The following is a 56,597-nucleotide window of genomic DNA, read 5'->3' as shown; positions in this document are numbered from 1 at the left end:
GCTCCATCCTCACGGTTTCGCTTAACCAGGGCTCGAGCGAGCTTAAATAATTACACCAGCGCAGCCGCACTGCATCTAAAGCAGATAAGGTGGAATCATCTTGCGGTGCACGCAATAAATCATAGACTTCCAGTGCTAAATCAATAGCTGGGCCAGAGGGTCTGGGCTGCTCGTCGGAAAAATGATTCAGCTCTGTGGTTAAAAACGCATCAATGGTTGCCGAGCGCACAGAGTCGCTCTGCCATGAGGAGAGAACGTCAGCGGTTAACTTCGAACCAATTTGCTCGACGACTTTTCTCCAGTCGTGCAGCAAAGCATCGTATTCAACAAATGCGCGTGGTTGGTTTCGCGTATTCAATTCTGCCTCCAACATGTGTGCTACATACAAAAGAGCAGCACGTTGCGGCAAAATAGAATCGCGGCGAGCGAGTGATTGAATGACTGCCAATGGGGAGCGCAAGCTCAGTACATACTTGGGAGTTAGCCCCGTCCCTAGCCAGATTGGTTGTAACAACGGGAGTAGACGAGAAAACCTAGGGTTTTTTAAAACAGTGCGTTGGCTAAAATCGAAATCGTCTCGGAACAGAGCTTCCAGTTTTTTCGCCGTAGCTAAAGCCGCATCACTAGATAACCAGTCGTTTGGGTAGGGGCGTTCATCGTTCCATGAACGATTTATTGCTGACAAGAAATGATCTAGTTCTCTATTAAGAGGAATATCTTCAAAATAGCCGCGCGCATTGAATGTATCTGGCGGCGTTAATTGGCTTCCTGCGGAAAATCCCAGCAGATTTAAGGTGCCTGTTAATGCAGACGTACCGCATCGGTGCATGCCTAAAACGACGAGAAAGCTCATTTCAAATTTTAAGTTTCCAGACTGTGACGAATAATGCACTTTTCTGGGCAAAGTAACAAGATGGGGTAGGGCGGTATGATTCTAATTACCTTCTGGGACGATATTTAAAAAAATATGAACTTTGACCTCTCGCGTCTGATTCTTACGCTGCGTCCAGACTTGCAAAAGCGATTTTCCTTGTTGGGTAACGAGGCGTATGACGCGTATTGTGCATGGCTAATCACGACTGGAAAAAAAGAATACCAAGCAATTAGCGGGGATATACGTTTTATACAAAGCCTTCTAACATCCTACGGTCGCGGCACACCGGGGCTGACCCGTGTTCAGCAGCTTACCTTGATAGCTCGGCCGGATGTCCAAGAAGCATTTCAGATGCCCGAGGGAACCCTGGCATTTAAAGATTGGTTCTACACCTATGGCCTAGAGGAGCATGACTACTGGGATTTCTTGAGTTTAGAAGAAAAGGCGTACGTACTCGGTCTGCCAGAGCCTTGGGCAACGCGACTGAAGACTGTTACTCACAGAGCGCAGCCGCCTGCATTCTCAAGAGCTCCGTTTAAAAAGCGGGGTTACGGCGTCAATTTAATAGGTTATGCGTTCGGTCGCTTGGGAATCGGTGAAGATTTGCGCATGGCGGGCAAGGCTTTATTACAAGCCCAAGTTCCTATGACGATGCTCGATTTTCCGCCAGGAGATAACGTTGATACGAATGAGCGAAGCATGGCGCGTCATGTATCGGACACAGGTGAGTTTGCCTTCAATATTTTCTGTTTAACGGCCGAAGAGACAGGGCGGTTCTATGCCGAACGTGGCCAGAGCCAGTTTCTAGGTCGTTACAACATTGGTTACTGGCCTTGGGAGCTTGGCGCGTGGCCTAAAGAATGGGAAATGATGCTTGAGCTCGTGGATGAGGTTTGGGTCTCTACGCAGCATACGTATGATGCGCTTAAGCCAGTATGTACAAAGCCTCTGCAGTTAATGCCTATGGCGGTAGAGCTCGGTGTAGTCAAAAAATTTAGATCACGTAACAAAGCGAGAGAAAGTTTTAAGCTCAATACGTCAGCAAAGCTCTTTTGCTTCGCGTTTGATTTGAATTCCTATATTGAACGTAAAAATCCCATGGCTTGTGTGGAAGCGTTTTTGAAGGCGTTTCCAAAGGCCGATTACAAAGCTGCGCAAGTTGGCCTGGTGGTAAAGGTGCAAAAGCCCCGTGCTTACAACGAAGCTTGGTCAGAGCTTAAGAAGATCGCTAGAAGCGATCGACGTATTCGTATCATTGAGCAGACGTTAGATCGCCCCGCCTTGCTTGCTTTGTATGGTGCCTGCGACTGCTATGTGTCGTTGCATCGGGCCGAGGGATTTGGGCGTGGGATGGCTGAAGCGCTGCAGCTTGGATTGCATGTCATTTGTACCGGTTACTCTGGTAACGTGGATTTCTGCCAACCACCGTATGCAGATTTAGTGAAATATCGGCTAGTACGCGTCAAGAAAAGCCAGTATCCGCGCGCGAGTGGTCAGGTCTGGGCAGAACCGAATGTCCGTCATGCGGCACAATTAATGCGCGAGTTTTATGAGAATGCTTGCACGCAAACTAACCTTTCCTTGGGTGGTGCGTTAGCGCCGATGGATTGCAGTATTTTTGCGCCGGAGGTCGTGGGTGACCGTTATAAAAAGCGGTTGAAGGAGATTTGGTCTAAAAGAAGCGTCACGCGTTGCATCTTTTAAATGGTTTGAGCGCTGTTTTACTGCCTGTAAAGGCGCTATGTAGGCCGCTAGAGACGAAATACTTGTTGAATTTATAAGTATTGCTGTTACCATCTGAAGTACAAGTGCAGAAAATCTCTATTCAAGACAGGGTGCAGTCGCCCGCTCTCGTTAGTCAACTAGGTAATAAAGGAACGAAAATGAAAAAATTAGCGGCTGTGGGTGGTTTGTTAATTGCTTTGACTGGATGTTCATCGGCAGTTAAATTCGAATCAAATCCTCAAGGTGCGACCGTTACGTGTAATGGTTGTAGAGGTTGGGGCGATACGGACAATGTCACACCTATGGGAGTCACCCCATTTGAATTTGTGGTTAAAGATCGGGCTGGCTGGTTTAGCGAGTACGTTTTTACCGCAAACAAAGAGGGGTTTAAGCCCGCCACGGTCAAGGTCACCGAAAAGACGATTCCTGATGGCACATCGTTTGAATTCTTTCCTAAAACGATTAATTTTGAGCTGCAGAAATAGGCAGCATCAATTTACGGAACCGTCCGATAGAGCAGCATCTGGTTATGGGTCGGTTCAGTCGTAGAGGATGTCAAAATTAATGTCGGTGCTGATCTCAGTAGTCTAGTTGCTATCGGGCTACTGATTTTTTATAGCACCGCTTCGTTTGCAAGTGCGGTCTACTACAGACTGTGCTTAAAAAAACATACTGGTCATGTCGACGCCTCTGTGGCGTTGATTTTGCCGCTCACAGGGCGGCACGATAGTTTTCAAAATCTCTTGGGTTTGCTCGAGCAGCAAACACTGAGGCCTAAACGTCTAATCATCGCAATAGAGTCTGACACAGACCCTGCCTATCCCTTTGCTTTGAGCTTGGCATCAAGCGTGAGCTTTCCCGTGTCGGTTGTAATCGCTGGGCTTGCTGAGTCGTCTTCTCAAAAATGCCACAACCTCGTGGCTGCCGCTAGGCAACTCCATGCGGGCGAGGACTACGTGGTGATGCTTGATGCCGACATTGCTCCTCCGCAGTGGTGGTTAGCTGCGGTGATTAAGCCTTTGGCGAGGAAGCAATACGATATCGTCAGCGGTTATCGCTGGCAAGTTCCGGCGGCCAATAGTTTTGCTGAGAATCTAATTTCCTTTATCGACCGCGCAATTGCGCTGTCTGTCAGACCCCCTGGCTTAACGCTCTTGTGGGGCGGAACGCTCGCGATGCCTGTGCAACTGCTAAGAAAAATTCTTGCAGATCACGTTCTAGAAAATACGGTGTCAGACGATCTGATGCTCGCCGACTACGCCACGAAAAACAACTACCGTGTGTTGAATCGGCGAGTGCTGTTGGTGCCGTCTCGTCCACCCACGGGCTTACTTCGGGTCTGGAACTTTGCGGTCCGGCAATTGCAAATTATTAAAATCTATCGACCAGGCTTGTGGCTGATTGAGTTTGTAAGAATTACGCTCCTGATAGCTTGCTGGCTCGTGATGTTCACTTGCAGTGACAATAGAATTATTTTGTATAGTTCTATAGCGATTATTTTTTCTCTTTTGTGTATGAAACATCTTGTTTCATTGAGCATCGCTTCATGTTTGGGCTATCGCGATCGTCCGGACGTGAGACTCTCTCAGTTCGGTTTGGTTTTTTGTAGACCCTTGATCGACCTCTTTATGTTGATGGTGTTGTGCCGTTCTCTTTGCAAGAGAGAAGTGCAGTGGTCGCACGTGACCTATTTAGTAGCAGCACCAAACGTAGTGACGATTAAGGCGCGTAAAGATTGTTAGCGAAGTATTTGTGAGGATGAAGTCAAATGAAAGAGCGTAAAGGTATTATCCTAGCAGGTGGTTCAGGCTCACGGCTGTTCCCTGCAACGATTGCTGTGTCAAAGCAACTCTTGCCAGTATTCGATAAGCCGATGATTTATTACCCGCTTAGCACGTTGATGCTGGCGGGCATTAACGAAATACTAATTATCTCGACACCGCAAGATACACAACGCTTCGAGCAGTTGCTGGGCGACGGATCGCGCTGGGGACTCAAACTAAGCTATGTTGTTCAGCCGAGCCCTGACGGGTTAGCGCAGGCTTTCATTCTTGGTGATAAGTTTTTAGCGGGATCTCCAAGTGCCTTAGTCCTTGGGGACAACATTTTCTATGGGCATGATTTTCAGAAACTGCTGTCTAGCGCAAACGCCAATCAGACGGGCGCCACGGTCTTTGCTTACCATGTCCACGATCCGGAGAGGTATGGGGTCGCAGAGTTTGACGGTGCGGGTAAGGTCTTGTCACTAGAAGAAAAGCCAGTTAATCCAAAGTCGAACTATGCGGTCACTGGACTCTATTTCTATGACGAGAGAGTGGTAGAGCTTGCAAAAGGCCTGACACCTTCGCCGAGAGGTGAGCTAGAAATTACTGACTTGAATCGTAAGTACCTTGAACTCGATGCGTTAAGTGTTGAGATCATGGGGCGTGGTTATGCCTGGCTAGATACGGGTACCCATGAATCCTTGCTTGAGGCAGGTCAATACATCGCGACGATCGAGAAGCGTCAGGGCTTAAAGATTTCCTGTCCTGAAGAAATCGCGTATCGAAGTGGGTGGATTGATGCCCACCAGCTCAAGGCCCTAGCAACGCCACTAGCCAAGACTGGCTATGGCGAGTATTTGTTGAATCTTCTAAAGCATGAGGGGCGTTAATGAACGTTCAGCGACTATCTATTCCAGATGTCATGCTTATCACCCCTAAAGTGTTTGGTGATGAACGCGGATATTTTTACGAGAGCTTTAATGCAAAGTTGTTCGGTGAGCGAACGGGTAGCCCTATGACCTTTGTGCAAGATAACCACTCAAGTTCGGTGATGGGTACGCTGCGAGGCTTGCATTATCAACTGGCACCCCATGCGCAAGGGAAGCTGGTGCGAGTAGTCGAGGGTACCGTGTTTGACGTCGTGGTAGATCTTCGCCGATCTTCTCCCAACTTTGGTCAGTGGACCTCTGCGATCTTGTCTGCAGAGAATCAACAGCAGTTGTGGATCCCTCAGGGCTTTGCACACGGGTTTTTAACGCTCACGGATCGTGCCCAGTTTTTATACAAGACGACTGATTATTACGCCCCCCAGGCCGAGCGATGCATCGCATGGAACGATCCGCAGATCGCTATTGATTGGCCTAAGTTAACGGTCGCGCCGGTGTTGTCTGCAAAAGATCAAGCGGGTGTAAAACTGACGGAGGCGGAGTGTTTTGATTAGGGGTTGTATAAATGCAAGTCAGAGTGATGTCGATAGCATCGGTATGAGTTGTTTTTTTCTGCGTCCCCAGCCGTTAGTGAAAAGCTTCTGCAATATACGCATTCATAACACTGAATTCTGCTCGTCTATAAAGTAGAGAAAAATACCCTTCTCAGGACATTATGAAAAACATCAAAAATGAAAGAAAAGATGTCAAACAAATTGCTAAAGAAATTAAAAATAAAAAAAACAGCCTAAGTAAAAACTTAACTACGGAACGTAGTTTAGAAAATAGAGCACAAAAAAAACGTAGCGATAATGTAGCTGTGACAATTGTTTCGAAAAACTACATCAGCTATGCAAAGGTTCTATCGGATTCATATCTTAAACAGCATCCAAATCATGATTTCATAGTTGTGCTCGTAGATAGAGCAGAAGGAATTGTGGGTGGCCTGCTTGAAAATGGTAGTGAAGTAATTGAGTTCGAAAATTTCAACATACCTACCATTGAAATTTTCATTTATAGACATTCAATAATGGAGCTTAATACCGCGATTAAGCCATACGTTATTCATAGTTTATTTACACAATTTAATTACGAATCAGTCGTATATTTAGATCCAGATATATATGTTTTTAAGCCTTTAACACGAATATATGATCAATTAGAAAATAACTCTATAGTTCTGACACCGCATTTGCGAAAGCCCTACTACGATGATAAGTTTCCAGCGGAAATCAATATCTTACAAAGTGGAACGTTCAATTTAGGATTTATTGGCTTAAAGCGTTCAGCCGTTACCACTGATTTTTTAAACTGGTGGAAGGAAAGGTTATACAAACACTGTTTTGTAGATATATCAAACGGCCTTTTTGTCGATCAAAAGTGGATCGATTTGGTCCCTTCATATTTTGCAGACCACTTCATCTTACGAGACCCTGGCTACAACGCGGCATACTGGAATTTACACGAGCGCCCGATCACGCAGGAAGGAGGAGCTTGGCGCTGTGATCAACAAGAATTATATTTCTTCCATTTCTCTGGCTTTAATCCCTTAGTTCCGCACAGACTTTCGAAACATCAAAATAGATTTATTAGTTCACACAGCAAAGCACTGAGTGAGCTCACAAATTTTTACGCAACTCAGTTGTTAGAAAAAGGTTATCTAGAGTCTTCAAGTTACAGTTATGCGTTTGAAACTCTGCCAAATGGCGTGTCAATGCCCTTGACAGTCGTAAACCGCGCAGTGAGATGGGCAGATAACAATAATGTAGATATTCCCTTGCCTCTGAGTGCGCCAGATAGGTTCTGTGCCTTTCTGTTTTCTTATGATCCAAGCTTAACTTTTCCTAACTTACCCATTTTTTATAACGCGGTGTTAGAGCTGAGGCCAGATGTAGCCGCTGAGCTCAAGGAGCTTGCTGGGCCCAATGGGTTGACTGTTTTTGAAGCATGGCTGAACGAGTCCGGTAAAAAGGAGTTAAAAATAAGTGAAGAGCTATTGAATTTGGCTCGAGATAATAAGCCGCTGAACTATGTCGAAGACGTATTCGTCAAATTACAGTCGTCAAATCGGAACGACATTTTTACTACATTCAATTTAATGTGGAGATCTCGCAAAGTCTTCGACGAATTTTGTATTTGGATCTTGGCGCATGGAACGAATGAGCTTGATTTGTCCGTTGAACATGTTTTGGCCTTGCAAGACTCTTACCCTAAAATCGGATCGATATTAAACGTTTACTTTTTAAGTGGCGAGCTTCAGTTGAAGTTTCCAGTATTAACGCTCGATTCTGACTTGGTGCCATTTACAAATTGGTGTAAAACCAACTGTCACGATTTTAATTTGCGAGAAACAGATATATCGTTGTTTTATGAGTTTGCAACAACTGAAGCTCAGTTTATTGAGCGAATGCAATTTTTATATCAACATAATCACCAAGATAAAAATAAACCTGTCGTTTCTATCTATGATATCGATGCGCGAAGAAGATTTTGCGGAACAAAGGAATCTGCGAATGATTTAACCAAATGGTTGCTCAACCTAGATCATCAGCAGACATTCTCTTTTGACTTTTTAGGTGAGTATATTCAGAGGTTTGGCAGTGTTGAAGACCCGTTGAAAAACATTTCAAAGTGTGCAGTGTCAGATTTGGAAATCGAAGATAGCTACAAAGTCTTGCTGCAAGTAAAAAATCATTTGGCATCAAAAAAGCAAGATCTACGCTTAAATATCGCAGGATATTTAGGTGCCTCTAGCGGTGTAGGTGAGGCCGCTAGGAGTATTTGCACAACGTTGGAGGCCAGTCATGCTCCGTATCGTGCCCTGGCGATTCCAAATAGTAATTCATCTTCCTACCTTGGTGAATATAGAGAGGACTACTTTGGCGATTGCTACTATCAATCTGACGTAAGTATATTGATTGCTAATGCCGACATGGTCAGTCAATCGAAAACTTTCTTGCCAAGTAATTTCTTCGGTAATAGGAGTGTGGGCTACTGGGTATGGGAAACTGAAAACTTCCCAGAACAATGGTTAGGCGCGGTTGAGTCCTTTGATCAGATTTGGACGCCCTCGCAGTACTCTGCGGACTCTATCGGTTCGACTATCGGGAAGGTCGTGAAGGTTCTACCTTACACACTCAATTGGGAGTTGATGCTTGCGGCAAAAGGAGATCGTCAGTATTTTAAGCTTCCAGAAGATGCGCTGTTATTCGGGTTTTTGTGTGACCCTCGGAGTGGTTTTGAGAGAAAAAATATAGCAGGCCTGATCTCGGCCTTTAACAAGTCATTCAAGCATGATGACAATGCCTATTTAGTAATAAAAATTCATGGTCGTTACGGATCCGGTTCGTATGACTTTGAGCGGCTTAAGGTAGAAAATAAGAATGAGCGCGTAATATTTGTATATGGAGATTTTGATAGAGCCGAGACATTCAATTTTATTAAGTCACTGGATGTTTACGTCTCTCTGCACCGGTCCGAGGGGTTTGGCTTAACCTTGGCTGAGGCAATGGCGTTGGGCGTTTCTGTCATTGCAAGTAACTATTCTGGCAATCTTGATTTTATGAGTAGTCAGAACAGTTTCTTAATTGAAACCCCAATCGTTCAGACTGATAGAGCGTTCGGACCTTACCCTCCAGGCACTATATGGGGAGATCCGAATATCGAGGCGGCGTCTGACATGATGCGGCAAATGTTAAATAGTGACTTTCGTCGACAGTATGTTGCAGTGGCGAAGAAGTCTATCAGACAGCAATTAAGTCCGAAGAAACTAGGCAAAGTGTGCGAAGAGTATTTGTTTGAATTAGTGTCAAAGCTTAATTAATAAAAAATATATAGTCTAAGTAGATATGAACTCAAATCATATTATTAACCTATTATCATTGCTTACACCGAGAGATATACTAGATTTTAAAAAGATAAGAATCGGTGCGCCTAACGATGGCGGATATGTAGTTTTGGACAAGCTAAATCCGACTCAGAAAATTTTCAGTTATGGGTTGTCGTGGAATCTTGCTTTCGATTATGACCTCGCGCAACGCGGCCATAATGTCTACATGTTTGACCACACTATCGAAAGTCTGACTGTGCAGCATCCTTATTTTCACTGGGCGAAGGAAGGGATTTCAACTGAAACTGACGTCTTGGGTCCAATGTCCACGTTAGAAGATCATTTAAGTAAATTCGCTGCACAAGAAAAAAACATAATTTTAAAAATGGATATAGAAGGTGTGGAGTGGAAGGTATTAGAGAAGGCTCCGCTGGAAACACTTTTATGCGCTGAGCAAATTATTTTAGAACTACATGACTTTAGAAAAATTAAAGAAGAAGCTTGGTACGCAAGTGCATATACTGCTTTGAAGAAGCTGACGGACAATTTCTTGTTATTTCATGTTCATGCTAATAACTGCGCCCCAATTGTATTGGTTGATAACATTGCAGTTGCCGATGTGCTTGAGGTGTCTTTCGTTAGAAAAGACCTGGTAACTAGCACCCAGTCGCAGACATTTTATCCGACACATCTAGATGCGCCCAATAATGTGGATGCGCCTGATTTAGCATTATTGTTTTACCCGTTTTTGCCAACAAGCAGTGATAGTGCGTCATTTTTGATTAAAAATATTTTTTATCGATTGAACATGCAGTTAGAATATAGAAGGTTAATCAACGAGAAATAACCGCAGTAAGTCCGTTGTCATTAATTTTGGAATTTTTTTGAATAAAAAAATCAATAATATTTTAATAATCTCGGTTCATCCCGTTCTCGAATTCGATGAAATAAAAATATTTGAATCCCTAGGCTATAACGTTTTTAGTTGCGGATTTTATCTAGATCGCAATTCGGATAATGAACTTCGACCTAGACTGCAGGGGAGCGCTTGGCATGCAAAGTGCTTGCAGGACTTTGGTCATTTTGGATGCAGCAGGGACTCAGAGAAAGGTTGGCTAATCACTGAGGAATTTATAGCGCATTTTGATTTGATTGTCGTGCATCATGATTACCAGTTCTTACAGAATAACTGGAGTCAAATCCAAGACAAGAGGGTGATTTGGCGATCGATTGGCCAAGGTATTCATTGGACAGAAAACGCCATGAAGGATTTTCGAGATCAAGGTGTGAGTATTGTTAGATGGTCGCCTGTCGAGAGTCAAATTGCTGACTACATCGGAGGCGATACAGTTATTCGCGCTGCGAAGGATTGCACAGAGTGGTCTAACTGGAACGGTAAGATAAAAAGGATCATTACATTTAATAATAATTTTTACGATCGCGGCGATCAGTTAAATTTTGGGTTTCATCAATTATGTGTTGATAGTCAACCTTTTGATTTATATGGTGTCGGTAACGACGGGATACCAAACTGGAGAGGAGTTTTAAAGTACGAGGAGCAGCTTCAGGCGCTAAGGGATTATCGGGCAGTTTTTATGACTGGAAGTCGGCCAGCCCCGTATACCTTAAGTTTTATCGAGGCATGGATGACTGGTACACCTGTCATCCATGTGGGCAGGGATAAATTTTGTGGTGCTGCCGCTGGTGAGTTTGAGATTGACGATTTTATTGTTAACGGCGTGAACGGTTTTTTAGTTGAAACCGTCAAAGAGGCCAAGGAAGTTTTTCAACTGATCTTAAATGATGATCACTTGGCGATGTCGATTTCAATAAACGGGCGCAGAGATGCGATTTCTCTATTTGATTTTCAAGTTGCCAAGTCAAGTTGGAAGGCATTTCTTGAAAATTTCAGTTAATCCAACGGGGAGCACCCTATCGCATTCCATTCGGCGTAGTGCAGCCCACGCTGTACGTGTCGAGCTTCACGTATAGCGATCAATCTGTTGGAAGATATAGGCTTTAACTTTCGTAAGAAGGTTTTCATCCCGATGTGGTTGCTGAAGTTTATGGACTGCTGCCTCTACCTGAACTAGCGACCTCTGCCTCAGTAGCCAATACCTAGGATACAAAATCAACGCAGCTGCGACCAGTTCGTCTAGGCTGCGTTTTCTTTTTCTGCGCTCGATTTGAGTATGGTCGTGGGTAAGTCCCCAACCGGCATAAAAGGGGCAGCCGTAGGTGACGACGGGCACTTCTCGCAGTAGTGCTTCAAAGCCACTGAGCGAGGTGATGACGTGGACTTCATCGACTTTATTTAGTATGGCGTCTAAGCTTGTGTCTGCCACGATGCTGTTGCAATACAGCTTAGCTTTGTCTTCTTGCACACCTTGTTTGCGAAGCTTCGCGACGACATCTGGGTGGGGCTTGTATACAAGAAAGGCGCCGGGGTTGAGTTTGCGCACTTGTTGTAGCAATTCAATATTTGTGCGAATCGTTGTTGCGCCTTTGGCGATGGATGCATCGGTCTCAACTTGCCCGATAACCAAAAGCACCTTTTGTGCTGTACTGGGTCGGTACCAATCCTTCTTGCTGTTAAGGTTGTATTTGGTGATGCCGGTACTTACGATTTGCTCGCGCAGCTTCTTGGCGCGCGCGAGTAACTCGGGCGTGGGCTCAAAGGTTTGCAGAATGTTTTCAAGGTCAGACGGTTGCGTCGCGTCATAGTAGATACCAGAGCTATCCATCACCCACGACAGAGGGCGTGCGTAGGCTGCTCCCAGCCCTACGGAACGTATAAAGCCATCTTCTATACGCAATACTTTTAGATCGGTTCGGGTAACGGGTCGACTACCCCAAACGGCAAGTGTCGCACCTGCTGGCACTGAGGCTTCTTTAGATACAAACTTGATGTCGCTACCCGACAAGAACCTACGCACGTTCGGGCGTTTGTTCCAAGAAAAATCCAACCCATATACGGTTGGCGCAAACTGCTGGCGCAGTGCGCGTTGCCGCTCCATCCAAGCAATCAATTCTTCAACGCTACAAGGCGCCGAGGTCTCAGGATCGCGGTAGCGCGGATACGCAATTAAGGCTGCATAGGCTAATTGTGTAAGACTAATCGCACGCCTGCGTGCTATGCCTTCTGTTGTTGGGGGAGGGAGGCGGTCTTTGGTCAAGCCCCAGCCAGCATAAAACGGCATACCGAATACATGAACGGTCTTACCCCATAGCAAGGCTTCGAACCCAAGTTGTGAGGTGACGGTATAGACGGTTTCTGCCTGTTCGATCAAAGATACGGGATGGCAGTCGTGTGGCCAGACTTGAATCCTGGGCTCGCTTTGAAGCTTTGTTAAATCAAAAAATCCCTTCTTATGGCCCGCCAGTACTTCCGGATGCGTTTTTATCAGAATGGTTTTGTTGGGATGTTCCGCTAAGGCGGCGGCAAGCATGGTTTCAAAGCTGCTTGCATCTGCCTGCCCTAGGGTGACAGAGGCATCCCCGAGCGTTTGATCAACGACAAGTATGTAGGGGATGGGTAAGGGATGATCTGTTTCTCGTAAGTGGTTGTATTTAGAGACGCGTGCTTCTCGCCATAAGGCGATGAGTGCTGTGGCACGCTCTTGCTCCCTGGGGGTGATCTCTACCTTGGCTAGCTGCTCGAGCCTTGAGGGTTGACTCGCGTCGTAATAAATCCCGATGTCATCGATCACAACAGATAAAGGCGGGTCATCCTTGCCCAGGCCAATCGATCGCAAAAAACCGTCTTCGATGGCGACGTAGGGTAGGTTCTTTTCTTTTGCATAGGCGCGCGCACGATCTGCGGTAGGCTTGTGTCCCCAGCCGGCGACTGCATCAATGGGTTCTTTAAAGTGCCCAAAGCTTTGAGGGATGAGTTTTGCGTCAAGCAAAGTTTCAATGTCGGCAATCTTTGCGATCGCTCGAGAAAACACCCCAAGCTTTTTGTACGAGTGATGGCGCGCACTCATGTTATTTGATAGCGCCGGTTTTCTTGTAGACCGTGCAAGGTGTAGTGAATCAAGGGGTCTACCGTCAGTTGCTCTGGCGGTGGAATCAGACAGCTTTGCGGATAGGTGCTGATACCCAGGCGTGCAGATAAAAACTGCGTAACCCGCTCTTCAAGAGCGCGGTCACCGGGATAAGAGTTACCAGCGAGATAAACCGCTTTGACCAAGGTCCGCTCTAGAAAGGATGGTGGTTTTAGTTGTAGAAAGTATAACTGCTTGGGGGGCGAGTTACGGGGGGGTGGCGCCAGCTGTGCGCAGTCGTTGGGGAATTACTAGTGGCTTGGCCGCTTATAAATGGTCGAAAGACTTACCAGCTATTTGGCTTGGTAATTGTTGTTCCAAGTATTCGGCTTGGAAGCTGTGACTGCGCTAGATCACCAGGCAGGACGTTGAGCTGCTGATGTGCCCATTTTGTTAGTACAGCAAGTGGTTTTCGGATCGGCCCACCGGGAGTCAGAAGTAAAATTTTTGCAGTTTTCTGTCGTTTAACGATCGCCATAGACCTCGCGAGATCAGCGTCGTTGGAGACTACAACGGCACAATCAATTAGCTGTTTCCAAGAGTCGTTTAGAAGCTCTACAGCGAGATTAACGTCAGAGCCTTTCTCTTCGCTTTTAATGACCTCAACTGTGTTGTGCGGCGGAATTGAGAGCGGCATACGTACTTTTTTTGTACTGAAATGGCCTTCAATTATCTCGATTTTGTCATGGTACAGGGCGCGCAATGCTCTTATGTAAGCATCCTGGCGCGCAGGCGCGCTTAGGTCGCTAGGGAGCGGAGATACGCGTGCGGTGAAGTATTTGATTTTTGTCAGGTTACAGTCTTTTGGCAATGCTCTTTGAAAGTAGCTCCAGAGGTCTAGCCACTTGTAAGGAGTCTTTTTGAGACTGCCGTAGTAGAGATTAAATCCATCAATGTAGACCGTCGTGCGCAATATTGCCTCATACAAAAAAGCAAAGCCCCCTTGCGGGGGCCTGCACCTGAACATCAAAGTATTCAGGGAAGTAGTAGACGAAGTATAACTTTTATGGCGCTCTAAATCAATCGGCATGGACGTATGTAGTGCTCGCAAACAGCTACTTGATCTAGATGCGATGGTGCCGGACGTTACGAAAGGTGACAAGTGTTTGATTGTGTAAAAGGCGTGGATTTATTTAGGTCTATGGAACATAGTTCTAAGCGAGTCTTCTTTGCTGTCTTCGTTTAACACTGGGATCAAATCGGTGCGGATCACGTTATGTATCACTACACTGAGTGCGGATTGAAAAATGTCTGGCTTACAAACGGGTACCAAGTTTGTAAGTTTGATGGGGAAAAAGCGGTATCGATTACAGATGCAGAGCAACTTCACGAGGTCATCGGAAGGACGCTGGCTGCCAAGTCCACATTAAGTGCCGCCGAAATTCGCTTCCTGCGAAAGGAGCTTGGCCTATCTCAGAAGCGGCTGGCAGATTTATTGGGAAGCACTGAACAAACGGTGTCCTTATGGGAGCGCCGGGGTCGCATTCCCACAGGTTATGACCGATTGATACGATTGTTGTATTTGGAAAATATCGATGGCAATGTAAAGGTCCAGGAACTCATTGATCGTCTAATCGAGCTAGATGATCGTCAAAATGTAAAGTTAGTCTTATCTGATGATACTAGGGCCGGTTGGCGCTTGGCGGCATAGTGCTTGCTTTTGTACAAGAGTGGCTAACTAGTCAAAGTGGTGTCCGATTCATAACTGACTAAGCTAAATCAATTAATCTTCAACCAACCTAAGCGCTGTTGACGTAAAAATGGGCGATCTATCTGAGTTCTGAGTTGAATTAAATCTGATTCGGATACACCGTTATCTCTGAAGTGTGTTTCCCATCCGTCTACGCAACGTATAACCCGACTTATCTCCGCAAGAGCTTGGTCGTAGGTTAGACCAAAGAGGTTGTGTTCCGAGATGGCGTTTTCAAGAGTGGACTCGGTGCCAAGGGTACCAACGCGCATTTGTTGAAATCCGAGTGCCTGACCGGTTGGCAGGACATCGAAGGCTGGTGATAGGTGGTAACTTCCCGTGTCGTCCATCTGCACAACATGGTTCTTTTCGTGATCATCATTGTTATCGATCAGAATATTAAAAACCATCCGTCGGAAGAGTTCGCGCATGTCTTGTGTGGCTTGGCCAGTTCTGACTGAGCCCTTTCTTCTTAACCAAAGGGCGAGCGTAGGATAGCTCAAGTCTTCTGCGCAGGCACGCAACACGACTGCGGCAGAGAGGCTGTGAATTCGCTTATTCGCCACGCGATCAAAGCGTTTGACAGCGATTGCGTGACCTTTGCGTAGAGGTAACGCTTTTGTCTCTGCAACATTAATTCCGCAACTGCGCGCAAGAGTCATGGTGGCGTGTTCAATTAGAGGGGTGTCAGTTGACTCGCCTTCTTCTCGAAACTTAAGAACCCATTGCGTCCCCGCAAGATCGATGAGTGCCTTTGGCCGAGCACCGCCCATGCTGGCCCCCGGTTTGATTAGGCGCAACAAGTGTTCGTTTACAGGTGCACCAGCAAAAACCTCCGCGATGCTGGCTTCAATCGATCCAAGGTCGGGTAACTTTGGGAGTGGGCCCGTTATATGTGGCCGGTATGTGTTGTCGGAGACGGATACACCCAAGGCACCAAATCGGTTATCACCCGCAAAGTACAGGTACTCCATGACGGATAAGCGGACCGGCCGATCGAAGGCTCGGATGATGCGCTCGCCCCAGCGGTCTGGTCGCGCGTCGTCTACTGCTCCAGCGGCTGAGTCTTTCGTGGTGGGCAGAAATAGATGATCACGAAGCGGTAAGTCTTCACTCAGGGCAAAGCCGTGACGTAACCACGCGGAGTCATAGCGCAACCCAACACCACGCAGGCTCTGTGTGAATTGCAAACGCCCGATCAGTGCGGGATTCTCAGGTTCACCCAGCCACCAGAGGCTCATCTCATCTTGAGGTTGATACGGTGAGGCGACAGTCATGGGGTGGCCTTTGCGCGTAGTCGGCTTTCCAGAGAAACTGGCTTGCGGACAGATCTCTTTTTGGCGGCCTGCACGCTTAGATCGAGGGCTCCTAGATCAAACTCAGGTGCGGCCAGTGTGGCCAACTCATTAGAGCGGCCAATTAACCAAAGCGCAGTCGCATAGATACCTAATGCGACAGATGCGTCGCCTTGTTCCATGCGCATGAGGGTTGGTTCTGACACACCGATCCGCTCTGCCCACTGGCGACGAGATTCGCCACGACGCTTGCGTGCAATAACGAGATTCTCACCCAGTTCACGCAAATGAGCCTGAACCAACGGCGGCAACATAGTAAGTGCTTGTGGTTTCTTAGGCATATATAGATATTATCAAAATAATGATAAAAATAATATCTATGTTAGTTAAATTTTTTTTAAATTTCGGAGAGGTCGTTCTGAAAAATCGTTGTGACCCTCCCTCAGGGTCGCGTTATGCCACCCAAATCGCGACGCCCAAGAAAGTACCTAACAACAAAATCGGCTTGTAGTTGGCTTTAAATCTGTCGCAAGACAGATAAGAGGCACTCAAGATCAAAATGAGCAAGACGGTTCGAAAGATTGGACCAATCACCGCTGGTTCTTGATTTTGCATCAAAAAGGTGGTCGATAGGCCAGCCGCATAGAGCAATCCGACACATAGACGCGTGATCGCCGCGGCATTCAAACACATGAGGATTAAATACACGGCATCGATATGCCGCGTCTGGTCATGCGAGCGCGCGGCGCAGATGGCCTGAATAAAGCCCCAGAGAACCAACAGCGGAATCACGCCGAATAACAGTTGATTGGCGGGTGATTGAATCATTTGGCTATTGAGAATCAACGCAAACAACGCGAATATCGGTAAGCAAACAAAGGCGAGCGTTCGACCAAAGAGCTTATGAAAGCGCGCCTTTGCAGGCGACGGGCGCACAAAAAGCATGATCCCTAACTGGCAAAGTACCCCGCCGTACAACAAGAAGCTCGTTGCGGCATGCAAGGTAATGACCGTAGTGGAGTTAACTTCAAAAAAACCTAAATGAACTATTTTTTGAGGGATGAGCCAGCCTAGTTTTGGATATCCCCATACGCCGCGTTCGAAAAAATAACGCAAGGTATCAAAAAATGAAATTTGTGCCAGTACACCCAGACAGATAAAAAAGATCTGTGTTTTAGAAAATAACTGAATGATGTTTGTCGCCATACTTAGAACCGCGTGATGAGGTTTCTTAGGTTGAACTCATCCGAGTACGCAGGCATTGACACCACGTCGCCATCGACCCCAATTTTGATGGGACCGTTATAGAGTTTTTTGGCTTGGCCCATAAAGATGCCCTCCGCGCCTGGCAATTGCAGCGGGGGGGTGATGCCAGACAGCAGTAGGTATTTGACAGCTGCACGCGACGCAGTTTGAGCGGCCTCTTCCGGTGAGGTGTGCTGCGTCATGATCGTTGAAAAAAGGTCGGAAACATGTGTCAGGCCAGACTTAACGGCGCCATTCAAATACGCCTGCATCAACACTGGCGATAAGGCATCATGTACGAGCAGATCAACATTTTTCGCTCGCTCAACGATATTTGCGCTTTTGGAAATATCGCCGGTGATTAAAGCGCTGCGACCTTTATAACGAAAAATATAGCCAAGAGATTGCGCATTGCTGTCTGCGTTGACTTGAAAGGCCAAGACTTCTAGATCTTTTGTCTTAGAAATAGTCGCGACGTCGTCAGGCTTGTCAAAATGAATGGTGATGGGTCGGCCACCATAACTAACGTACGATAAATTTTTTGGATTCAAGGTGTCGAGCTTGAATCGGCTGTCAATGGCATACGCCAGATTCAAACTCGAGACAACATCTTCTACTCCCTTGGGACCTAAAACGGGCAAAGGGATGTCAGACTTTGCGAGTAACCAGTTCCAGTTCAATAACTGACCTAAACCGTTTATTTGATACGAGTGGAATGAAGTCAAAAAGATTGCTTTGACTTCGCCAGCGCCGAAATTCATGCTCTCAATGATTTGAGTGCTTTTATTGCCGGCACCGACCACGAAGAGTTGTTGCCCTGCGAGCACCAGTACACAAGGCTCACTGCGTTTTGGATCGACCAAAAACTGAGAGCCAGCGCCACACAGGGCGATGTGAAGACCATCAGGTAGGTAGGCTGCGTTGCTCACGGACAGCCGATGTCCAACGGCTACTTGGATAATTCGCTCGAGCAACGGTTGTCGATACGCATAAAGACTCGCACTCAGTGCAAGCAGCACGAGCGCGAAGATGAATAACTTAGAACGAAGAATTCGGGGAAGCATCGGCGATTTAAAGGGGTCTCTTGCTGTTTAACTAGCTATAGAAAGAGAGGTGGCAGTTCCATCACATGGTAGACTGAAAACGAATGAATGTTAGAGATCAATCTCAAACAAAGCATAGCAAAGCTTCTCTATAAGATCAGAAAAAATTTAGATGTTTGAGACGATTCCGCCATTACTGCGCCTTAGGCCCTCAAGCCTAGCCTGCCGTGCCTTGCGCAAGGTACACGCCCTGCTGTTTGTATTGAGCCTCTTCTTTCATGGGGTTTCATACGCTAACGGATGCGGCAATGTCATCGCGCCACTCACGGGTCCATGCACCAATAATGTAACAACAACCACCTTTAATGTGACAAGTGGCGGCACGATCTCTGGTGCTGCGGAAGGGATAGTGAATAACAGTCCTGGAGTGATCACAACCCTATCCAATGCAGGTTCAATTAGTGGTACGGCGTACGGCATAAAGAATAACAATGGCGCTAGCATCGGTACCCTGATCAATACTGGTACGATTACTGGCGGCACCGCGGGAATTTACAACGCGGGCACGATTACAACCATTAACAATAAGCAAGGTGCCAGTAGCAGTGCCTTGACCTACACCGGCGTTTTACCGGTGAATTACAACATCATCGTCGCTAGCACTAGCAATTACGGCAAATTGTCTGCGAGTTCGGTGACCAATGCTGCGGGCACCAGCGGACTGACCTTCGGGATTGATAGCAGTTCGGTGCTTACCAGTGAGCGTTACCTGAGTGTTTTGAGCGGCTTAACTTCTGCAAACATCACCAGCAGCAGTCTCTCGGGTAGTTACGGCGGCTACAACTGGTTGTTAGTGAATGCAACCGGATCGTCAACGATTTGGGATTTAGTCGTTAGTGTGCCAAGCACGGGGGCGGTGACGTTACCAGACATGGTTGCTGGCACGAGCGTTTGGCTGAGCAGCGTGGGCGTGAGCGTCAATCCAATATTCACGGGCGGTTCGTTACTTCTACAAAACGGTGATCGTTCAAGTATTAGCTTCAGTGTCACAAGCGCAGGCGGCACAATTGCCCATCCAACTTCTGGAAGCGCAACCTTATCTGGCGTGTTCTCTGGTGCTGGAGGCTTAACGTTTACGGGTAACGGCACCACAGTGATGACGGGCGCTAATACGTACGCAGGCGGCACAACTGTGGCATCGGGTACCTTGTCGATACAAGGTAGCTCTGCGACCGGTACGGGCCCTGTGTATGTCGCAAGTGGAGCTCAACTGATGGGTACAGGCACGATCCAGGGTGCGTTGACTGTCGCGGGTGTATTAAAGCCAGGGCAATCGCCCGGCTATCTAGCTACCAATGCGCCGGTGACTATGCAACAGGGCTCGGTCTTTCAGCAAGATATTGCTGGGGTACTGCAGTCGTCCGCGAGTTCACCCGCAGGGGCGAGTGGTTACTACGCTTATATGAATGTCCTAAGCGGCCAGTTTGTGATTGACTCTGGTGTAACGCTTAGGCCGACTCTTAGTAATCTCTTTAGTGCCTCTGAAAGTGGGTACGGCAGCGCGGTGTATGTGCCGCAATTGGGTGATCAATTTAGAATCATCACCGCTGCGCAAGCTATCTCTGGGCGGTTCACTACCATTGTCCAACCAGCTGAACTCGCCGCAGGTACCCAGCTACTTGCTTTTTACAATATGAGCAACAGCAATAGCGTAGATCTTTTTACAGCGCCGTTGTCTTATACGAATACGTTGGCGGACACAACACACAATATCAACGCAACAGCCGCAGTGCTTGATCGCCTGGTGAGCTTAAACCAAGCGGGTACCTCGAGCAGTCTGCAAGAACAGCTTCTGTATGCGACCGCTGGGGAACGAGCGGGAAGTCTGCAGGATTTTGTAAAGGGCTTGGCGGGCGAAGTGCATGCAGCCTCAGTAGCAGTGTTGCCACAAACGACGCAGAGGCTGCAACAGGGCTTGCTGGCTCGGCTTGGTGATTTGCCTTCGACGATACCCATGGGGTTGCCCAATGCTGGCCAGTCTGTGTCGGACGGCAAGCTGTGGGGTGAGGTCGCCTATCAGCGTGGGGATCGGACGAGCAATACTGGTGGTAGCGGTTATGGAAGCAACTTATATCAAATCGTGTTTGGTTCAGATCTCTATTCAGACGCACAGCAAAAAACTAAGCTCGGGGCAGGTATATCGTTAGCAAATACCTTGGTCTCAGCTAATGGAGGCAACAGCAACCTGCAACAGGGAGCACTCTTTGCCTACGGCAAGATGTCCCTGTTTGATGCGTACGTGCTTGACGGCGTTGCAAGCGTGGGCTTGAGCTCAACGGATTTGTCTCGAAGCGATGTGACGGGTTTGACGAGTGGCTTTAAAAGCAAAGCGGTGATAGGCAATGATGTGTTGCTTAGTCTCGGGTTAAGTCGAGACTTTTCGTATGAGGGCGTGGGTATTACGCCATACGTGCGGGTGACCTATCAGCAAGTGAATCAGAATGGCTATAACGAAGGCAGCGGCGCGGCCGCGCTTCAGCTTGATCGCTACACCGGCAACGGAGCGCGTGGGGCACTAGGTGTGGCACTCTCTTCCCCCAACAAAGACCCACTGCGCGACACCTACACCTATCGGGCGAACATCGCTGTGGGTGCAGATTCGCAAGGCTTATTGAATCCCACTATGAATGCGACGTTAGCAAGCCAATCTTTGGCAGTGACTACACCGACAGCGGGCGCAGTGTTCGTGCAAGTGGGCCTCTACGGCACGTTGCGCATTGAGGACAATATCTATGCTTATGCTGGGCTCGCAGGTGAAGTAAGAAGTGCGCAGACGTTATACGGTGGTCAGATAGGGATACGGATTCAGTTTTGATACTATAAAAACAAAAATTGTAACTTTTATACTAATCTGCTAAACTTAGGCCATCAGGAACTCAACCCAAGGAGTTAGCCATGGCTGCTGTGCTGGAGCGCGAAATCTTCGCGTCACAAGACCGTGGCGCGTTGGCGAAGATGGTAATGACATTGTTGGACCATTGGAAACTAAGTACAGAAGATCAGGCGGCCCTGTTGGGACTTGCAGCCACGAACCGCGCCGCGCTCTCTAATTACCGCAGCGGCAAGCCGATTGGCACGAGTCGTGATCAGTATGAACGAGTCGGCCACTTGCTCGGCATCCATAAAAACTTGAGATTGCTGTTTCCGCAGAATCGAGACCTTGCGTACAGTTGGATGACAACACGCAACAAGGCGTTTGATCATCGCACTCCAGTGGAAGTCGTTAAAGAATGGGGTTTTGCGGGGCTGCTCATGGTGCGCGGTTACTTGGATCGTGCGCGTGGTGTTTGATCGTTTGGCTTTAGTCGATGTCGATCAAGATATCGTCCGCAATGTTGTGTCTCTGCGTGTAGCACAAGATTTGTTTGATGACCTCAGCCAGAACCCAAACGATTGGGTGGTCGCGCACAGGGCAGAGCAAGACGTCAAACCTCCCTCGTATCGTTCAGCTACTCCGGTGATCGATCGTCCCTTTGAAGACACTGAGTGGTTCGGCGCGATTACTTGGCCTTTTAAAAACTGGCGTTCGAGTCGTTATTCGGATGGCTCTTACGGTGTCTGGTATGGCTCGGAGTCAGTCGAAACGACGGTCTATGAGACTGTCTACCATTGGCAGATAGGTTTGTTACGTGACGCGGGGTTTGAGCGCACGGGGGTTGTTGCTGAGCGAAAAGTTTACAAGGTGGCATGCGCCGCGGCGTTGCTAGATTTGCGAAAGCTTGTCGGGAGTGAACCTAATTTGCTACACCCCACTGACTACGCGTTGTGTCAGTCGGTGGGTGCCCGCGTCAACCGAGAAGGTCATCCTGGTCTGTTGACCCCATCTGTTCGCAGACCTAATGGCGAAAACGTCGCCATCTTCAATTCCAATGTTCTGTCTAATCCGCGCCATGACTGCCACCTGACCTATAGGCTCCAAGATAATCGGATTGTGGTGGAAAAAGATCCGGGACGTTCGTGGATCACAATACCCTTGGGTTCGAAAGAAAGGTGATTTTTTCTTTCGCATTTTGTACTAGTGCTTGCCGAATCGCTGGTGCCTCCGCAAGTTTCAAAATTGCGTCGACCCAAGACTGGGGCTCCATAGGGCAAAGCATGCCATTCTCTTCGTGCGCGATGAGGTGTTCCCACGGGCCTGGTTTTGCGTAGATGCCGACTGCGCCTGCTCGCGTAATGTCAAAAAACTTTGTATGCGACCGAGATGCGTTAAACGGGTGATCTAGCATCGGTGCAAGACCAATGTCGCGACCGGGAGTGGCTAAAAACGTTTGGTAGCTGGGCCATTTCATGGGATGCACGACAGTCACGCGGGGTATCGAACGATACAGTTGATTGACGGTGTGGTCTCCGATGATTTCAAAGCTGATACTTGGATTTGCGTCGATGCATTGTTCAATCACTGGCTTGAGCCATTCGATCTCATCACGGTGAGACGCACTCCCATGGTAGAAAACCCGACAAGCAGGGCTCGGGGCTTCGATGGGTTCTGGTTCGACGAGCGCGGGGTTGTGGCTCGCGTACTTGGCTTTTAGCCAAGGTGTCGACACCCAAAGACTCACCTTCATCTGTTGCAACCAGGCTCGATGGCGCGTAGCGTGTACGGCGAGTTTGTAGCGATATTTCCAGGGCAGACCGGTAGACGCTTGATAATCAAACAAGTCGTCGTCCATGAAATACACAAGCCGTGCCAGGGTTGAGCGCACCTGCGCGATGCGTTGCTTCCAGTTCGCTGGCACGTAGCGAACGAAGATGACACTTGAATAGGCGAGGTCTTGCTCTGACGGTAGATCTGCCCACGTACAGCGAATGACAGGATTCACTTCGTGTTTGAGCGCGGGCAGTACAAAGTAGTCAGTAGAAGGATTGGGGCCTTCTTCGACAATGTAGGTGCGACGTGCGACCAAGGGATCAGTTCCGGTAGCGACGGTTTTCTTGATGGCCGTGCAAGATGTAATGTCGCACGGGATCAAAGCCTGCCTGAATCACATCCGGGTTCAGTGCCTTATAGGCTTCAGCATCAAAGTCTATTGGTACGGAAATCTTGTACGGACGACCTTCAAGATAGCCGTGACGACAATAGTGTAGTGCTGGGTCTAGTCCAGCTTCTACGATGTCGGGATTGAGATGCGCGTAGGTTTGTGCATCAAAGTCAGGCGGCAGCGGAATTTCCGGCCACCGCGTGCGTTGCTTTGCACGCGCACTAAAGGGCATCAGTGTGTCGAGCAGGGCAGCGTAGGCTTTTTTAAAGCCACGTAGCGTCTGGTTGCCAGCCTGCTGCTGTCTCAGGCTCGGAACCTCGGAGCTTTTGACGCCCATTGCGATGTTGACCGGATCGCGGTGTGCAACCTTGCCCTCGATAAGATCTGAATGCATTGGGGTGTAATAGCGACACCCTTCAAAATAATAGTGCGTGACTTGCGACCAACGTGTTGAGCCAGCCCGCAAGATAGGTTCACCACCATGCAATAGATTCGCAGTCCAGATCAAAGCGTCACCCGCTTTGGCAGTGAACACTTGTTTGCGTAGGCGATGTGTCTCGATCAGCTTATTCCAGAGCGGTTCGTACACGTCTTGCTGGGTACGTTGTGACGGCGTGAAGCCTACCTGCCGGCTATCGTAAACGGGGAGGTTATGGCTGCCAGGGTAATAGCAGAGTGGTCCGCTATCTAACGTGACATCTTCGAGGGCGACCCATACGCCGCACATAAAGCGTTCGGGGAGCGAATGAAAATGAACCGCATCGCTGTGCACGGCTTGCTGACTGCCGCATTCAAAATTCAGTGTCTGAAAGGCAAACGCCTGCCGACCATACAGTTTGCTCAGTAGAGCGAGCATGCGTGGATCGGTAGCAAGTTGCTTGACCGTTTGGCTGTGTTTGAACGCATCTTGGATGCGGTTGGTAAAAACGCCTTGCTTAGCATCTTCGCCCGATTGCTGGCCTTGAGCAAACAAGGGCTGAAGGTCTTGCCGGATTTGTCGGGCTTGGTGCCCGATCTGGGCGAAGAAGTTCGGTAGGACGGCAAAGCCGTAAAGATTGAGATCTTGCGCAATGCTTTGCTGCGCATCGTCAAAATAATGCGACGCGATGAAGTCAGAAAAAAACGGAGACTCAATAATTGGAACGCCAGCAAGGATTGGACCATTCTGCATCGGACTTTGGCTTCCAGTAGTGGGGTAGATAGTTATAGATAGTATAACGACATGTCGATCTTGAGATCGACATTTGTATTTCTCGTGTAGCGTGGTTATGCGTATATGCGCCAGCGACTATTGGGTGGATCATTGGCTATTCGTCTTTTTACATCTTAAACAGTGATTCAGATGTGTTTTTGCAAATTACATCTGAGTATGGAATACTTCCCTTGGTTAAAAGTCGCACTAATAAAGTAGTAACCCTTCTTGAGCGTGAGAGATACGTTCCCAAAAGGAAAGCTGGAGGTGGGGTCTTAAGCTACGAGGTTTGGGGTTATTTAGAGGGCGAGCGAACGTTCGTCACGCGGTATAACCTCGCGTACATTAATAAACTGATTTATCAAGGTGACAATGGACGAGTGATCGGGTACGACAATGCTCACGATTACCATCATCGTCATTATTTTGGATATGTAGAGTCAGTCTCTTTCGTTAGCTACGAGGATACTGTGCGTCGTTTTGAATCAGATTGGCGCGAACTGGTTGCTTCAAGGAAATGAAATTATGGCAAAAGCTATCGTGCGAACAAGTACAGAGCAAGGTTTTTTTTCTCGGGCTAGGCAAGCTGCAAAGCGAGCGGATGCGGGACAAGTTTTTGAAAGAAAAATCACCTTGTCATTTGAGGATCCGAACGATTTGCTTGCAGTGATCTCTGCCGCTCGTCAAAAATTAATACTTGCAGTTGTAAAAAATGAGAAGTCGATATCTCAGTTGGTGGATATCTTGCAACGCGATCGAGTAGCAATAACAAAAGATATTTGTGCGCTAGAGAGAGCTGGGTTGTTAGTGTCGCAGCGTCGGCCAAATCCCGGGCATGGCATTCAAAAATATGTACGCGCAACGGCACCAAGAATTGAGTTGGTCACGGTAATTTCCTAATGTTGGGGTGCATGGAAGCGGTTTGCATCTGTTGTTCCCTGTTATCGCTGGTATAGAATGAATTGTCTAAATCGGCAGGTCAGGTAGAACACTATGCTTTCCTTACAACATCCTTCAAATTGGCGTACGGCTGATCTGCAGAACGATCAGCGCTGGATATTTAGGGTTGATGACGAGACGCGTCAAGAGATGGTGCGAACAGTTACCGCCATCGCTGATACCAATAAAACCTTGTTCGATTACAGTCCTGCGGATTTTGCTTGGAGCAAAACATTACAGACCTTGTCGGCTGCGCTAGAAGAGGTCAAGCGCGGGCGCGGAGTCGCTTTGATCAAAGGTCTGCCACGAGAAGAGCTCACTGCGCATCAGTTTGAGATTTTGACGTGGGGCTTGGGATTGCATTCAGGCGTGCCAAGACCACAAGGTAAAGAGACGCAATACATCTCTGCCGTACGTAATGCAGGAATGGATTACCGAACCGGTACGGGACGGGGCTATTCCTCGAATGCAGACCTAGACTTTCATACAGATTCGTCGGACATCATTTTTCTGAGCTGTTTTAACAAAGCGGTATCTGGCGGCAAGACAATTATCAGTAGCTCGATGGCTGGACACGACGTGATGGTGCGTGAATACCCAGACCAAGTTAAATGGTTGTACGAACCCATTGCGTTTAGTCGTCAAGGCGAGCAGGCGCCCGACGAGGGCCCTTATGTGGTGATGCCGATTTTTTCAGAATGCAAAGGCAAGTGGTTTGGCCGTTGGAACTGGAATCGCGTGCGCAGTGCGCAAAAAATTGAAGGTGCGCCACAGTTAAAGCCCGAGCAATTCGCCGCGTTGGAGCAATTCGATCAAGTGATGCGTCGCCCCGATGTCGCTTACGAGATGTGGCTTGAGCCCGGTGATGTGCAGATCATTAGCAGTCATGTGACGTTGCATTCGCGTACTGAGTTCGTGGATCATGAAGACCCAGCTAAAAAAAGATTGCTATACCGGCTTTGGATTGCGCCACCAGATAGCGATCAGATGCCTGAGTCTTGGCGAGACCTGTACCGAAGCTGTGAGCCCGGGACAGTCCGGGGTGGGATTCGTGGTTTTAAGCACGACGAGCGCTGTAAGCAGTTTGAGGCGCGTCAGGCTAAAGCCTGCGGAATGCGTGGGTAAGAGCGCTCTCAAGACTGGAATTTTCCGACTTTTATGAAGTAAATTGCAAAAAAGTCGCGACTTTTTTGCAATTCACATTAAAATAGTCGCATGAAGCGCTATCTTGATCAATTAGTACTGAAAGATCTCCATCGCAAGATGGTCATCGTCACTGGACCACGCCAGGTGGGTAAAACCACGCTCGCGAAACAGTGCATGCCGCAGTTTGACCGCTCACAGTATTTCAATTGGGATGTTGCTCAAGATCGTAGGATTTTGATTGATCAATCTTGGCGAAAAGACGCCGGACTATTGGTTTTAGATGAGATCCATAAGATGGATCTCTGGAAAAATTGGCTTAAAGGTGTCGTAGACGGTCGTCCTTCTTCGCAGGCACTGCTCGTCACCGGCAGTGCCCGAATGGATACATTTCGGCACACAGGTGAATCGCTGGCGGGACGTTTTTTTTCTTATCGATTGCATCCTTTCTCAGTTAGGGAGTGGTGCGCCGTGACTGGAGCAGAGCCCTCTCAGGCACTGTCGCATTTGATTGAGCGTGGTGGCTTCCCTGAACCGTGTACGGCGGATTCGGATGAAGATGCAAATAGATGGCGAGCTCAGTACTTAACAGGTCTTGTCCGTGATGACGTACTGGAGTTTTCTAGATTGCGTGAAGTTGGAGCGATGCGCCTATTCGTCGAGTTGTTGCGTGATAGAGTCGGCTCGCCTTTATCTTTGAACTCGATTGCGCGTGACCTGGCGATCTCGCCAGCGACCGTATCGACTTATCTGGAGATTCTACAGGCCCTCTTTATTGTCTTCACGATCCATCCTTGGCATAGAGATATTGCGAGAGCTCTGCTTAAGACGCCGAAAGTGTACTTTTATGACACGGGACTGGTCAGAGGAGACGAGGGTGTACGGCTAGAAAATGCGATGGCAACAATGCTTCAAAAGCATGCACATTTTTTGCAAGATAGCGCTGGCAGAGAAGTCGATTTGCACTATCTACGAACTAAAGACGGTGTTGAGGTCGATTTTGTTCTTAGTGAAAAACAAGAATTGACGCATCTGATCGAGTGCAAAGCGAGTGACGATCGGTTGCACAGCGCCTTAGCGCGTTTTGCAAAACAATTCCCTGACGCGACTGCAGTGCAGGCAGTGGGGCAGCTACGTCAACAACAAGAAAAGCAAGGGGTGCTTATTGTTGACGCAGCGTCTTGGCTTGCTGATTTAGCCGCTTAAAAAACTAAGCGTGTTACTCCAACGTAATCTTGGCTTCCTCAATAATCTTGGCCCAGCGCGTACGCTCGTCTGCTGCGTACTTGGTGAAGGCGGCTGAGGAGTCGCCAATCGTGACGGCGCCCTTGCTCAAGAACTCTTCTTTAAACTGAGGGTCGTTCAGGATTTTGACCGTCTCAGCGTTGAGCTTGGCGACGATGTCTGGTGGCGTGCCTTTTGGTGCGAACAAACCGAACCAGCCACTCACGTCAAACCCAGGTAAACCGGATTCAGCGAGGGTTGGAACGTCTGGTAAAAGTGCTGAACGCTTGGCCGACGTGACACCAAGTGCAGTCAGCTTGCCTGACTTGATTAATGACAGACAGACCGGCAAGTTACAGAACATCATTTCAACGCGCCCACCAATGATGTCATTAATGACGGGTGTCGTACCCTTGTAGGGAATGTGCACCATCTCTACGCCGGCCATCTTCTTATAGATCTCGCCTGCAAGGTGCATGCTGCCCCCTGCACCGCTTGAACCGTAATTAAAGCTCTTTTGCTTCTGTAGGGCGAGCAACTCTTTAATGTTCTTAGCCGGAACATGCGAGCCAACGACGAGCACATTCGGCACGCTGATTAGGTTAGTGATACCAACGTAATCACGCTGAGGATCGTATTTGATATTTTTGTGCAGCAACACGTTGATCGAGCCGATACTGGTTGCGCCCACTAACAATGTGTAGCCATCTGCAGGAGCAGAGGCCACGTAGGCTGCACCAATGTTGCCGTCAGCGCCCGCTTTGTTTTCTGCGACAACGGGTTGACCTAGCGCGATCGAAAGTTTGTTCGCGATCGTGCGCGTCAGGATGTCAGTGAGCGTGCCTGGTGCGAAGGGAGCGACGATTGTGATGGGTTTATTTGGGTAGTTGGCCGCGCTTTGTGCGTTCACCTGCGAAGTCGCAAACAACGTTAAAGCAGCGACGCTGCTCACTCCAATGGCACGTATCGTTGAAAAGATGTTTGGCTGCATAGTGGTCTCCGGATTAACTGATCGCGAGTAGTTCTACATCGAATACCAGTGTGGCGTTTGGTGGAATCACGCCGCCTGCACCACGTGCACCATAGCCCATTTCTGGAGGGATGATCAAGGTGCGTTTGCCACCGATCTTCATGCCGGCAACGCCTTCGTCCCAGCCCTTAATAACGTGGCCGGCACCCAACGGAAAATCAAAGGGATCACCGCGATCTACCGAGCTATCAAATTTAGCGCCTTTGTTACCTGCTGCAGTTGCGTCGTGCAACCAGCCGGTGTAATGGACAGAAACGTGTTGACCTGCTGCCGCTTCGGCACCATTGCCGAGTGTGATATCGATTTTTTGAAGTCCGCTCATGAGATTTCCTTATTTACTTTTTAGAGGATTAAGCTGGTGCCACTGTAGGCGGTTTAGGAGTTTTTACGCGCAGCCGATGCCATAACAATACAAGGGTGCAGGCAGCAAAGATGGCATGCACGAGCCAGACCCCCACGACGAAGGACAGTTTGCTGTGGATGATCCAGCCTTGCGAGAGGTTAATCAGGTTCAGGTAAAGCATGGCGACCAAGCCAGCGATTAATAGATCGCCAGAGCGTCCGATCCGCGGATTGACTGCGCCCAAAGGAATGGCCATTAGCGCCAGGTTCAAGGCGGCCATGGGCACAGCCACACGCCACATCAACTGTGCGGAGGAGCTGGGCACGCGGTCACTAATCAACCATGGTGTGGGCCTTGAACGTCGACTATTTAAGGTGTCTTCGCGCGCTTTTTTGAGCGACGCCTCGCCATCTTTGCTTTCTATACGTGCGCCAAACGACTCAAATTCTGCAATCCGCACTTCAGGTGTGCCGAGTTTGAAGTCATAGCGATGTCCTTCACCAAGCACTAGGAACTTATCACCGTTGTCTTGCATTACGGTGTCGGCCGAATTCGAGGTGATTAGGCTGAACCAATCAGGATCAATCAGTCGCATGAATACCTGACCGAGCGGACCGTCCGGCGTTGCAGGACCTTCAACAAAAAATACGCGTGATCCCTTTTCTGTCTCGAGAAACTGACCGGGAGTGACTTTGGAGAGATCGGAACGCAATTCATAACGGGCTCGATATTCACCGATCTGACGGTTCGCCCAGGGCGTGCCATAAAGCGTTAAGAAGGCAATCAAAAACGCGACGGGAATGGCTACGCGCAGTACGGGATTAATCCAGTTAAGCAGGGATAATCCGCTTGAAAACCACACCACCATTTCGGATTCGCGGTAGTTGCGTGTGACGGTGGTAAGCACGCCAATAAAAAGCGATACGGCAAGAATAACGGGCAAGGCTGCAATGGTTGTAAAGGCGGCCAGTCCCACAACGACATCTGCACCGATGCGTCCTGCAGCCGCTTCGCCTAGCAGTCGAACAAGCACGACGCTCAGCCAGATCACGATTAGCGTCGAAAGGACGACGCTTGTGTGATTGGTGATTTCGGAGACGACGGAACGTTTAAATAAAGACATTAGGTTGGAGAATTTAGCACAATGCGCTGCAGTCTCAGGCGTTTGGTAGGCTATTGATATGGTCCATCATGCGTTTGCGCATTGCCTCATCGGGAAGACGACCGATCCCTCCGCCAATGTTATCCACCATATTTGCAACGCGGCTGGTGGCTGGTGTGATGCATGTCACCGTTGGATGACTCGCAACGAATTTTAGAAAGAATTGTGCCCAGGTGGTGGCATCAAACTCTTTGGCCCACTCAGGGACTTGTTGTCCTTTTACGCGAGCCCAGAGCCGAGCGCGACCAAAGGGTGCATAAACGAGAACTGCGATACCGCGCTCTTTGGCTAGGGGCAAAATGGTTTTTTCTGCGAACAGATCATCAATCGCGTAGTTAGTACCAATGAAATCCACCTGTTGCGTGCGCATCGTTTCGATGAGCTCGGCATACTGGTTTTCAAACGTAGTCGTGATACCGAGGTAGCGTATACGACCTTGTTGCTTAGCTTCCCGTAGGATTGGCAATTGGGTCGCAATATCTCCCATGTTGTGGACTTGGACTAAGTCAATAACGGGGCGGCCAATGCGTTTAAAAGATGTCTCAAGCTGTTTGCGTGCTGCGTCGGCGTCGGCTTTGCCACCGCGCGGGGCAACATTGAGCTTTGTGGCCCAAAATAGTGTCTTGTTGATACCGAGTTCTTGTGCGATTTTCCCTGCGACTTCTTCGGAGGCACCATAACTCGGGGCCGTATCAAAAAGCTTTCCCCCTAGTTCAGTCATTTTAGCGAGCACGGCTTTAAGCGCATCGTGATCTTCCGAGCGTGCGACTTGTGCAAATGTTGCCGAACTGCCTAGACCAATAATCGGTAGGCGCTCGCCGGTTGTTGGGATAGCGCGCGTAATCAGTTGCCCCCTGCCGGATAGGGACTGTGCCCAAGACTGAGGGAGTGCAGCAGCACCTGCTGTGGCGACTGCAGTTTGCAGCCACGTGCGTCGATTCATCATTTTTCGTTCCTGCGTCGATTAAGAAAGTGGTGTTTTGGTGATGAGCCAAGCCAGAGTCCGAGCGCCATCCAAAGAACAGCAAGTGGAACGGCGAACCAAGCCAGTCCAGCAAGGCCCATGCCTAGACTCTTTAGTAAGCCCTCAGTTTGAGCGCCAAGAGCATCTCCGCCCCGGTAAACAAAGGTATCGATAAAGGCTTTCGCTTTGTAGCGTTCTTCGCGCGCCGTATTGGTAAAGAGGGTCTCACGCGCTGGTCGCATCACTCCGCGCTGGACTGCTTTGAAGCTAGCCTCGGCTGCAATGAGTGCGGCCAGTGACCCAATAACTGCGAGGCCCACGAATCCGAATATGACGGTCAGTGGTAGAAGCGCCATGGTGAAGGCAATGCCGAAGCGTTTGATTAAATGGCTAGTCAGAAAACCTTGCAAGATGAAGGTCGCCACTTGTGTATAGAAATCGATACGAGCGAACGTCTCGGTGCGGGTGTCGGTGTCGAGTGCTAAGGCAGCCACCATTTGTAAGCGTGTGAAATACAGCAGCGTTGCGACGACTGCAAGGATGAGCACGTAAGCTGAGATGCCCAGCAGAAAAGGTGAGCGAAGCACGGCGCCCAGGCCCGCCCAAGCGTTGCCCCCGATTGGGTTGTTTAACGCCGAATCGATTTGCGTGTCTGACGTTGTTGTCGTTTCGTGGCTGTGCAGGGACTTCCGCAGCGTTGACATCCACCAGGTACAAAGTGTTGCGAGTACTAAAAAGCCAGCGGCCACGAGCAGTAAGCTTGCGGTCCCATAGGGTTTGGCAAGTTGACTCGCTAGCCAAGGGCCGAAGATCGCACCGAGTGTCCCACCAAGAGAAATTGCGCCAAATAACCGCTCGCTCTGATCTTTGGTAAAGCTGTCAGTCATCAGCGCCCAAAACAGCATGGTGGCAAATAAATTAAAGACGCTAAACCAAACGTAAAACACTTGGCCACTAATTTGGCCAACATGCGTAGGGCTCAAGACTAGCAATAAATAGAAAACTAGTAGGCCAGTTGCAAAAAAAAGATAAGTTGTTGAAATAAATACTTGCCGCTTGAAGCGACTGACTAGCCAGCCAAAAATGGGATTGACTAATAGTGTGACAAACAACGTCCCAAAGAAGAGCCAGCGGATCGCTTCAATACCGCGTTGCATGCCAAGCGCTTCGCGAGCGGGACGCACCACCATCAAGGCACTGAGGACAAAAAAGAAAAATAGCCCAGCCACAAGCGTCCGAGATAGTTCATCGCGGCGTACATTGGTGAAGGTTTGCAGCAAGGAGGCCATGCGAACGCCTAGAAGGTGACGATTTGATATTACCGATTTACCTTACGGCACGCGAGAGGTTGTTGGGCGCACCGCAGGAATAAAGCACGACTTAGTGTTCTGTGGTGTGGTCGGGGAAACCCGTAAAATCCCGTCATCCAATAGAGAGGTCTGCCGTGCCTTTAGTCCCAACCGTCGAACGCGAAGAAATTCATACCAGGCACATCACGATGCGCGCTTATCGCAGAGCGGATGGTTTGTATGACATTGAGGGCCGCGTGGAAGATTCCAAGCCCATACCTTTTTTGGCTCCGCTCGCGAAAGTAGAAAAACCTGCTGGGCAGCATATTCATGATATCTGGGTGCGGCTCGTTATTGACGACCACTTTTTGATACATGATGTAGCAGCATCGTCCGATGCCACGCCGTTCGGTGTGTGCAAAGAGGCTCCCTCGACGCTTGCTAAGTTAAAGGGAGAGCGAATTGGTGCAGGGTGGAGCAAGATCGTCCGGGGGCATTTAAAAGGTGCCGCAGGATGTACTCACATGATGGAGTTGCTTGGGCCAATGGCTACGGCGGCGTATCAGGCATTGTGGCCGGTCACACGCACACGCCCCGATCCGGTTGATGCCAACGGTCGCCCTTTAAAAGTGGACAGCTGTTACGCCTACGCTAGTCATACACAAGTGATTCAGCAGATGTGGCCGCAGCATTACACCGGGCCAGATAAGGTCTAGCTTAGTCGAGTGACATGTGCTTGCAAGTGAAGCCTGTGCATTGACTCAGGGTCGCACAGGCTAGAGTCTTGGTTCATCACGGCAGCGGCGGCGCTCGCCATCGCGTAGGAAAGGCACTGCTCAAGGGGCTCTTGATTGCGCAGCGCCCATACAAAGCCCGCAACGAAGTTATCACCCGCACCCACGGTGCTCACAACATTAACGGGAATAGCGGTTGCACGCCATATTCCAGTGGGTGTTGCCACAAGGGCCCCTTCTGCTCCAAGGGATACCGCGACGATTTCGGCTTGTTGTGCGTCAAGCAACAACTGCGCAGCCGAGCGCCATTGCGCTTCGGTCTCAAGCGCCTGTCCGGCCAGCTCCTCGAGTTCGCGCAAACTAGGCTTGACGAGATACACCCCAGTTTGAAGGGCAAGCTTGAGTGGAACTCCGGAGCTGTCCAAGACTAGGCGAGCCCCCTTTTCTTTCACCGCTGTAGCAAGATGTGCAAAAAAGTCATCGGGTACGCCTGGCGGAAGGCTGCCGCTGGCAATCACAGTGTCATCGGTGTGCGTGAGGTTTAGCAGCTTGTTCAAACACGCTTGCCACTCAGCCGGGATGAGCGTTGGACCCGGCAATAAGAAGCGAAAATCCTTTCCGCTTGATGTTTCGTGCACGGAAAAGGCTTCGCGGGTCTCTCCAGAGATTGGAACGGGTTCGCTACGAACGTCCTCCACCTTCAATGCTTGGACGAGAAGTTGTCCGGTTAAACCTCCGACTGGATAGACGGCAATGCAGGCTTCGGCAGAGTTTGGATTCAGTCGGGAGAGCACACGGGCCACGTTGATGCCACCCCCGCCTGGTTGAGTTTTTGCTGCTGTGCAGCGCAATTTATCGGTATGTACAACTTTATCGATTGAAGTCGACAGGTCGAGGGCAGGATTCATCGTGAGTGTTAAAACTTTGCTCATGGTGCAGGCAAATCCCTCTGAGAGTGTTGACTAATTATCGCCCAATCCACCCAAGCTATACTCGAACCCAAGCTTTTAGAGGCACTAAACGCCTTTAGATCAAAAACGGAGAATTGCAATGCGATCCCTGCTATTTGTGCCTGCGGATAGTTCGCGCAAGCTTGAGAAATCTTTGCAGAGCGGCGCAGATGTGTTGATCTTTGATCTGGAAGATGCGGTGTCGATGGCACGCAAACAAGACGGCCGAGATGAACTGGTCAAGTTTCTGACGCACACCAAGCAAAGTGCTGTGCCGACACCCAAGCTGTATGTGCGTGTCAACGCGCTGGGTACCGGAATGACGCTGGCAGATCTGGCAGCGGTCATGCGTTGTCGGCCAGATGGGGTTGTCTTGCCCAAGGCGAGCGGTGCTAAAGATCTCGCGTTGCTCTCGGCTTATCTTGAAACTTTCGAGCATCTGTATCCACAAGGGGACGACTTAACCTCGATCATTGCCATCGTGACTGAAAATGCCGAGTCACTTGCTGGGTTGAATGAGTATCGCGGTGCGACGCCTAGGTTGGCTGGCATGATGTGGGGAGCAGAAGACTTGTCCGGCGACATTGGTGCGCTAACGAACAAGGAAGAGGACGGTTCCGGGGAATGGACTTCGCCCTTTAATTTGGTGCGCTCGCTCTGTTTGTTTGCAGCAACGGCAGCTGGTGTCCCTGCAATCGACACTGTCCCTACTGTCATTAACGATGCACAAGCGCTCACGCGGGAAACGCGACGAGCTTATCGCGACGGGTTCTCGGCCAAGGCTGCAATCCATCCTGGCCAAGTCCCTGTGATTAACCAAGCAATGACTCCGGATGCTGCTACGCAAGAGTGGGCGCAAAAGGTCGTCGCTGCCTTTGCAAGTAGTGGCAAGGTTGGTGTCGCTACCCTAGACGGCAAAATGCTAGATATGCCGCATTTGCGGTTAGCTAAAAAAATTATTGCCGCGGCGCAATTAGCGTAAATATTGAGATGACGTTTCAAAAGGTTGTGACATCATGAGTGGTCCACTAAAAGGTATACGCGTGGTCGATATGACTGCGATCTTGATGGGCCCGTACGCAGCCCAGCTACTCGGCGACATGGGAGCGGATGTCATTAAAGTGGAGTCTCCCTCGGGTGATATGGTGCGCGACGTCGGGCCGATGCAGCATCCACGGATGGGGTCGCTATATCTGCACGTTAATCGCAGCAAGCGTGGGATGGTGTTGGACGTCAAACATCCAGAGGGGCTTGAGGCGATCAAAAAATTGATCGCAACGGCTGACATTTTGCTCTACAACGTACGTCCGCAAGCAATGGCGCGCCTCGGACTCGGCTACGACGAAGTCAAGAGCATTAATCCTCGCATCCTGTACGCAGGTACATTTGGTTTTGGTCAAGACGGACCCTACGGGCACAAACCAGCGTTCGACGATTTGATTCAAGGAGCGATTGGTTTGCCTTCGCTCATTAAGCAAGCGGGCTCAGACGTGCCGCGTTACGTGCCATCGAACCTCGTGGATCGTACCGTTGGTCTGTATGCAGCAACGTCGTTGTGCGCGGCCTTGTATCACCGTGAGAAAACAGGTGTTGGGCAGCGGATCGATATTCCTATGTTCGAAACGATGATCAGCCATTTATTGAGCGACCACATTGGTGGCCAAACCTTTGACCCACCTAACGGTCCGCCTGGTTACCCGCGTTTGCTGGCCTCAGAGCGTCGTCCCTACAAAACCTCTGATGGCTATGTGTGTGCGGTCATCTACAACGATAAGCAGTGGGCTTCATTTTTTAAAGCGATTGGGCAATCAGAGATTTTCGAAACGGATGCAAGATTTAAGAATTTAAGTATCCGTACCCAACACATTAACGACCTGCAGGCTTTGGTAGCCAAGATCTTTCTCGAGCGCACCACTGAGGACTGGCTCAAGCTCTTAGAGCTTGCGGATATTCCGACCATGCCTCTGCATTCTCTCGAGACGATATTCGATGACCCCCATTTAAATGCGATTGAGTTTTTTAAATGGAAAGAGCATCCGACCGAGGGGCGTATTCGTATGGTTGACGTGCCGACGACTTGGACTGAAAGCCAACCTGAGCATGGACGTCATGCACCGCGTCTAGGCGAGCACAGTGTCGAGATGTTGCGCGAGCTTGGTTATTCCGAGCAGAAAATTGCTGACCTGCTCAAGCAGGGTGTGACGCTAGCGCCAGAAGAAAAATAGTATTCGAATAGTGTTTTGAATTTGAGGTGTAGTGATGGACTTTTCCTTATCGCAAGAGCAAGAAACGATTCGCGAAGCAATCGCAAAGATTTGCGAGCATTTCGATGATCAGTATTGGCTTGAGAAAGACAGGCACGGTGGCTTTCCCGCAGACTTTCATCAAGCACTCGCTAAGGATGGCTGGCTAGGCATTTGCATTCCCGAGGCCTACGGTGGTTCCGGACTCGGAATCACTGAAGCCGCGATCATGATGCAGACTATTAGCGAATCTGGCGCTGGAATGAGTGGCGCGTCGGCTGTGCACATGAATATTTTCGGCTTGAATCCCGTTGTGCAGTTCGGCACGGAAGAGCAAAAAAAGCGTATGTTGCCGCCTCTGGTCTCAGGTGCAGAGCGGGCCTGTTTCGCAGTGACCGAACCGAACACAGGTTTAAATACCACGCAGCTTAAAGTTAAGGCTGAGCGCTCGGGTGATCACTACGTGTTGAGTGGAACCAAGGTTTGGATTTCAACGGCACAAGTGGCAGAGAAGATGTTGATTCTGGCGCGTACGACGCCCCTTGAAGAGGTAAAGAAACACACGGATGGTTTAAGCCTTTTTTACACCGACTTCGATCGTAACTTCATCAAAGTCCATGAAATTGAAAAAATGGGCCGCAAGGCCGTAGATTCAAATGAGTTATTCATTGATGGATTGAAGGTGCCTGTGGCTGATCGTATTGGAGAGGAGGGCAAAGGTTTTCAATACATCATGCATGGCATGAATGCCGAGCGAATCTTAATCGCCGCAGAAGGGGTTGGTCTTGGAAAGGTCGCGCTTAAGCGCGCAACGAATTACGCGCGTGAGCGTGTCGTCTTTGATCGACCGATTGGTCAGAATCAAGGGATCCAGCATCCCTTGGCAGCATGCTGGATGGAGCTTGAGGCTGCGAACCTGATGGTAATGCAGGCTGCAACGCTTTTTGATAAAGGCGAGTCCTGCGGTGCTCAGGCGAATGCCGCGAAGTATCTGGCCGGCGAGGCGGGTTTCAATGCGTGTCAGACCGCTGTGATGACGCACGGTGGGTTTGGCTATGCCAAGGAATACCATGTTGAACGCTACCTGCGCGAAGTCTTGATCACACGTATTGCGCCTGTGAGCCCCCAGCTAGTGTTGTGCTTTATCGCCGAGCGTGTGCTTGGCTTGCCTAAATCTTATTAGGAGAAATTCAATGGCAGGTCTGTATTTTGAAGAGTTTGAAGTGGGTCAGCTTTTTAAGCACTCCCTGACTCGCACCGTCACTGAGATGGATAACGTTCTGTTCTCGACGTTGACAATGAATCCCCAGCCTTTGCATCTGGACAAAGAGTTTGCCTCCAAGACGGAGTTTGGTCAGATTCTAGTCAATAGTTTGTTTACCTTGGGCCTAGTGATTGGTATCTCTGTGGGTGAGACCACTTTAGGTACGACCATTGCAAACCTAGGGATGACAGACACGCGTTTTCCACATCCTGTTTTTTATGGTGACACGATTCGTGTAGAGACGACGATCATCTCTAAGCGCTTGAGCAAGTCACGTGGCGATGCGGGCATCGTTGAGTTTGAACATCGTGGCATCAACCAACGCGACGAAGTTGTCTGCCTCTGTCGTCGTTCAGGCTTTATGAAGTGCCGTCCCGCATGATCCATCAACGTCCATCCGATGCCAGGATGGCGGTGATCGTGCTGTTGATCTGTTTCTTGTTCAACATGCTTGGTCGCGGAGTAGGTGACGCGTATGTAACGTTCCTTCTGCCACTCGAGAAAGAATTTGGCTGGACACGCTCTGAGCTGACGAGCGTGTATTCAATCTATAACATTGCTAATGGACTGTCGGCACCTTTTATCGGAATGCTCTTCGATCGTCGTGGGCCACGCTTTGTTTATTTGTTAGGGATTCTAAGCTTAGGCGTTGGATATTTTCTCGCGGGGAATCTCTCCCAGCTTTGGCAGTTTCATCTTTGTGTAGGGTTGGCAGGTGGTATTGGTGTTAGCGCTTTGGGCATGGTCCCGTCCGCAAGCTTGATTGGTCGTTGGTTTCCACACAATACAAGCACTGCTATCGGGATTGCGTATGCCGGTTTTGGCGCGGGCACGCTTGCGATTGTTCCCTTCGCGCAGTATCTGAATGAAGTGATCGGCTGGCGTAATGCATATTTCACTTTGGGCGGAATATTGATCGCGTTACTGCCCTTGGTGTTAGCGTTGCCTTGGTCCATTATCCAAGCTGGGCGACCTGTACAGGCCGAGACTATTACGAAGCGTCTGGATACCTCTCCTGCAGCTGCCATCACAATTTCGGGATCTCCATTGCTAGGCGCGATGAAGACCACAGGATTTTGGGCGTTGGCTCAAGCATTCTTTTTTACTTCTGTCGTGGTTTACACCGTGACGGTACAAATTATTCCGTATTTAGTGAGCGTTGGATTTTCAGCGCTAGAGGCTGCAAGTTCGTTTGGTCTGGCAGGGATTCTGTCTGTGCTTGGCGTCAGTTCTGCTGGTCGACTTGCAGATCGACTTGGCGCACGGTGGACTGCGACGCTAACTTTTACGTGTACCTCGATCGGGCTTTGTGCGCTGCTTGGTTTAATGTATTTCCCATCACAATGGTTGTTGATGACATTCGTTGTTTTTTTCGGAATTGCTCAAGGTGCGCGTGGCCCGATTGTGTCTGGTTTATGTACCAAGCTGTTTCCACGACATGGGCTTGCGACAATTTATGGAGCGATCTACGCTTGTATGTCGCTGGGCGCCGCGGCCGGCGCAATGATTTCTGGATTGATCTATGACTTCTCGGGTGGCTACAAGGCGAGTATTATTTTTTCCATGATGAACGTGATTCTTGCTGTGTCACCGTTTTGGTATTCAAAACAGTTGAGACAGTTTGAGCGACAGTCCAAAGAATAAGGTGTGATCGTTATGTTCAATAATTATTCTGTCACTGTTTTAAAAAAAATATTTTTGATGCTCCTGTTGGGGCTGAGTGCCATTGGTGTGGCCCAAGCCGATCTGCTTGGAGACTTGACCGATGGTCAACATGTTCTGATGATTCGGCATGCCGATGCTCCGGGCGTGGGTGATCCAACTGGATACAAGTTAGACCAATGCGCAACCCAGCGCAATCTGGGGGAGTATGGTCGCAGGCAGTCGGTTGCGATTGGACAGTGGCTGGCAGACCGAAACGTTCAGAGCGCAAAGATGTTTAGTAGCGCTTGGTGTCGTTGTATTGATACGGCCACCTTGATGAATAAAGGGCCGGTCAAGATTGAAGCGGCACTTGGATCTTTTTTTGGTGATATGAGTCGGCGCGATATGCAAAATCGCGCCTTACAAAGTTTGATTGCGTCCAACTTAAAGGCACATCCGAAGCAACCACTTATTTATGTCACACATCACGTCAATATTGAGGCCTTCACCGGACAAGCCATTGGAGTGGGCGATATTGTAGTGGCGCGTGTTACGCCGGAAGGCCGTTATGTATCGCATCAAACGTTTGCAAGTCCCCGTCCGTAAGCTCATTAGGTCATCCTAAATTTTCATGACTGATCAAACAATTTATTTGCTCAAAGCGTTTTTCCTCGGTGTGTTGGAAGGCGTAACAGAATTTTTACCTATTTCAAGCACAGGACATTTGATCCTCTTTGGCAACTGGATCAATTTTGAGTCTGATGAGGCAAAAGTCTTTGAGGTGGTGATTCAGCTGGGCTCAATCCTGGCGGTGATGTGGATTTTTCGGCAGCGTTTAATACAGATGATTGTCGGGACATTGCGTTTGGATCCAGTCGAAGTGGCCTTTACACGTAATCTATTGATTGCCTTTTTGCCGTCAGCGATTATTGGGTTGCTGTTTATAAAAATGATCAAGGCCTTGTTTTTTCACCCTGGCGTTGTTGCGGTCACACTGGTGCTCGGTGGCTTCATCATGTTGTGGGTTGAACGCCGTCGCTCTCCTGCAGCGGCCGCCGCGCTTGCGGCGCGCCCTCAGGCACGTACGCTTGAGCAAATTAGCTGGAAACAGGCATTGGCGGTGGGATGTGCACAATGTTTGGCGATGGTGCCTGGAACCTCGCGTTCGGGTGCCACCATTATTGGTGGCATGTTGGCTGGTATTCAACGCAAGACGGCAACAGAGTTTTCTTTCTTTCTCGCGATGCCGACGATGCTCGCAGCCGCGCTCTACGACACCTATAAGCACGCTGGCTTGCTGAGCCAACAGGACATGCTTGCGATTGCTGTGGGTTTTATTAGCGCTTTTCTTTGCGCGCTGCTGGTGGTTCGCGCAGTATTGGCGTTCGTTTCAAAGCATACTTACCGAGTATTCGCCTGGTACCGGATAGGTCTGGGGATTATTGTCGGTGTTTGGCTTTGGATGGCTTGAGGTACGAAAATCATGAAATATCCAATTGCAATTGAGCCGGTTGATGACTCCTCCTCCTGGGGAGTGGTTGTGCCGGATTTGCCGGGTTGTTTTTCAGCATCTGATGTTGGTATTGATGATGCGATCGAGCAGTCAAAAGTAGCAATTGAGCTTTGGATAGAAGTTGCTATCGATCAAGGTCAAGTCATTCCGCCTCCTCAGCCCATTGCTTTGCATCGAAAAAACAAGCAATTCAAGGGCTGGATCTGGGCAATTGTGGAAATTGATCCGGCATTGCTCTCTGATGATATTGAGCGTGTAAATATTTCTTTACCAAAGAAAGTACTAGCGCGCTTGGATGCCAAAGCTCGCTCTCTTGGTGAAACGCGCTCAGGCTATATTGCTCACTTGGCGTTAACGGGTTAGGGCGCAAGGTCAGTTAGTTGTTGGGTGGTTACACTTTTATTTGAATTAATTCAATCGATACCTTCTTAAAATAACCGGAGCACGACATGCGTTTATTTAGCTATCAAGATAAAAACAAACAGAAGCGAGTAGGTTTGCTGCGTGCGCCTGATGCTAAAGAGTTTATCGATTTAGGTGCGACCGATGCGGCTTTACCGACAAGCTTGCTTGAAATCATCGAGACAGCGGGTGCGATGGATCGTGTTGCTCAACTCGCCAAGGCATCGAACGCCGTGATCCAACCGCTGGCAGGTGTGAACTTTATTCCGTTGGTGGACAAGCCCAGCAAAATTATTTGCCTTGGCTTGAACTACGCAGACCATGCGGCTGAGGGTGGTCATGCACGCCCAGAGTATCCGGCATTTTTTATGCGCGGGCCAAGCTCTATGGTGGGGCATCTCGCACCGATGATTCGCCCTAAGGTCTCAGATAAGTTCGACTACGAAGCGGAATTGGCTTTTGTTGTTGGCAAGCGTGCGCGCCACCTTACCGAGCAAAATGCCTTGGACTATCTGGCGGGCTATAGCGCATTTAATGACGGCAGTTTGCGTGACTATCAGCGTAAATCGACACAATGGACGATCGGTAAAAACTTTGACGGTACTGGCGCCTTTGGCCCTTGGCTCGTGACACCCGATGAGTTACCCCGCGCTGCGGATGGTTTACGGATTCAGTCGCGCCTGAATGGCCAGATCATGCAAGATGCCAATACCAAAAACTTTTTGTGGGGCATCGTCGAAACTCTGGTGTTGATCACAGAGTGCATGACATTAGAGCCTGGTGATGTCGTCATTACTGGAACGCCGGCTGGCGTTGGCTACGCGAGAAAGCCGCCAGTCTTCATGAAGCAGGGCGACACGATTGAAATCGAAATTGACGGGATTGGTGTGTTGTCCAACCCCGTCAGTGACGAAGTCTAAACGACGTTAGACGACGCCTTGTTCACGGAACTTGGCGATCTCGTCGGCGGAGTAGCCAACTTCTCCCAAGACCTCGTCGGTGTGCTCACCCCACTGCGGTGCAGTGGTCACGACATCGGCGGGGGTACGACTCAACACTGCGGGTTGTGTAATAAAGCCTTTTTGTTTTCCGTTTTTGTCATTGACCATTTTTGAAATGTTCGACTGCTGGACATGCTCGTCTGCAAACATTTGCGGCACGTTGTAGACCGGACCGGCAGGCACGCCTGCGTTGTTGAGGGATTCCACCCAGTAGGCAACCGTTTTGGTACGGAACACTTCGTTGAGTACCTTGTTGCACTTCGCACGGTTCACCGCGCGTGTTTTTTCATTGGCGAAGTCAGGATCGTTCATCCACTCTGGGTGTTGCATCAGTTCGCACAAACGGACCCAGTTGCCTTGGCCTGAAGCACCGAGGTTAAACACGCCATCACTCGCTTCAAACAAGCCCATAGGACTCGATGTAGGATGATCGTTGCCTGCTTGACCTGCGACGTCACCTTCGTTGAGGTAGCGTGCCGCCTGGAAATCCATCATGGCGATTTGTGCGTGGAGTAAAGACGCGTGAACCCACTGGCCTTTGCCTGAACGCTCGCGCTCAAGCAGTGCAGTCAAAATACCGATACCAGCGTAGAGGCCTGCGCTCATGTCTGCGACGGCCAGTCCTGCGCGCACGGGACCTTGGCCGGGGATGCCGGTGACTGACATTAATCCGCCCATGCCTTGCATGATCTGATCGAAACCGGGACGCGAGGAATAGGGGCCTTCTTGGCCGTAGCCGGAGATGCTGGCCAGGATGATCCGTGGGTTCACTTTTGCGAGTGACTCGTAATCGACGCCTAACTTCTTTTTGATGTCTGGGCGCCAGTTTTCTACGACCACATCAGCCGTTTTAACTAGGCGCATCATGACATCAAGCGCACCAGGCTTCTTTAAGTTCAAGGTCATCGCCCGCTTGTTGCGGTTGAGGTTTTGAAAGTCACCCCCTTCGCGATTCGCTGCAAACATACCTTCGTTGGGGTCGACCCCTTTGGGAGGTTCGATGCGGATCACATCGGCGCCAAAGTCGGCTAAAAGACGCACGCAGTTTGGGCCCGCACGAACACGAGACATATCCAAAACTTTGAGGTTTGACAGGGCAGAGGATGCTTGAATTTTTGACATGGCTTTGTTGGAAGTGATTCAGAGAGGATTGCGAAAAATTGGATCGAGCCTTGTTGTTTTTTTGGGGCTAGAGACGGTTTTATAAGTTGCTTTCAGTATTATTGCAAGGGATACTACTATGTGAACAACTATAACTGGAGAAGTCCCTCATGGCCGAGATTTTGACCGCAAAAAATGGTGCTGTTGGCACGATTACGATTTCCAACCCTACCAAGATGAACGCCATGTCGGTGCAGATGTGGACCGATTTGCCAAAAGCGATCCGGGCTTTTGATGCTGATCCCGAGGTGCGGGTTATTGTGATTACGGGTGTGGGTGATAAGGCCTTTGTGTCGGGCGCAGACATTTCGCAGTTCGACAAGCTCCGCAGCTCAGCAAAGACGCAAGACGACTACGACAACGCAGTGGCTGATTCGATGGTTGCACCGGTTGAGTGCTCCAAACCCATTATTGGCAAGATTCGTGGTTTTTGTTTTGGTGGTGGCTTGGGCTTAGCGGCCGCTTGTGACATCCGGATTTGCTCCGAAGACGCAACCTTCCGGATGCCGGCCGCACGCTTGGGTTTAGGGTACGGGCATAAGGGTATCAAGCGGTTTACCGACATCATTGGTTTGGCCAATGCCACCGATATTTTTGTGACGGCGCGTCGCTTCGATGCGCCAGATGCGTTGCGAATGGGCTTTGTCTCTCGCGTCTGTGCCGGTAGCGAGATTGATGCTGTCGTCGATCAGTACACTAAGATGATCGCTGAGAACGCACCATTAACCGTTGCGGCAAGTAAATTCAACATACGCCAAGTGTGTGCGCATCCTGATGAACAGGACATGGATCGCGCGGTACAGATGGTGAAGAATTGCTTTGCAAGCGAAGACTTCAAAGAAGGCCGGACGGCTTTTATGGAAAAACGTCCTGCGCAATTTAAAGGTCGTTAATTAAAAAAAAGGCGCCTCACTGAAGGCGCCTTTTTTTACGATCGTGTGATTCTATGCGCCTTCACGCTTAGGGAATTGCATGCACATAATCGCAACACCAGCGCTCGAGGATTGCACGACGGGCGCCTTGTCTGTGGGGGCGATAAAAATTAATGAGCGCTCAAATGCATCTTCTCCGTTGATGGTGCATGCGCCTCGCAATACCATCCAATATTGACCGCGCCCAGTGTCTGGTGCCGGGCCAGTAATCACTTGTGCTGAGGTCGTCTGGAAAAGTGTCGCGCCGAGTCCGTCAGCCTCGGCTGGAACGACGGCATGTGTTTTGATTCCATCAATGTTCTTTGGACCGTCGGTATCGCCAATCAACGCGGGAATTAATCCCAGACCGTGTCGGTAGGACTTGGTCTTGCCTTTCAGTGCTTCTTTGTGCTCGGGCATCCAGCGTGCGCCGGGATCCCAGCCATTACGCAAGGTGTAGTACTCGACATTGGTGCCTTCAGCATGAATTGGTGCGTAAGGAGTAAACGCCATGGCGTAATGCACAGTCATGCCTTCGATTGGCTTGATTCCAAACTTTCCTTCACCGGAAACGAATACTTGAAACTGGTCCGCTTGATGGTAGTGGCCAGGGATCGAGGAGTGAGCGCCTTGTTCAACTAGAAAGGCGATCGGCTCCAGCGGTGGGGGAAACGCCTCTGGGGCCCTTGGCGGCATGTTTTTTGCCCGGCGCTCGACAGAGTTCATCCCGACACAGGAGGATACCCACGTGTCTGTGCCATTTGGGAGTTTGTAGTAATGACGTTCTTTGAGGGCTTGCTCTCGGGTGACGACGTGTGACATGTCTCAGTAATCCTTTTTCTACGACGGACTCAATGAGGTTAATCTTACCCGCTGGCGTGAGGACCTGTCGATACGGCCCGTAAAAAGGGCATAATTGCGCTTCGAATTAATGTATAAGAAAAACTGAGTTGGGAGATATTTAAATGGTAAAGCTGCGTAAATCGATAACAACAATGCTGTTGGCGGGTGCCTTAAGTGTGGTGGGCATGCAAGGGGCTTGGGCTCAGGCTGGTTTCCCCGATAAGCCAATATCTATTCATGTAGGTTTCCCGCCAGGCACGTCGACGGACTCGATCGCCCGGATTCTGGGTGAGAAGATGAGCAAGGATCTGGGGCAACCGATCATCGTTCGAAATAAGCCAGGGGTCGGTGGAACATTAGCGCCGGCCGAGGTCGCTAAAGCGAAACCTGATGGCTATAACTTATTGCTGAGCGCGACCGCTCCAATGAACACGGCTGCGCATCTGTTCAAGAGTCTGCCTTATGACCCGCTGAAAGATTTTGTGCCTATTGGGCAGACCTCATGGCTACCCATGATGCTCGTGACGAACAAAACGAAAGGCTTAGATACTTTCGAGAAATTTGTTGCCTATGCACGTGCCAATCCAGAAAAATTGACCTATGCCTCGATTGGTAATGGCACGACAAGTCATCTCGTGATGCTGATGCTGTTGACGAAAGCAAATATAAAAATGGTGCACGTACCTTACCAAGGTAGCTCGCAGTCGCAAGCGGATGTGATTGGCGGGAACGTTGATGCGACTTTCGACACGATGGTCACGGTGCATCCTCACTATAAGTCTGGCCGACTCAATGCCCTCGCGGTGAGTACGAACCGGCGTGCTGAAATGGACCCAGCCATACCGACCTTGGAAGAGAAAGGTATCAAGGACTTCAACCTGGGCGCGTGGATTGGTATGTTCGCACCCAAGGGCACGCCACAACCTGTCGTCGAAAAGATTCATGCAGCGCTGAATCGTGCGCTGCAAGATCCAGAAACCAGTAAAAAGCTTGTCGCTTTGGGCTCTGAAGTTGTGGTGAGCCCCACCTCAGCTGACTTTGGTGTATTCGTGAAGCAGAACTATGATTTGTGGGGCGAGCTCGTCAAGATTTCTGGGATCGAGCGTCAGTAAGTTTTATGGCTAGGAGGCTGAGATCACATCGATTTCAGTCTCTCGATTTCTTTACAGAACGGCTCGGGTAGGGCTTCTGGACGTTGCGATTGCCGGTCTACACAGACGTGCACAAATAGACCTTGGGCTGCGGCTTGGTCTGAGTCTGCTGTGAAGACCGCAACCTCGTAAGTGATCGAGCTGCGTCCAAGGCGACCAGGACGCACAGCCACCTGAATCGTGCCCGGCGCCGATACCTGACTGAAGTAGCGACATTCTGAGGCAACCACTAGCGTCTGGTAGGGCCCAGCAATGTATGGTCGCAGGTTGTAATGCAATAAAAATGCATCGACTGCCGTGTCGAAAAATGAATAGTAGTGAGCATTGTTGACATGCCCATAAGAATCGTTATCTGCCCAGCGTAAGGTTACCGCTTCAAAAAAAGAAAAATCTTTCTTGTAGAGCGGTACGGAACGAATTGTGTCAGTTGATTGGTTGCTCATTTTTTATGCGTCGTGTGTTTAATCTGGTTTGTACTTGCTTGAGATGAGACATAGTGCGGCAAAGATTCCGAGGCCAAGTCCTCCAGACAGCCATAACGCGCCAGAGCCCCACTCAGTCACAGCTAAGCCGAATAAAAAGGGTGCAGCCGCTTGTGCAAACTTAGAGGGCATCATTAGCCAGCCTTGGCGTTGCCCGTAGCCGCGCGTCCCAAAGATGGCAAGTGGCAACGTCCCACGCGAGATAATAAGAATCCCATTGCCGATGCCATGCAGTACAACAAATAATGCGGCCACCGGTGCACCAAAGATCATGAGTAGCGTTGCGCCAACAGGATGTGCAAACGCGGCGATTCGGGCACTGATTAATGGATGCCAGCGTCGCATAAAAAAGAAATCGAGTAGACGACCTAAAACTTGCGACGGCCCAACAAAAGCGCCAATGGCAAAGGCGACTGCGAGTGGCACTCCAATACCTTCCAACATGCGCGGCATGTGCGTCATCAAACCCATCCCCACGAATGAACTGGCCGCAAATACAAAGGCAAGCAGCACGCCAGTGTATTTGCCAGGACTATGTTGAACTACAGGGGATGTCGTTGTTGCGGTTGCTGGTGTAGTCACGGCCTCTGCAGTGGCCGCAGGCGTTGGTTTTTGGGTAGTCGTGGTGTCAGGTTTGGGTACCAACGCGTTGACAGGCAAGCCAATGAGCACATGCGTGGCAGCCCAGAACCAACAGGTTCCACGCCAACCAAACTTGGATTCGATGTAGACCGACGTTGTCCAACCTACCAAGCTTGCGAAGCCAGCGATCAGTGTGACGCCTGTGATCGGATTACGTGACTCTTTGCCAAATAAGCGGACGATCGTGGCGAAGGCGACCTCAAACAGTCCGCACGCCATCCCAAAACCTAAGATTGCATAGGCGATCAGTACGGACAGCAATCCTTGAGAAAAACCTAATAAGGTGAGTGCGATTGCAAACGACACGCTTGACATCATCAAGACCGGTCTGCCACCAAAACGGTCAACAAGTCGACCCACGTAGGGACCAGCAAAAGCAGAGACGCAAAGCGCCAAAGAAAAGGCCGCGAATATCGTCGCAGGCGACAAACCGAGATCTTTGCTCGCTGGGATGACGGTGACAGCAGGGAGATAGTGAGAGCCCGCGCTCGCCAGGACTTGTGCGATGCCCGTGAAGCCGACAGCGCGATAGATGCGGAGATTCATGTTTTGGTTTTTGTGATGTTTGCCTATTTTTGCATTCTTCTATCGATTTACGCTAACCGTGTCGCCAAATTAATGTGATACGGGTCAGATGTCACGCCGAACCCTCCTGACAGTCCAAATTTTTAGACATGGCGGTAATATAAGTGGCAGTCTTGCGAAAAGATTACGATTTATAAGCAAAATTTAGTTCCATTATTTAACCTACACACGAGACAAGCCATGAGCCGTCAGCAAGCGATTGATTCCGCTACCGCCTATTTTGATCAAGGCACCTTTCAGTCGACGTTGGCGCGCCGCGTCGCGATAGCGACCGAAAGCCAAGAGCCGGGAAAGATCCCAGTGCTCACGTCTTATCTGACCGAGGAGTTGGCACCCACGCTTAAAGGGCTTGGCTTTGATTGCAAGATTATTCCGAACCCGATCGAGGGTGGTGCACCCTTTATGGTTGCAAGTCGGACGGAGTCAGCGGCAGCCTTTACCGTCTTGACCTACGGTCATGGTGATGTGGTGCGGGGCTACGCGCCACAATGGATCGAAGGCCTGGAGCCCTGGACGCTAAAAATACAAGGCGACCGCTGGTATGGTCGTGGTACGGCTGACAACAAGGGCCAGCACACCATCAACCTTGCTGCGCTAGAGCAGGTCATCACTGCACGTGGTGGCAAGCTTGGCTACAACGTGACGCTGTTGATTGAAATGGGTGAGGAGATGGGTTCGCCTGGTTTGCGCGAAATGTGCGAGCAGCATGGCGACTTACTCCAGGCCGATTTATTTTTGGCGTCGGATGGTCCACGTGTGTCAGCGACTCGCCCAACACTCTTTTTGGGTTCGCGTGGGGCGTTCAATTTTGAGCTCAAACTCAATGTCCGACAGGGCGCGCATCACTCTGGCAACTGGGGTGGCTTGCTTAAGAACCCTGGCATCCGCTTGGCACACGCGATCGCATCGATGGTCGACGCTAAGGGGAAGATTCTCGTTCCAAAACTTTTACCCAGCTCATTACCCGACAACGTAAAAAAGGCGCTCGCAAACATTGAAGTCGGTGGTGGCCCTAACGACCCGGAAATCGATCCTGATTGGGCCGAGCCAGGTTTGACCCCGACCGAACGTGTCTTTGCGTGGAACACCTTTGAGACCCTTGCGTTCAAGACGGGCAACCCCGATGCACCCGTCAATGCGATCCCCGGCTATGCGATTGCGTTCTGCCAGTTACGGTATGTGGTGGGTAGTGACAATGAGAATTTCTTAAAGCATATTCGTGAGCATCTCGATGCACATGGATTTACCGATGTCGAAGCGGTAGCGAGTCGTGGCGAAGCCGCCGAAGCGACGCGACTGGATCCCGATAACGCTTGGGTCAAGATGGCGGCAGCATCGATTACGCGTACGACCGGAAAGACCGTTGATATTTTGCCTAACCTTGGCGGTACCTTGCCTAACGATGCGTTTTCAAAAATTCTGGGCTTGCCCACGGTGTGGGTCCCGCATTCGTATGCAGCATGTTCGCAACATGCGCCTAATGAGCACATGCTGGGTTCCGTTGCGCGCGAGTCCTTGCAGTTGATGGCTGGACTGCTCTGGGACTTGGGCGACGAGGGCGCAAAAATCGCTGCGTAAAGCTATCGCAAGCACTGGCCTGACAAAAATACTATTTGAAAAGACACACACTGGAAACCTTTAAATCATGACAACCAAGTTTGATTTACTTATTCGCAATGCAACCGTTATTGACGGCACAGGTGCCGATCGCTACACCGCGGATATCGGTATCAATGCTGATCGGATCGCCAAAGTAGGTGACCTCTCGGGTTGCACCGCTAAAAAGGAGATTGATCTTAAAGGTCATGTGGCAGCGCCTGGTTTTATTGATGCGCACACGCATGATGATCGCTTGATGTTGTCGAATCCGGAGATGACGCCCAAAGTCAGTCAGGGTGTGACGACTATTATTGGTGGCAATTGTGGTGTCTCGTTAGCGCCAATGCCACGGCCGATTCCTGATCCCGTGACGCCTCCCTTGAATCTGTTGGACGACGAAGGTAAGTGGTTTCGTTTCCGTAGTTTTAAAGAGTATCTCGATGCGTTGAGGGCTGAGCCTGCGACCACCAACCGCGCGATGTTGGTGGGGCACACAACCTTGCGTGTAGCTACGATGGATGATCTTGAGCAGCCAGCGAATGCCAAACAAATTCACGCGATGCAAGAGCTTGTTGTCGAAGCGATGCAGGCAGGTGCAATTGGAGTGTCGACCGGTTTGTTTTATGAGCCGGCTGTCGCTGCACCGACTGAGGAAGTGATCGAAATCTGCAAACCACTCAAAAAATATAATGGCTTGTATTGCACGCATATGCGCGATGAGGCCGATGGTGTGATGGAGTCGCTGGAAGAGACTTTCCGGATCGGACGTGAAGTGGGTGTGCCGGTCGTGATTTCACATCACAAGGTGATTGGGCAGAAGAACTACGGCCGTTCGGATGAGACGCTTGAGTTCATTCGTAAGAGCATGGCGATGCAGCCGATCTGTCTCGACTGCTACCCCTACACTGCAGGCTCAACAGTGCTATCCGCTAGTCGTGCCATTACTTCCGCACGCGTGATCGTGACGTGGTCTAAGCCTTTGCCACAGTATGCAGGCCAGGATCTGGATAAGATCGCGGCGCAGATGGGTGTATCGCAAGATGAAGCTATTGAGCGCCTGCTGCCTGCCGGTGCGATTTATTTCCGTATGGATGAAGGTGACGTACAAAAGATATTGCAATTTGCGCCAACAATGATTGGTTCAGATGGATTGCCACATGACTCCTCACCACATCCTCGTTTGTGGTCAACCTTCCCCCGCGTGCTTGGGCACTATCGTCGCAGCCTCGGCTTGTTTTCACTTGAGACCGCGGTGCATAAAATGACGGGCCTGACGGCTGTGAACTTTGGTCTTGCAGACCGCGGTGTCATCAAAGAGGGCGCATTCGCGGATCTGACGCTTTTTGATGAAGAGACCGTCGATGAAGTTGCAACCTATGAGAATCCGATTGCGTTGGCCAAAGGCATCCACACGGTTATTGTGAATGGCGATATTGTCTGGAATGACGGCAAGGCAACGGGCGCGAGACCAGGACGTGTGCTGTCTCGACCGCTGAGCTAAGATTTTTTCGAGCCTATTTAGAACGATCTGTAAAACCTTTGCTTGAGACCTATCAACATGACGACTAAGTTGCCAACGCTTAATTCCACACAACTGACCCGCGCGATAGCCCTGCTCGACGAGGAATGGTTGGCCCATGATCCTGAGTTAGGGCCGGTTATGCCTTTGGTTCTTGGGCGAGGTGTCGGGCAAGACTGGCACAAGGCGGGAACGTTTCGCCATCATTTGGTGGGCGTGACCCGTACACTGACTCTGTGGCAACAGCCACTTGTGGTGCGTCAGCTTGGCCTCTTGCACAGTGTCTACGGTAATGCACATGTGGATCTGGTGAAGTTCGATCCCAAGAGTGAGCGAGGACGTCTACAAGAAGCTGTTGGTGAAGATGCCGAACGACTCATTCACCTCTTTTGCGTCATGTCGCGCACTGAGCTCGTGCGAGAACTATTCAAAGGTAATCTCAAGCAAGACGGTAGCCTCACGATTACCTTGAACGGTGCCCCTTTTGATTTGCCACCGCGCGATGTCGCAATCTATATCGTTGTAACGATGGCAGATATCTGTGAGCAGTGGTACAGCTGGCAAGATGATATCTACATGGGCTACCCAGACTACAAGGCGGATAACGCTCAGTTGCATTGGGGGGCCGCCTTATGGCCAGGACCGATGCGTCCGTCTACGTATCGCTGGAGTCAGATTTCACAGCTAGCGACACTTTTGCAGCACCCTGGTTTGAAGGATTTGTTGCCAACACCGCCAGTGTTTGAGTTGGGGCAGGGGGTGCTTACCCGCGAGAATGAAGCGTCGGCTGCTGCGTTGTACTGGTCCGTGATGCAGCAAAACCAACCGATGCTGTCGCCTGACGCGACAATCGCCGTGTTGAAGCAAACGATTGCCTTGAACCCTTACGTTGCTGAACCTTATCTTGTGCTGGCACAGCTCTACATGACGTTCCGAAACTTTGAGGAAGGTGAGCGTTACGCTGCCGCTGGCGTTCAGTTAGTTTCGTGCTGGGGTAATTCTTGGGATAAGCGGATTGGCTGGGATGCCTGGATGTCGTGGGGACGTGTGTTGCTGCAATCGGCACAAAAACGTCAGTGGCCAGAGACGCTCAACAAGTTGAATAACGTTGCGTTGACGCCTGAGTAAATCACGCTGAGCTGATGCTCGAACCCGTGGGTTAATTTGTCTACCCGTCAGATCGGTAACCATGGTTATTTCGCTACACTTTGCTTATCAGCAAATATTCTGTTTTACAGAATCTGTTTGGCGGAATATACTATTTATGATTGCTTCATTCCGGTGCCTCGATACTCAGGCACTCTTTCGGACTATTCACGTTGGAAAGTGTTGATTATCACTAAGTGAAAATGATGACTAGGCGTTTGCAAGAAATACACCCAGGTGAGATTTTGAACGAAGAGTTCTTGAAGCCTCTGCAGATAACCGGTCGACGCTTATCTAGTGATATAGATGTTCCAGCGAGTCGCATTAGTGAAATCTTGAATGGCAACCGACCGATCACGGCAGATACTGCTGTGAGGCTTGGAATTTATTTCTCGATGGATCCGATTTTTTGGATCAACTTACAAGCGGAATATGATGTCCGTGTCGCAATTCGAGAGAATAAAAAAACGTTGCAATCGCGCATTCGTGTATACCAACCCATTGCCGCGTAGCCGCTTGTGTGCGAAGGCTTTCGCCTAGGCGTTGCCTTTAAAGTTCCACGACTGGCAACGAGCTAGTCAGAATGGGTTTGCATAGAATCTTGTAGCCGTCGCTATCGAACGCAGCGGCGATGGTGCTGAGCTCTCTAGCTTGTTCAATCGTCATTGCGCTACCCAAGTACAGCCAGTTGTGCACCACATGAATATCGGTATGCGTGTCATTTTTTTCGATCAAACCGATGGGCCCCACATAAGGCCAACATTCAATACGCTGATTTTCTAATTGTTGTATGAGTCGATTATGGTGTACTGCAACCGTTTCGACGCCACAACAGGCCCCAGCGCAGCGCTTGAGCATGTGTCTGTAGCAAGGGCGATTGGCAGACGCTTTTTCAATGCCGAGTATTCCCCAACACAGGTTGGCTTCATCCGCGAGATCCTTGAGTGCTTCAAGCGCAGAATGTCTGCTCGCAAATAGTCCGTATAGATGCGGTGTGTGTGCAAAATCAATGTCCTTTGAATATACGATCTCAGGCTTATCGTCTTGCAGTCTGATGGAGCACATTTGACGTGTGCGTCGTAGTTTTTGATTGAAGAGTGGTTGTTGTTCTTTGATTAATTGGGCTTCAAGCAAGAGTGCACCGATCTCACCAACGGTTTGAATGAAAGTAATGCGCTGTGTCTGACGAAGCATGCGCGCTTCGTCGAGGGTGCGAAAGTGAGACATCACCCTCGTACGGATATTGATACTTTTTCCGATGTAAAGCGGCAAACTATCGGTTAAACCGTGAAAGATATAAACACCCGGTGTCTGCGGCAGATCGTTCAGGTACCCGCGTAAGTGCTCAGGGTACGCATACCCCGTGGTCGGATCGAACTCCGGATGTTTGCGCGTTCGTGGCATTGACTAAGGCGCCGTATAGCTGAGTGCTACGGCTTCCGCGACTTTGATTCCATCGACACCAGCTGACAAAATCCCACCAGCGTATCCCGCACCTTCGCCTGCGGGGTAGAGCCCTTTGATATTCAAACTTTGGTAGTCGTCGCCACGCGTAATGCGCAGCGGTGACGAAGTGCGTGTCTCAACACCCGTCAGCACGGCATCGTGCATGGAAAAGCCTTTGATTTGACGCTCAAAGGCAGGCAACGCTTCGCGCATGGCTTGAATCGCATAATCAGGTAGGCTCGACGCTAAGTCGGTAAGATGCACGCCAGGTTTATAAGATGGGATCACACTGCCAAAAGCCGTGGAGGCCTTGCCAACAAGGAAATCACCCACGAGTTGGCCTGGGGCTTCGTAGGTGCCGCCGCCCAATTCAAACGCCTTGGATTCAATCGTACGTTGAAACTCAATCCCTGCCATTGCGTCACCCGGATAGTCAGCGGGTGTGATGCCGACGACAATCCCAGCATTTGCATTACGCTCATTGCGTGAGTATTGGCTCATGCCGTTCGTCACAACACGATTAGGCTCTGAGGTTGCCGCAACCACAGTGCCGCCTGGGCACATACAAAAGCTGTAGACACTACGGCCATTATTAGCGTGGTGCACAAGCTTGTAGTCTGCGGCACCGATCAGTTTGTTGCCCGCATGGGGGCCGAGTCGGGCGCGATCGATCATAGACTGTGGGTGCTCGATACGAAAGCCAACTGAAAACGGCTTGGCTTCCATATAAACACCAGCCTCGTGCAGCACTTTGAAGGTGTCGCGAGCGCTATGACCTAGAGCCAGCACAACATGGTCTGCAGCAATGTGTTCGCCGCTTTCGAGTGTCAGCCCACGCAGTTGTTGGTGGTCAATCTCCAATCCAACGACTTTTTGCCCGAATCGAATCTCACCACCTAGGGCGATGATTTCTTCCCGCATTTTTTCGACGACACCCACCAGTCGGAACGTACCGATATGAGGTTTGGCGACGTAGACGATCTCTTCGGGGGCGCCAGCCTTGACGAATTCGCGGATGACTTTGCGACCGTAGAATTTCGGATCTTTGATCTGGCTGTAGAGCTTGCCATCAGAGAAGGTACCAGCCCCACCTTCACCGAACTGTACGTTGGACTCTGGATCGAGTACGTTTTTGCGCCAAAGATTCCAGGTGTCTTTAGTGCGTTCCCGGACTGCTTTGCCACGCTCAAGTACTAGGGGCTTAAAGCCCATCTGAGCAAGCAGTAGCGCTGCGAAGATGCCGCAGGGTCCAAAGCCCACAACAACTGGCCGAAGCCGCTTGGATGAGGTGTCGTGCGAGGCTTGAGCGACGTAATGGTAGCCCGTGTCTGGTGTTGGGGTAACCCGCGCGTCTTCTGTATGACGCTTGAGGACTGCGATGGGATCTTTTACAGAGACATCGACAATATAGGTAAAAGATAGCGCCGCCTTTTTTCGGGCATCATAGCTACGCTTAAAGATCTCAACATCCAATAATTCGCTGGCAGAGATGCCGAGACGCTCAAGGATTGCTGTCTCAAGATCTTGCGGAGTGTGATTGACGGGTAAGCGTAATTCGGTAATGTGAATCATAGAGTGCAACGATACACAAATTTCTTGCTAATTGGCGGCCGCGGACTAAGCTGAAATCTATAAAATATGCGCAATTTCAGTGTTCTTTCAAAAAAAGAGGGTGCGATGGATTCAGGGTTAAAGGGAAAGGTAGCTCTTGTCACAGGTGGCTCAAAGGGGATTGGTTTTGCGATTGCCCAGGCGCTGGCGGCTGAGGGCTGTCATCTGCGCTTAGCGGCGCGCGATATAGTTTCCTTAAATGTGGCGCGCGATGCAATCAAGTCCAGTTACCCAGTAGAGGTGGAGGTGCAGTCGGCAAACCTGTCAGAGGCGGGAGCGGCCGAGACCTTAGCTGCAGCTTTTCCCGAGACCGATATCTTGATAAACAGCGCGGGCGCGATTGCACGTGGGAGTTTGTTGAATATTGATCCTGCCGGTTTCCGCGAAGGCTTTGAAGGCAAGGTGACCGCAAGCATGATGCTTAGCCGAGCCCTTTATCCAAATATGATCAAACGTAAGTATGGCGTGATCGTCAATATCATTGGTATTGCCGGAGAAAAACTCAACCCTAATTCGATCGGCACCTCAGTGGCGAATGCTGCGCTCATCGCCTTTACAAAAGCGTTTGGTGCGGAGAGCGTTGACCACGGCGTGCGTGTGTTGGGAATTAATCCCGGTTTGATACACACTGGTCGTACAGATAACCTGTTGCATCCAAAAACCGAAGTCGATCGCCAAGCCTATGCAAAGGTTATGGCGAATCTTCCGTATGGCCGCATGGGAAAGCCAGAGGAGGTCGCAAGCCTGGCTGTGTTTTTGGCGTCTGATGCGGCCAAATACATCAGTGGCGACGTGATCTCGGTGGATGCGGGTACGCGCTTTCGCGCGTAACCTAAGCGTACTTACTCTGGTTTGATGCCGATCTGTTTGACCAGATCGCCCCAGACTTTGTCTTCTTTTTCGAGAAACTTAGCGAATTGTTGCGGTGTATCGGTGCTGCTTTGCGCACCGATCTCGGCGATACGCTTGACCATCGCAGGAGAGGCCAT

The 56,597-nt window shown here is 49.9% G+C and carries 55 protein-coding genes (2 of these 55 running past the window's edge); 32 read left to right on the top strand and 23 right to left on the bottom strand.

All coding sequences use genetic code 11. The features are described from left to right. Positions 1-853 carry the 5' portion of a sulfotransferase family protein gene (locus KZZ10_RS10245; RefSeq protein ID WP_259661418.1) on the bottom strand. Its footprint begins 677 nt before the window's first position, so the window shows 853 of its 1,530 coding nt (coding positions 1-853); its start codon is at positions 851-853; the stop codon falls past the left edge of the window. Between the two features lie 114 nt (positions 854-967). Between KZZ10_RS10245 and KZZ10_RS10240 the strand changes: the two genes are divergently transcribed. The 8 genes from KZZ10_RS10240 (at position 968) to KZZ10_RS10205 (ending at position 11,033) form a co-directional block, all read left to right on the top strand. Continuing rightward, complete coding sequence (locus KZZ10_RS10240) at positions 968-2,578, top strand: glycosyltransferase (RefSeq protein WP_259661417.1); 1,611 nt, start codon at positions 968-970, stop codon at positions 2,576-2,578. A 179-nt stretch (positions 2,579-2,757) separates the two neighbouring features. Next, positions 2,758-3,084, top strand: coding sequence for a hypothetical protein (locus KZZ10_RS10235; RefSeq protein ID WP_259661416.1), 327 nt, complete (start codon positions 2,758-2,760; stop codon positions 3,082-3,084). Between the two features lie 36 nt (positions 3,085-3,120). Next, positions 3,121-4,341: a glycosyltransferase family 2 protein gene (locus KZZ10_RS10230; protein WP_511261314.1), complete on the top strand. Its 1,221-nt coding sequence runs from the start codon at positions 3,121-3,123 to the stop codon at positions 4,339-4,341. Between the two features lie 26 nt (positions 4,342-4,367). After that, on the top strand, positions 4,368-5,252 hold the full coding sequence (gene rfbA / locus KZZ10_RS10225; RefSeq protein ID WP_259661414.1) for a glucose-1-phosphate thymidylyltransferase RfbA: 885 nt from the start codon (positions 4,368-4,370) through the stop codon (positions 5,250-5,252). Next, the gene (gene rfbC / locus KZZ10_RS10220) at positions 5,252-5,803 is read left to right on the top strand and encodes a dTDP-4-dehydrorhamnose 3,5-epimerase (protein ID WP_259661413.1); all 552 of its coding nucleotides are present in this window, start codon (positions 5,252-5,254) and stop codon (positions 5,801-5,803) included. Before rfbA ends, rfbC begins: the two co-directional genes overlap by 1 nt. 161 nt (positions 5,804-5,964) lie before the next feature. Further along, positions 5,965-9,111, top strand: a complete 3,147-nt coding sequence (locus KZZ10_RS10215; RefSeq protein WP_259661412.1) for a glycosyltransferase — start codon at positions 5,965-5,967, stop codon at positions 9,109-9,111. Between the two features lie 25 nt (positions 9,112-9,136). After that, positions 9,137-9,964 (top strand): class I SAM-dependent methyltransferase, encoded by an 828-nt coding sequence (locus KZZ10_RS10210; protein WP_259661411.1) that lies wholly within the window; start codon positions 9,137-9,139, stop codon positions 9,962-9,964. A gap of 37 nt (positions 9,965-10,001) precedes the next feature. Further along, positions 10,002-11,033 carry a glycosyltransferase gene (locus KZZ10_RS10205; protein WP_259661410.1) on the top strand — a complete coding sequence of 344 codons (1,032 nt, stop codon included), beginning with the start codon at positions 10,002-10,004 and terminating at the stop codon, positions 11,031-11,033. Between the two features lie 66 nt (positions 11,034-11,099). On the opposite strand, the gene KZZ10_RS10200 is transcribed toward KZZ10_RS10205, so the two are convergent. From KZZ10_RS10200 to KZZ10_RS10190, 3 genes are all read right to left on the bottom strand, one after another. Next, positions 11,100-13,103, bottom strand: a complete 2,004-nt coding sequence (locus tag KZZ10_RS10200; protein WP_259661409.1) for a capsule polysaccharide biogenesis protein — start codon at positions 13,101-13,103, stop codon at positions 11,100-11,102. Beyond that, positions 13,100-13,309, bottom strand: a complete 210-nt coding sequence (locus KZZ10_RS10195) for a hypothetical protein (RefSeq protein WP_259661408.1) — start codon at positions 13,307-13,309, stop codon at positions 13,100-13,102. The genes KZZ10_RS10200 and KZZ10_RS10195 overlap by 4 nt, the downstream gene beginning before the upstream one ends. A gap of 140 nt (positions 13,310-13,449) precedes the next feature. Beyond that, the gene (locus KZZ10_RS10190) at positions 13,450-14,193 is read right to left on the bottom strand and encodes an NYN domain-containing protein (protein WP_259661407.1); all 744 of its coding nucleotides are present in this window, start codon (positions 14,191-14,193) and stop codon (positions 13,450-13,452) included. Between the two features lie 210 nt (positions 14,194-14,403). Here KZZ10_RS10190 and KZZ10_RS10185 point away from each other — a divergent pair, with 210 nt between their 5' ends. Continuing rightward, positions 14,404-14,814 (top strand): helix-turn-helix domain-containing protein, encoded by a 411-nt coding sequence (locus KZZ10_RS10185; RefSeq protein WP_259661406.1) that lies wholly within the window; start codon positions 14,404-14,406, stop codon positions 14,812-14,814. Positions 14,815-14,882: 68 nt separating this feature from the next. Here KZZ10_RS10185 and KZZ10_RS10180 read toward each other — a convergent pair whose 3' ends face one another. From KZZ10_RS10180 to KZZ10_RS10165, 4 genes are all read right to left on the bottom strand, one after another. Next, positions 14,883-16,130 (bottom strand): type II toxin-antitoxin system HipA family toxin, encoded by a 1,248-nt coding sequence (locus KZZ10_RS10180; RefSeq protein ID WP_259661405.1) that lies wholly within the window; start codon positions 16,128-16,130, stop codon positions 14,883-14,885. Further along, the gene (locus KZZ10_RS10175; RefSeq protein WP_259661404.1) at positions 16,127-16,489 is read right to left on the bottom strand and encodes a helix-turn-helix domain-containing protein; all 363 of its coding nucleotides are present in this window, start codon (positions 16,487-16,489) and stop codon (positions 16,127-16,129) included. The genes KZZ10_RS10180 and KZZ10_RS10175 overlap by 4 nt, the downstream gene beginning before the upstream one ends. Before the next feature lie 112 nt (positions 16,490-16,601). Then, on the bottom strand, positions 16,602-17,354 hold the full coding sequence (locus KZZ10_RS10170; RefSeq protein WP_259661403.1) for a DUF2306 domain-containing protein: 753 nt from the start codon (positions 17,352-17,354) through the stop codon (positions 16,602-16,604). Positions 17,355-17,356: 2 nt separating this feature from the next. Beyond that, positions 17,357-18,457: an MBL fold metallo-hydrolase gene (locus tag KZZ10_RS10165; protein ID WP_259661402.1), complete on the bottom strand. Its 1,101-nt coding sequence runs from the start codon at positions 18,455-18,457 to the stop codon at positions 17,357-17,359. A gap of 151 nt (positions 18,458-18,608) precedes the next feature. Between KZZ10_RS10165 and KZZ10_RS15435 the strand changes: the two genes are divergently transcribed. From KZZ10_RS15435 to KZZ10_RS10145, 3 genes are all read left to right on the top strand, one after another. Continuing rightward, a complete protein-coding gene (locus tag KZZ10_RS15435; RefSeq protein WP_311133553.1) occupies positions 18,609-21,311 on the top strand; it encodes an autotransporter family protein in 2,703 nt (900 codons plus the stop codon). A gap of 80 nt (positions 21,312-21,391) precedes the next feature. Beyond that, positions 21,392-21,787 carry an MbcA/ParS/Xre antitoxin family protein gene (locus KZZ10_RS10150; RefSeq protein WP_259661401.1) on the top strand — a complete coding sequence of 132 codons (396 nt, stop codon included), beginning with the start codon at positions 21,392-21,394 and terminating at the stop codon, positions 21,785-21,787. Then, positions 21,777-22,490 (top strand): RES family NAD+ phosphorylase, encoded by a 714-nt coding sequence (locus KZZ10_RS10145; protein WP_259661400.1) that lies wholly within the window; start codon positions 21,777-21,779, stop codon positions 22,488-22,490. Before KZZ10_RS10150 ends, KZZ10_RS10145 begins: the two co-directional genes overlap by 11 nt. On the opposite strand, the gene KZZ10_RS10140 is transcribed toward KZZ10_RS10145, so the two are convergent. Continuing rightward, entirely contained in the window at positions 22,459-23,400 is a 942-nt protein-coding gene (locus tag KZZ10_RS10140; protein ID WP_259661399.1) for a glycosyltransferase family protein, read from the bottom strand. The two genes, KZZ10_RS10145 and KZZ10_RS10140, sit on opposite strands and share 32 nt — an antisense overlap. 4 nt (positions 23,401-23,404) lie before the next feature. Further along, positions 23,405-24,646 carry a phytanoyl-CoA dioxygenase family protein gene (locus KZZ10_RS10135; RefSeq protein ID WP_259661398.1) on the bottom strand — a complete coding sequence of 414 codons (1,242 nt, stop codon included), beginning with the start codon at positions 24,644-24,646 and terminating at the stop codon, positions 23,405-23,407. A gap of 501 nt (positions 24,647-25,147) precedes the next feature. Here KZZ10_RS10135 and KZZ10_RS10125 point away from each other — a divergent pair. The 3 genes from KZZ10_RS10125 (at position 25,148) to KZZ10_RS10115 (ending at position 27,955) form a co-directional block, all read left to right on the top strand. Then, positions 25,148-25,567 carry an HVO_A0114 family putative DNA-binding protein gene (locus KZZ10_RS10125; RefSeq protein WP_259661396.1) on the top strand — a complete coding sequence of 140 codons (420 nt, stop codon included), beginning with the start codon at positions 25,148-25,150 and terminating at the stop codon, positions 25,565-25,567. A 93-nt stretch (positions 25,568-25,660) separates the two neighbouring features. Further along, positions 25,661-26,731: a TauD/TfdA family dioxygenase gene (locus KZZ10_RS10120; RefSeq protein ID WP_259661395.1), complete on the top strand. Its 1,071-nt coding sequence runs from the start codon at positions 25,661-25,663 to the stop codon at positions 26,729-26,731. A 90-nt stretch (positions 26,732-26,821) separates the two neighbouring features. Continuing rightward, positions 26,822-27,955 carry an ATP-binding protein gene (locus KZZ10_RS10115; RefSeq protein ID WP_259661394.1) on the top strand — a complete coding sequence of 378 codons (1,134 nt, stop codon included), beginning with the start codon at positions 26,822-26,824 and terminating at the stop codon, positions 27,953-27,955. A gap of 13 nt (positions 27,956-27,968) precedes the next feature. Here the strand turns inward: KZZ10_RS10115 and KZZ10_RS10110 are convergent, their stop codons facing one another. From KZZ10_RS10110 to KZZ10_RS10090, 5 genes are read right to left on the bottom strand one after another with little or no spacing between them, the layout of a single operon-like run. Continuing rightward, the gene (locus tag KZZ10_RS10110; RefSeq protein WP_259661393.1) at positions 27,969-28,964 is read right to left on the bottom strand and encodes a Bug family tripartite tricarboxylate transporter substrate binding protein; all 996 of its coding nucleotides are present in this window, start codon (positions 28,962-28,964) and stop codon (positions 27,969-27,971) included. Positions 28,965-28,977: 13 nt separating this feature from the next. Continuing rightward, positions 28,978-29,325 carry an FKBP-type peptidyl-prolyl cis-trans isomerase gene (locus KZZ10_RS10105; RefSeq protein WP_259661392.1) on the bottom strand — a complete coding sequence of 116 codons (348 nt, stop codon included), beginning with the start codon at positions 29,323-29,325 and terminating at the stop codon, positions 28,978-28,980. A 28-nt stretch (positions 29,326-29,353) separates the two neighbouring features. Next, positions 29,354-30,469 (bottom strand): LPS export ABC transporter permease LptF, encoded by a 1,116-nt coding sequence (lptF, locus tag KZZ10_RS10100; protein ID WP_259661391.1) that lies wholly within the window; start codon positions 30,467-30,469, stop codon positions 29,354-29,356. 34 nt (positions 30,470-30,503) lie between these two features. Continuing rightward, positions 30,504-31,454 (bottom strand): aldo/keto reductase, encoded by a 951-nt coding sequence (locus tag KZZ10_RS10095; protein WP_259661390.1) that lies wholly within the window; start codon positions 31,452-31,454, stop codon positions 30,504-30,506. Continuing rightward, positions 31,451-32,761: an NTP/NDP exchange transporter gene (locus tag KZZ10_RS10090; RefSeq protein WP_259661389.1), complete on the bottom strand. Its 1,311-nt coding sequence runs from the start codon at positions 32,759-32,761 to the stop codon at positions 31,451-31,453. Before KZZ10_RS10090 ends, KZZ10_RS10095 begins: the two co-directional genes overlap by 4 nt. A 155-nt stretch (positions 32,762-32,916) precedes the next feature. Between KZZ10_RS10090 and KZZ10_RS10085 the strand changes: the two genes are divergently transcribed. Further along, positions 32,917-33,477, top strand: a complete 561-nt coding sequence (locus KZZ10_RS10085) for a DUF2889 domain-containing protein (RefSeq protein WP_259661388.1) — start codon at positions 32,917-32,919, stop codon at positions 33,475-33,477. Here the strand turns inward: KZZ10_RS10085 and KZZ10_RS10080 are convergent. Continuing rightward, complete coding sequence (locus KZZ10_RS10080) at positions 33,474-34,427, bottom strand: 1-phosphofructokinase family hexose kinase (RefSeq protein ID WP_259661387.1); 954 nt, start codon at positions 34,425-34,427, stop codon at positions 33,474-33,476. The genes KZZ10_RS10085 and KZZ10_RS10080 overlap by 4 nt on opposite strands. Before the next feature lie 118 nt (positions 34,428-34,545). Here KZZ10_RS10080 and KZZ10_RS10075 point away from each other — a divergent pair, with 118 nt between their 5' ends. From KZZ10_RS10075 to KZZ10_RS10035, 9 genes are all read left to right on the top strand, one after another. Next, entirely contained in the window at positions 34,546-35,427 is an 882-nt protein-coding gene (locus KZZ10_RS10075; protein ID WP_259661386.1) for an HpcH/HpaI aldolase/citrate lyase family protein, read from the top strand. Between the two features lie 34 nt (positions 35,428-35,461). Continuing rightward, a complete protein-coding gene (locus tag KZZ10_RS10070; RefSeq protein WP_259661385.1) occupies positions 35,462-36,670 on the top strand; it encodes a CaiB/BaiF CoA transferase family protein in 1,209 nt (402 codons plus the stop codon). A 34-nt stretch (positions 36,671-36,704) separates the two neighbouring features. Next, positions 36,705-37,871, top strand: a complete 1,167-nt coding sequence (locus KZZ10_RS10065) for an acyl-CoA dehydrogenase family protein (protein WP_259661384.1) — start codon at positions 36,705-36,707, stop codon at positions 37,869-37,871. 10 nt (positions 37,872-37,881) lie between these two features. Then, the gene (locus KZZ10_RS10060; RefSeq protein ID WP_259661383.1) at positions 37,882-38,334 is read left to right on the top strand and encodes a MaoC family dehydratase; all 453 of its coding nucleotides are present in this window, start codon (positions 37,882-37,884) and stop codon (positions 38,332-38,334) included. Next, positions 38,331-39,596, top strand: coding sequence for an MFS transporter (locus tag KZZ10_RS10055; protein WP_259661382.1), 1,266 nt, complete (start codon positions 38,331-38,333; stop codon positions 39,594-39,596). The genes KZZ10_RS10060 and KZZ10_RS10055 overlap by 4 nt, the downstream gene beginning before the upstream one ends. A gap of 12 nt (positions 39,597-39,608) precedes the next feature. Next, positions 39,609-40,202 (top strand): histidine phosphatase family protein, encoded by a 594-nt coding sequence (locus KZZ10_RS10050; protein WP_259661381.1) that lies wholly within the window; start codon positions 39,609-39,611, stop codon positions 40,200-40,202. A 25-nt stretch (positions 40,203-40,227) separates the two neighbouring features. Further along, positions 40,228-41,067 carry an undecaprenyl-diphosphate phosphatase gene (locus tag KZZ10_RS10045; protein ID WP_259661380.1) on the top strand — a complete coding sequence of 280 codons (840 nt, stop codon included), beginning with the start codon at positions 40,228-40,230 and terminating at the stop codon, positions 41,065-41,067. Between the two features lie 12 nt (positions 41,068-41,079). Then, positions 41,080-41,472, top strand: coding sequence for a type II toxin-antitoxin system HicB family antitoxin (locus tag KZZ10_RS10040; RefSeq protein WP_259661379.1), 393 nt, complete (start codon positions 41,080-41,082; stop codon positions 41,470-41,472). 86 nt (positions 41,473-41,558) lie between these two features. Next, on the top strand, positions 41,559-42,431 hold the full coding sequence (locus KZZ10_RS10035) for a fumarylacetoacetate hydrolase family protein (RefSeq protein WP_259661378.1): 873 nt from the start codon (positions 41,559-41,561) through the stop codon (positions 42,429-42,431). 6 nt (positions 42,432-42,437) lie between these two features. On the opposite strand, the gene KZZ10_RS10030 is transcribed toward KZZ10_RS10035, so the two are convergent. Then, a complete protein-coding gene (locus KZZ10_RS10030) occupies positions 42,438-43,634 on the bottom strand; it encodes a CaiB/BaiF CoA transferase family protein (RefSeq protein WP_259661377.1) in 1,197 nt (398 codons plus the stop codon). 149 nt (positions 43,635-43,783) lie between these two features. On the opposite strand from KZZ10_RS10030, the gene KZZ10_RS10025 reads away from it, so the two are divergent. Further along, positions 43,784-44,566, top strand: a complete 783-nt coding sequence (locus KZZ10_RS10025; RefSeq protein WP_259661376.1) for an enoyl-CoA hydratase — start codon at positions 43,784-43,786, stop codon at positions 44,564-44,566. 51 nt (positions 44,567-44,617) lie between these two features. Here the strand turns inward: KZZ10_RS10025 and KZZ10_RS10020 are convergent, their stop codons facing one another. Next, positions 44,618-45,406 (bottom strand): hypothetical protein, encoded by a 789-nt coding sequence (locus KZZ10_RS10020; RefSeq protein ID WP_259661375.1) that lies wholly within the window; start codon positions 45,404-45,406, stop codon positions 44,618-44,620. A gap of 143 nt (positions 45,407-45,549) precedes the next feature. Here KZZ10_RS10020 and KZZ10_RS10015 point away from each other — a divergent pair, with 143 nt between their 5' ends. Beyond that, complete coding sequence (locus tag KZZ10_RS10015; protein ID WP_259661374.1) at positions 45,550-46,539, top strand: Bug family tripartite tricarboxylate transporter substrate binding protein; 990 nt, start codon at positions 45,550-45,552, stop codon at positions 46,537-46,539. Between the two features lie 23 nt (positions 46,540-46,562). Here KZZ10_RS10015 and KZZ10_RS10010 read toward each other — a convergent pair whose 3' ends face one another. Then, the gene (locus KZZ10_RS10010; RefSeq protein WP_259661373.1) at positions 46,563-47,021 is read right to left on the bottom strand and encodes an acyl-CoA thioesterase; all 459 of its coding nucleotides are present in this window, start codon (positions 47,019-47,021) and stop codon (positions 46,563-46,565) included. Positions 47,022-47,039: 18 nt separating this feature from the next. Further along, entirely contained in the window at positions 47,040-48,248 is a 1,209-nt protein-coding gene (locus KZZ10_RS10005) for an MFS transporter (RefSeq protein WP_259661372.1), read from the bottom strand. 219 nt (positions 48,249-48,467) lie between these two features. On the opposite strand from KZZ10_RS10005, the gene KZZ10_RS10000 reads away from it, so the two are divergent. The 4 genes from KZZ10_RS10000 to KZZ10_RS09985 all read left to right on the top strand — a co-directional run bounded on the left by KZZ10_RS10000 (position 48,468) and on the right by KZZ10_RS09985 (position 53,063). Further along, on the top strand, positions 48,468-49,865 hold the full coding sequence (locus KZZ10_RS10000; protein WP_259661371.1) for a M20 family metallopeptidase: 1,398 nt from the start codon (positions 48,468-48,470) through the stop codon (positions 49,863-49,865). Between the two features lie 67 nt (positions 49,866-49,932). Then, positions 49,933-51,387: an N-acyl-D-amino-acid deacylase family protein gene (locus tag KZZ10_RS09995; protein WP_259661370.1), complete on the top strand. Its 1,455-nt coding sequence runs from the start codon at positions 49,933-49,935 to the stop codon at positions 51,385-51,387. 57 nt (positions 51,388-51,444) lie between these two features. Further along, positions 51,445-52,533: a DUF6817 domain-containing protein gene (locus KZZ10_RS09990; RefSeq protein ID WP_259661369.1), complete on the top strand. Its 1,089-nt coding sequence runs from the start codon at positions 51,445-51,447 to the stop codon at positions 52,531-52,533. A 221-nt stretch (positions 52,534-52,754) separates the two neighbouring features. Beyond that, positions 52,755-53,063, top strand: coding sequence for a HigA family addiction module antitoxin (locus tag KZZ10_RS09985; RefSeq protein ID WP_259661368.1), 309 nt, complete (start codon positions 52,755-52,757; stop codon positions 53,061-53,063). A gap of 37 nt (positions 53,064-53,100) precedes the next feature. On the opposite strand, the gene cho is transcribed toward KZZ10_RS09985, so the two are convergent. Both cho and KZZ10_RS09975 read right to left on the bottom strand, forming a co-directional pair. Beyond that, positions 53,101-53,955: an excinuclease Cho gene (gene cho / locus KZZ10_RS09980; RefSeq protein WP_259661367.1), complete on the bottom strand. Its 855-nt coding sequence runs from the start codon at positions 53,953-53,955 to the stop codon at positions 53,101-53,103. Between the two features lie 3 nt (positions 53,956-53,958). Continuing rightward, the gene (locus tag KZZ10_RS09975; protein ID WP_259661366.1) at positions 53,959-55,569 is read right to left on the bottom strand and encodes an NAD(P)/FAD-dependent oxidoreductase; all 1,611 of its coding nucleotides are present in this window, start codon (positions 55,567-55,569) and stop codon (positions 53,959-53,961) included. A 105-nt stretch (positions 55,570-55,674) separates the two neighbouring features. On the opposite strand from KZZ10_RS09975, the gene KZZ10_RS09970 reads away from it, so the two are divergent. Next, positions 55,675-56,439 carry a short-chain dehydrogenase/reductase gene (locus tag KZZ10_RS09970; RefSeq protein WP_259661365.1) on the top strand — a complete coding sequence of 255 codons (765 nt, stop codon included), beginning with the start codon at positions 55,675-55,677 and terminating at the stop codon, positions 56,437-56,439. A gap of 11 nt (positions 56,440-56,450) precedes the next feature. Here KZZ10_RS09970 and KZZ10_RS09965 read toward each other — a convergent pair whose 3' ends face one another. Further along, positions 56,451-56,597, bottom strand: the 3' end of a protein-coding gene (locus tag KZZ10_RS09965; protein WP_259661364.1) for a Bug family tripartite tricarboxylate transporter substrate binding protein. The gene runs 819 nt beyond the window's last position; only the last 147 of its 966 coding nucleotides appear in the window; its start codon lies beyond the right edge, outside the window; the stop codon is at positions 56,451-56,453.

Origin of the sequence: Zwartia hollandica (genome assembly GCF_019923725.1) — a bacterium.
GTDB lineage: Bacteria > Pseudomonadota > Gammaproteobacteria > Burkholderiales > Burkholderiaceae_B > Zwartia > Zwartia hollandica.
Note: the sequence above shows the minus strand (reverse complement) of the source record. Positions and strands in the feature narration are given on the sequence as shown.

What these genes read in the sequence shown, in the direction of transcription:
- KZZ10_RS10110 (WP_259661393.1), bottom strand. Translation starts at nt 28,964, where the DNA reads ATGCAGCCAAACATCTTTTCAACGATACGTGCCATTGGAGTGAGCAGC.
- KZZ10_RS10045 (WP_259661380.1), top strand. Translation starts at nt 40,228, where the DNA reads ATGACTGATCAAACAATTTATTTGCTCAAAGCGTTTTTCCTCGGTGTG.
- rfbA (WP_259661414.1), top strand. Translation starts at nt 4,368, where the DNA reads ATGAAAGAGCGTAAAGGTATTATCCTAGCAGGTGGTTCAGGCTCACGG.
- KZZ10_RS10040 (WP_259661379.1), top strand. Translation starts at nt 41,080, where the DNA reads ATGAAATATCCAATTGCAATTGAGCCGGTTGATGACTCCTCCTCCTGG.
- KZZ10_RS10175 (WP_259661404.1), bottom strand. Translation starts at nt 16,489, where the DNA reads ATGCCTAAGAAACCACAAGCACTTACTATGTTGCCGCCGTTGGTTCAG.
- KZZ10_RS10035 (WP_259661378.1), top strand. Translation starts at nt 41,559, where the DNA reads ATGCGTTTATTTAGCTATCAAGATAAAAACAAACAGAAGCGAGTAGGT.
- lptF (WP_259661391.1), bottom strand. Translation starts at nt 30,469, where the DNA reads ATGTCTTTATTTAAACGTTCCGTCGTCTCCGAAATCACCAATCACACA.
- KZZ10_RS10150 (WP_259661401.1), top strand. Translation starts at nt 21,392, where the DNA reads ATGGCTGCTGTGCTGGAGCGCGAAATCTTCGCGTCACAAGACCGTGGC.
- KZZ10_RS10030 (WP_259661377.1), bottom strand. Translation starts at nt 43,634, where the DNA reads ATGTCAAAAATTCAAGCATCCTCTGCCCTGTCAAACCTCAAAGTTTTG.
- KZZ10_RS10000 (WP_259661371.1), top strand. Translation starts at nt 48,468, where the DNA reads ATGAGCCGTCAGCAAGCGATTGATTCCGCTACCGCCTATTTTGATCAA.
- KZZ10_RS10050 (WP_259661381.1), top strand. Translation starts at nt 39,609, where the DNA reads ATGTTCAATAATTATTCTGTCACTGTTTTAAAAAAAATATTTTTGATG.
- KZZ10_RS10025 (WP_259661376.1), top strand. Translation starts at nt 43,784, where the DNA reads ATGGCCGAGATTTTGACCGCAAAAAATGGTGCTGTTGGCACGATTACG.
- KZZ10_RS10165 (WP_259661402.1), bottom strand. Translation starts at nt 18,457, where the DNA reads ATGCTTCCCCGAATTCTTCGTTCTAAGTTATTCATCTTCGCGCTCGTG.
- KZZ10_RS10065 (WP_259661384.1), top strand. Translation starts at nt 36,705, where the DNA reads ATGGACTTTTCCTTATCGCAAGAGCAAGAAACGATTCGCGAAGCAATC.
- KZZ10_RS10240 (WP_259661417.1), top strand. Translation starts at nt 968, where the DNA reads ATGAACTTTGACCTCTCGCGTCTGATTCTTACGCTGCGTCCAGACTTG.
- KZZ10_RS09995 (WP_259661370.1), top strand. Translation starts at nt 49,933, where the DNA reads ATGACAACCAAGTTTGATTTACTTATTCGCAATGCAACCGTTATTGAC.
- KZZ10_RS09970 (WP_259661365.1), top strand. Translation starts at nt 55,675, where the DNA reads ATGGATTCAGGGTTAAAGGGAAAGGTAGCTCTTGTCACAGGTGGCTCA.
- KZZ10_RS10020 (WP_259661375.1), bottom strand. Translation starts at nt 45,406, where the DNA reads ATGTCACACGTCGTCACCCGAGAGCAAGCCCTCAAAGAACGTCATTAC.
- KZZ10_RS10170 (WP_259661403.1), bottom strand. Translation starts at nt 17,354, where the DNA reads ATGGCGACAAACATCATTCAGTTATTTTCTAAAACACAGATCTTTTTT.
- KZZ10_RS10190 (WP_259661407.1), bottom strand. Translation starts at nt 14,193, where the DNA reads ATGCCGATTGATTTAGAGCGCCATAAAAGTTATACTTCGTCTACTACT.
- rfbC (WP_259661413.1), top strand. Translation starts at nt 5,252, where the DNA reads ATGAACGTTCAGCGACTATCTATTCCAGATGTCATGCTTATCACCCCT.
- KZZ10_RS09975 (WP_259661366.1), bottom strand. Translation starts at nt 55,569, where the DNA reads ATGATTCACATTACCGAATTACGCTTACCCGTCAATCACACTCCGCAA.
- KZZ10_RS10055 (WP_259661382.1), top strand. Translation starts at nt 38,331, where the DNA reads ATGATCCATCAACGTCCATCCGATGCCAGGATGGCGGTGATCGTGCTG.
- KZZ10_RS10115 (WP_259661394.1), top strand. Translation starts at nt 26,822, where the DNA reads ATGAAGCGCTATCTTGATCAATTAGTACTGAAAGATCTCCATCGCAAG.
- KZZ10_RS10070 (WP_259661385.1), top strand. Translation starts at nt 35,462, where the DNA reads ATGAGTGGTCCACTAAAAGGTATACGCGTGGTCGATATGACTGCGATC.
- KZZ10_RS09985 (WP_259661368.1), top strand. Translation starts at nt 52,755, where the DNA reads ATGATGACTAGGCGTTTGCAAGAAATACACCCAGGTGAGATTTTGAAC.
- KZZ10_RS10005 (WP_259661372.1), bottom strand. Translation starts at nt 48,248, where the DNA reads ATGAATCTCCGCATCTATCGCGCTGTCGGCTTCACGGGCATCGCACAA.
- KZZ10_RS10215 (WP_259661412.1), top strand. Translation starts at nt 5,965, where the DNA reads ATGAAAAACATCAAAAATGAAAGAAAAGATGTCAAACAAATTGCTAAA.
- KZZ10_RS10090 (WP_259661389.1), bottom strand. Translation starts at nt 32,761, where the DNA reads ATGGCCTCCTTGCTGCAAACCTTCACCAATGTACGCCGCGATGAACTA.
- KZZ10_RS10180 (WP_259661405.1), bottom strand. Translation starts at nt 16,130, where the DNA reads ATGACTGTCGCCTCACCGTATCAACCTCAAGATGAGATGAGCCTCTGG.
- KZZ10_RS10010 (WP_259661373.1), bottom strand. Translation starts at nt 47,021, where the DNA reads ATGAGCAACCAATCAACTGACACAATTCGTTCCGTACCGCTCTACAAG.
- KZZ10_RS10015 (WP_259661374.1), top strand. Translation starts at nt 45,550, where the DNA reads ATGGTAAAGCTGCGTAAATCGATAACAACAATGCTGTTGGCGGGTGCC.
- KZZ10_RS10105 (WP_259661392.1), bottom strand. Translation starts at nt 29,325, where the DNA reads ATGAGCGGACTTCAAAAAATCGATATCACACTCGGCAATGGTGCCGAA.
- KZZ10_RS10095 (WP_259661390.1), bottom strand. Translation starts at nt 31,454, where the DNA reads ATGATGAATCGACGCACGTGGCTGCAAACTGCAGTCGCCACAGCAGGT.
- KZZ10_RS10075 (WP_259661386.1), top strand. Translation starts at nt 34,546, where the DNA reads ATGCGATCCCTGCTATTTGTGCCTGCGGATAGTTCGCGCAAGCTTGAG.
- KZZ10_RS10200 (WP_259661409.1), bottom strand. Translation starts at nt 13,103, where the DNA reads ATGAGTGCGCGCCATCACTCGTACAAAAAGCTTGGGGTGTTTTCTCGA.
- KZZ10_RS10210 (WP_259661411.1), top strand. Translation starts at nt 9,137, where the DNA reads ATGAACTCAAATCATATTATTAACCTATTATCATTGCTTACACCGAGA.
- cho (WP_259661367.1), bottom strand. Translation starts at nt 53,955, where the DNA reads ATGCCACGAACGCGCAAACATCCGGAGTTCGATCCGACCACGGGGTAT.
- KZZ10_RS15435 (WP_311133553.1), top strand. Translation starts at nt 18,609, where the DNA reads ATGTTTGAGACGATTCCGCCATTACTGCGCCTTAGGCCCTCAAGCCTA.
- KZZ10_RS10235 (WP_259661416.1), top strand. Translation starts at nt 2,758, where the DNA reads ATGAAAAAATTAGCGGCTGTGGGTGGTTTGTTAATTGCTTTGACTGGA.
- KZZ10_RS10080 (WP_259661387.1), bottom strand. Translation starts at nt 34,427, where the DNA reads ATGAGCAAAGTTTTAACACTCACGATGAATCCTGCCCTCGACCTGTCG.
- KZZ10_RS09990 (WP_259661369.1), top strand. Translation starts at nt 51,445, where the DNA reads ATGACGACTAAGTTGCCAACGCTTAATTCCACACAACTGACCCGCGCG.
- KZZ10_RS10135 (WP_259661398.1), bottom strand. Translation starts at nt 24,646, where the DNA reads ATGCAGAATGGTCCAATCCTTGCTGGCGTTCCAATTATTGAGTCTCCG.
- KZZ10_RS10120 (WP_259661395.1), top strand. Translation starts at nt 25,661, where the DNA reads ATGCTTTCCTTACAACATCCTTCAAATTGGCGTACGGCTGATCTGCAG.
- KZZ10_RS10060 (WP_259661383.1), top strand. Translation starts at nt 37,882, where the DNA reads ATGGCAGGTCTGTATTTTGAAGAGTTTGAAGTGGGTCAGCTTTTTAAG.